Genomic DNA, 57,671 nt, shown 5'->3' with positions numbered 1-57,671 from the left:
CGAAAAGCCCACAAAGATTACTTTGCTCTTATGGCCGAGAATCTCCGCGTGCTGCAAAAAGCCCTTTATTAAAATACAACCGCCTGTCTCTTTCGATTCGTGGGCTTTCTCATTTTGTTTCCCGGCTTCGTCTATTTCTGGCGTTTGTTTATGCACGATAAGCGCTATGTACGGCCAAAATAACAAGGAAAAAGGTGTCCCCAACGAGCGTGGGACACCTTCCTTTATGACGTGCGATCTTCTGCCCTGCAGAAAGAAAAGCACCCTTTTCCTCACCCATCACTCTCACTATTGCAGCGAGCGGACATAGGCCGCAATGGCCGCAATTTCTCCCGGCGTCAATGTTTGCACTTCTTTCGTCCGATGGCGCCGGATTGCTTCCTCGATCGTTTTCGCGCTGCCGTCATGCAAATACGGGGCTGTCGCCCATACGCCGCGCAGCGTCGGCGTATCCCACTGTTTGGGCGTCCGCGGGTTTGTGAACCGGGCGCGGGCGTCGCCTTTGGAGGCGCGGTCCTTCGGATTGGCCGTGCCGATATCGTGCAAGTAGGCGGTATTGGCAGTCGTCAATTTCCCGTCCGGCCCGACCGCCTTGACGCTGTCGGTGAAATACTCGCCCCCATGGCAGCTTAAGCAATTCCCTTTCCCGTTAAACAGGCGCTCCCCTTCCTTCGCTTCCGCCGTCAAGCTGCCGTCCGCCTTTCGATACGGGCTTTTCGGCACGGGGAACGAACGCGGGTCGTTCAAGTAGGCGAGAATGGCGTCAAACATATGCTGGACTTTCGGCGGCAGCGGCTTGGACGGGTCGATCGCCGTCATGCCGCCCATCTCGCCTTGCACCGTATGAATGTAGTCGGTAAAATCGTCGCGCGAACCATCCCACATAAACAGCCCGGTTTTCGTCGCCAAAATATTGCTCGGCACGTTGCGCGGCCCTTTCGCCGTCATGAGCGTCAAGCCGTTGATGTCGCCGTCGCTATGGCACGAAGCGCAGCTCATCCAATTGTTTCCTGTAATGTTGATGGCAAACTCGTCGCTGTTGGCGCTGTAAAAGATCGTTTTTCCTTCACGCACGAGCGGGGAGAGCGAATCTTTCGCAATGAGGCGGATCGTGCCGCTCTCCTGCTTCGCTTTCGCATATGGGCTTTTTCCTCCGGTTTTGATCACGGCCAAATCATGGCTCATGGCGTTGTGGACGTAAAGCGTCTTCCCATCCGGCGAAATCGCGATCCCGCGCGGATTGTTGCCGTGGATGCGTCGCAAAATTTGCGTCGCCTTGCCGCCGCGGCGCAAGTCAAAGACGACGAGGTCCTCGCTTCCAGACATGACCGCGTACGCTTTGCCGCCGTCCGGGGAAAACGTCACATCGTACGGATTGGAGACGATGATCGTCTCGTTATGAACATCAGTGACATTGATCGCGGCAAACAGCTCTTTCCGCTCGTCCGGCAACTCAACGTCGTTCGTCACATCAATGACCGAGATGGCCGGAAACACCGTTTCCTCAAATTGGATCGGCGTATCGATGTTCGTCAATAAGTGCGGAATATACGCTTTTTTGCCGTCCGGGGCGATGACGATTTGCTCAAGCGTGTTCGGAATGCCTTGGCTCTTTTTTCGATCGGCTTTGTCCGGCGACGGGGCGAGGGCGATTTCCTTGACCGCCCGCCGTTTCTTTGTGTCAATCACGGTGACTTTAGCCGCCAAATATTGCGTCACGTACAGCTTCCTTCCGTCCGCTGTCAGCGCCAGCGCCCGCGGCCGATCGCCCGCTTGGATGTCTTTGGTCCGCTTCCCGCTCTCAGCGTCAAACACCGAGACCGTGCCCGAGCGGTAGTTGGCGACATATACTTCCTCCCCATCTGGACTGGTGACGATGCCGAACGGCTCGATCCCCGTTTTCCAACGGTCGACGACTGTCCGCTTGTCAAGCGATACGACGTCCACTTCATCATCGTACATGCAGGAAACATACAGCGTCCGTCCATCCGGGCTGAGCGCCAGCTGGCGCGGTTCGCGGCCGACGGGAATTTCCGCTTCCTTCGTTTTGGTTTTCGCGTTGATGATTGTCACTGTATCCACATCGATGTTGGCGGTGTAGACATAGCGCCCGTCGCTGCTTACGGCGATGTTGTCGCCGTGCGCCGGGGCGTGTCTGACCACTTTCGGCTGCTCATGCCATGCCTTTTCGTCCTGACAGCCGGCCAACAGCGCGGCGATCGCCGCGGCGAACCACCATTTTCGCATTTCAATATTCCCCCGTTTTTTCACGAAAATGATAACCATCCTCAATTTTACAAAGAAAAGCGGCGAATCTCAATCGTATTCGCCACTTTCTTTCTGTTATTTGTTGCCGGATCCAACATTGACCTTGACCGTCCGCAACACCGGCGCCACGCCGTATGGGCCGCCGGCCGCCTGCACTTGCGGCACATGGTCGCGGTCAGTGTTGCCCAATTTTTTCCCTTTGATGTAGACATCTCCCGTATCCCAAAACTCGCTTGCCTGCATCCCTTCCTGAAGCGTCGGGCCATCGACGATCCGGTCGTAAAAGTCGACGTAGCGGGAGATGATCGTTTCGCGGTCAAGGGATTTCGCCGTCTCATCCGCTTGGTCGTTGTTCAAGTTTTGCAGCGCCACGCGGAACACCCCCGACAACGCGCCGGCGAGCCACGGGGTGTACTTGTCCTCTGTTTCTCCCGTATGGTACACGTGCCATTTTTGATCCCAAAAATGGCGGTCCATCGCCTCATAAACAAGGCGCGCCGCATCGCGGTACGCTTCGTCTTTCGTCGCCAAAAACGCCGCCGTCAGCCCGCGGATCGCACCAAGCTGGGCAAGAAGCGTCGGCTCGTCTTGATCCGGCCCTTGGCCGATCGTATAGCCGTTGGCGACAAGCCCGTCTTTTCGCATCAAGTTGTGCATGATAAAATCCGCTTGCCGGCGGATGAGCTCAAGCGCCCGCTTTCCTTCCGGCGTGCCAAGCCCTTTGGCGCTCTCTCCGCTCGCATAGCCGACCGGCATCCCGTCAATCGCCCGTTCGAAGATGCGGAGCGCTTCCATTGTATAGCCGGCTTGGAACGTATCGACCCGATTTCCTTGCGTTCGCCCGTCATGTTCTGTCACAAACGCGCCCGCTTTTTCATTGAAATGCATGGCATCGATGTTGCGGAACACTTGCAGCAGCACGTCGCGGTTGACGGAATACGGGTCGTCGGCCACACGGTCGTTGGCTGGATCGGCATCCACATTTTCTTTTGCCGCTTTCGGGAACGGTTTTCCGTCAAACACGGCCAAAAACGCGGGGTTTTGATTTTTGTTTTCCGGCCGCTGGTCGGTCATGCCGAAAAACTCCGCCGCCGGCCATAGCATGAGCCATTGGTCCTCAAGCAAGCTGCGGGGATCTTTGACGACCAACTTCGCGGCATCCGGCGCCAGCTCGCTTCCCCTTTCAGCCACTTCCACCGCGTGCGGCAAATAGACGAATCCTCCGCTTGGGTCGTAACGGCTGCCGGCTGCCTTCGTCAACGCCTGCTGCTTCGCATCATAAAATAAATGGTCACGGATAAAAGCCAGCTTGTTCCATATTTGTTCCGTCAAAATCATCCCTTGCATCCCGTCGGCGGAGCTGACGCCAAGAGCGACGTTCCCGCTTTGATCGTCGTTTGGCGTTTTCGCCTCCACCTCTTCATCGCTGTCTTTTTGATGAAAATTGCCCAAAAAGTCGCCGGCCCAAAGCGCTTGCTTCAAAAAGACACCGCCGTAAGCCGATGGCGTGAGCACTTTGTCCATTTTTCCGCGATCCCAGCGAAGCGATTGGAAATCGACTTGATAGACGGGAACGTATGTACCGTCGTCATTTTCCGCGTACACGTCCGTGTCAACCTTTTGCGCATAATGCGGATCGCCGCCGGCGTACTCGATGAAGGTCGGGAACATGTTGCGGAAAATTTCCTCGCGCGGATAGCCGACGCTGTCCGCAAGCTCATAAAAACGGTCGGCGAGTGCTTCATCGGCTGGCTTATGCCGCTGTTCGGCCCGTTGCTTGGCGATCGGGCCGTTTATGAGATGGAGCCCGAGCCCTGACTTTTCCGTCACCTCATACATGGCTTCTTCGGAATACTCGTATGACTCGATGCCGGCCGTATAGTCAAATTTCGTCGGCTCATCCGGCTTTCTCGCGTCAAGGGTGTCCAAATCAAGCCCGAGCCCTTCCGCCAACGGCTCTCCGGACAGCTCAAATTCGGAATAGGCAAACATATTGCCGGCCGTATCAAAATGATCGTCCGCCACCGGCACGTGCAGGCGCGGCGCTTCCGCTGAACGGCCGTTCTCTTTCTCCCCGACGGCGGAACAGCCGGACGCCAAAAGCAGCGAGGCCGCCGCCGACGTGGCCATGACTTTCCAAGGCATGCGTTTCATGACTTGCTCCCCCATTTTATTTAAAAATAACGATTTTCATTTTCAACCTATTTCATTATACGCCGGCGATCCCCTTCATTCAAGCCGGAATCCGTTCCATCACATTCCACCCGAGAAAGACGCTTTTCATGCCTCTTTTCTCCTTCCCTTAAGCCGGAATCCACTCAATGCGGCGTCCGCCCGTCCATAAAAAGCAGCATTCCAGTTCGTTCGGACAACGTCCGATTGTTTTGCGGCATAAGGACGACGCCGTTTCTTTGCATCGCCGAATGGCTTCCTCTTCCTCACACCACAGCAACACGCGAACCCGGTCGCGGTAAACGATGTACAACTCCCGATCCGCTTCTTCGCCCAATCCGCCGTCCGCCAGCAGCAGCGGCTTGCATGCCGCCTCTTCCATCGAACCGAAAAACTGCAGCAAATGATCCGTCACCTTGGCCAGCACAAGTCCGTAATGCAACGGCGTCGGAAACATCGACAAAGGAAGGAGCGAACGGTGCTGATCAATCAACCGAAACAAGCAAAGCGGCGACCGCAGCGAAGGAGCGGTGTCGCAATACGCTTGAATGACGCGGCGAAGAAACCGGCGCAGCGCATACGGCCAGACATCCAACGTCTCGTGATGGATAGGCACCATGGCTCGCCTCCTGTTTGTTCATGCATGTTTTTCCAGCTGCTCCAATACAGCGTTTATCGAGCTCCATGACCGTTTCGCAAAATAAATAGGCTTGTCTTTGCTTTTCGCCTTCTCTTTCACTTTCTTCGCCAAATTATGGTTCACGTAATCGATCATGACCAATATGGCGTCGACATGCTCCGGAATGTCACGTCTCACCATATTCACTTTTCGTCCATTGAGATGAATGATTTCCCGGAATCCGGAACGCTCCAATTTATCGGTAATATGGCCTAAATGATCGGCTCCGACAACAAGCAGTGATGCCATCACGAAAGCCTCCTTTGCTCGCTTCTTTCTTTTTTATTTTAATTGAGAATGATTTTCTATGTCAATTATAACAAGAGATATTTTCATCATTTTTTGGGGCGATGAGCCCCCGCTTCAACGATGGTAAAGAAGGAAACGCCATTTCTGCGCGAAGTCCTTCTTTTATATTTGGGGCGGCGTGGGAGAACAACCATGATGGAAGCCGCCGATTACCCCTGCTTCCGTTGATCATGGAAGCGGGAGTCTTCTCGGTTAGAGATGGATAAAATGCCTGCAAATGCGTCAAACTATAGAGGCGGGCGATTTCATCACGACAAGGGGGATGACCATGGCGAAAGATGTTCTTTGCGAAGTGCACAACTGCCGTTATTGGGCAGAAGGGAATCGCTGCAGCGCTGAAGCCATTTACGTGGTCAGCCATGCAGGAAAAATGGCGTCTGATTCAACGGAAACAGACTGCAAAACGTTTGTTCCGGCCCATAAAGCATGATGCGAGACCAACGAGGCGCTGCCCGGCCGACCGGGCGGCGCTTGCATCGTTCGAGGGGGATGACGATGGACAAACGCGCTAGCCTCATTCAAGCGCTGCAAACGGAAATGAAGCGGGCCGCTTTAGGAACATACCCAGCTTGCATCGACTCCTTCGCCCGTTTGTGGGATTATGAGTTCGGTTCGTTTGATCAGCTCCCACCTGAGATTGAACGGCTCATCGCCCATCGGGCCGCTGAACTCGGGTGGATGGATGACGTTTGAGGGCCGTCCATTTCGGAACAAACGCCAGGTGGAGCAAAAAACGACGTTGGATGGCCATCCCTATGTTTCCATCTGCGCGATGGAAATCGGCCGTGCAAGGAATGACGTTTGACTGCCGTCCTCCAACAGGGGACAAAGCGGACGGATGAAGCTGGATCGCAGCGGTCTAAAAGCAAGGGCTTCGATTCGGCGAACGCCATGCCTCCCGGTCGGAACGCCGCGGGAATGGCAGCGGCAAAAAGGCAGGAACCTCGACTTAGGCGAGGCCCTGCCTTTTCTGCTTCCGAACAGGTGTTTCTACTCCTATCAAAAGGTTTGTTCCGTTTTTGGAATGAGCCTTTTCAGTTCGCGTCGCAGCAGTTTTTGCGCGGCGTTGCGCGGCAGTTCGTCGACGAAGTAAATGCGGGCCGGCACTTTATATTTCGCCAGCCGCTCGCGGCAAAACGCGCGAAGGGCCGCTTCGTCTGGCGACGCTCCGCGTTTCAGGCGGACGAACGCATACGGCACTTGCCCCCACGTTTCATTCTCGACGCCCGTCACCCCGGCTTCTTCCACATCGGGATGCGACAGCAGCACCGCCTCCACCTCAGCGGGATAGACGTTTTCGCCGCCGGAAATGATCAAGTCAGAACGGCGGTCAAGGACGTACAAAAATCCGTCTTCATCAAGATAGNGACGGAAGTGAAAAACTCCGCCGAAAAACATCGGGATGCGACAGCAGCACCGCCTCCACCTCAGCGGGATAGACGTTTTCGCCGCCGGAAATGATCAAGTCAGAACGGCGGTCAAGGACGTACAAAAATCCGTCTTCATCAAGATAGCCGATATCGCCGGTAAAAAACCAGCCGCCGCGGATCGCTTGCGCCGTCGCTTCCGGGCGTTGCCAATATCCTTTTGTCACATTCGGCCCTTTGACGACAATTTCCCCCGCTTCATGCGGCGCAGCCGGCTTTCCGTCTTTTAGGATGCAAAGCTCCGCCGGAAAAAGCGGCTTGCCGGCCGAACCGAGCTTCGTCAAACTGTATTCCGGCGCGAGTGTTGCGATTTGCGACGCCGTTTCCGTCATCCCGTATGTCTGGTACACCGGGATGCCCTTTTCTTTGCATGCCTCAAGCAGCGGGCGCGGCGCCGGCCCGCCCCCCAGCAGCATGCAGCGGAACGTATCGGGGTAGCGCGCTTCCCCGAGCTCGGCCACCATCCGCTGAAGCATGGCAGCCACGACCGACATGATCGTCACGTCGCCGCGCATGATCCATTCGTTCGCTTCCTTTGGGTCGAATGACGTTTGCAGCCGCATCGGCATGCCATAAATGACGCTGCGCATGGCGATCGACAGGCCGCTGATATGAAACAGCGGCACGGCGGCCAGCCAGCAGTCGCGCTCATGCAAGCCTAAATTGAGCGCCGAACCGACCGCGCTCCACCAATGGTTGCCGTACGTTTGCAAGACGCCTTTCGGAGTGCCGGTCGTCCCGGACGTATACATGATCGTGGCGACTTCCTCCAAATCGCACGTTTCTTTTAAGGAGACGTCCACTTCCGGAAGCGCGGCAACCGCGCCCACAGTCAGAACGCGTCCATCGCCGTCAAGGCTCCCGGCTAGCTCCTCATCGGCGATGGCAAGCCGCGCGCCGCTGTCATCAAGCTGCCAGCCAAGCTCATAGGACGTAAGGCGCACGTTTTGCAGCAGGACGCGGGCGCCGAGAAAAAACAACGCATGGATGATCTCGATCATCTCGATGCGATTTTTCATCAGCAAGGCGACAATATCTCCTTCCTTGACGCCTGCTTGAGCGAGGCGCCGCGCCCAGACGGCAGCCGCTTCATACAATTCGGCAAACGTTTTTGTCCGCCGCCCGTCGCTCACGGCGATTCGCTCCGGGGTTAAAAACGCCCGCTGCTTCAGCCAGTTTGGCATCGTTGTCATCTAGCGTCCTCCTTTCTTGCCCCCTCCTCCGCCGACGGCCAGCGAAAGGATTCCTCCCTTCGGAAAAGCGACAAAAAGCAGCTTGACGCGCCATCAAGCTGCTTCTTCGTTCTCATCACGGGAAGCGCGGGAATTGGCTGAAGTCCGGCTTCCGTTTTTCTTTGAACGCCCGCATTCCTTCCTTCGCCTCTTCGGTCGTGTAGAAGAGAAGCGTCGCGTCGCCGGCGAGCTGTTGGATGCCGGCCAAGCCGTCGGAGTCGGCGTTGAACGCCGCTTTTAAGAAGCGAATGGCCGTCGGGCTTTTTTCCAAAATTTCTTGCGCCCATTTGACCGTTTCTTCTTCAAGCTGCTCAAGCGGCACGACTTTGTTGACCAGCCCCATTTCGAGCGCTTCTTGCGCCGTGTACTGACGGCATAAATACCAAATTTCCCGCGCCTTTTTATGGCCGACGATGCGGGCCAAATAACCGGCGCCATAGCCGCCGTCAAAGCTTCCCACTTTCGGCCCGGTTTGGCCGAAGATGGCGTTGTCCGCGGCGATCGTCAAATCGCATACGACATGAAGCACATGCCCACCGCCGATGGCATAGCCGGCGACCATCGCAATGACCGGCTTCGGAATGACGCGGATGAGCCGCTGCAAATCAAGCACATTGAGGCGCGGAATTTCATCCTCGCCGACATAGCCGCCATGGCCGCGCACTTTTTGGTCCCCGCCCGAGCAAAACGCCTTGCCGCCGGCGCCGGTCAAAATGATGACGCCGATATTCGAATCATCGCGCGCTTTCGTAAACGCATCGATCATCTCGTTCACCGTTTTCGGCCGAAACGCGTTATGTACTTCCGGACGGTTGATCGTAATTTTGGCGATGCCGTTGTACGTTTCGTAAATAATATCCTCATAGTCGTACTGCTTCACCCATTCAAACGGCATTTACACTTCCCCCTTTGTCATGAATTCACTTACTATTTTAGCAAAAATGCCGGGCTGTTCCACGTGAATTGCATGTCCGGCTCCTTTTACACAGATAAGTTCGCTGTTGGGCAGCCGCTCGTGCATTTGGGCGGCGATGCGGCAAAACTTCTCATCGCGCTCCCCGCAAACAAGGAGCACAGGCATGGCAAGTTCGCCAAGCCGTTCCCAAAACGACGGCTGCACGCCGGTCCCCATCCCGCGCAAACTGTTGGCAAGCCCCGTTGCCGTATGGCGGAGCCGCTCGCGGCGAATCGCCGCTCGCACCGGATCCGGGAGCGTCTGCTGAGTGGCAAACAGCGGGATTTTTTCCCAATCATCGACAAAAGCACGGACGCCTTCCGTTTCGATCTTTCGCGCCAACGCCTCATCCGCTTCCCGCCGCGCGCGCCGCTCCTCCTCTGTCTCCAAGCCGGGCGAACTGCTTTCCAGCACTAAGCGGCGAACGCGGCGCGGATGCCAAACGGCGAACGCCAACGCGAGCCGGCCGCCCATCGAGTAGCCGAGCACGTTCACTTGTTCGACGCCCCATTCGTCAAGGAGCGCCGCCAAGTCAGCCGCCTCGTGTTCGATCCGATACCGTCGGGCGTCCTTTGGCGCCTCGGTCCGCCCATGGCCCAACAAGTCGACGGCCATCACACGGAAGTCCGGCCAAAACGGGGCGAGCGGCCGCCACGTGTCCGCGCTGCCCGTAAACCCGTGAAGCAACAGAAGCGGCTCTCCTTCTCCGTATTGTTCCACATGGTAACAAACCCCATTCACCATCATGGTCATGCCAATCCTCTTCATTCGAGACATTTCGCGATTTCCCGAGCAACCTCGTTCCACAACAATCGATGCATTCGGACATTTTCCGCGCGCGACGTGCGCACTTCAATGACATGAAGCCCGCCTGACGACAGCGATTCCGATACATGGCGGCGGAACTCCGCCCAATTGTGCGGCACCGTATGGCGGCCGCCGTACATCTCGACGGCGTGGGCAAACGACAAATCCGTCGGCGTGCCAAACAGCGTTTCAAACGCCCCTTTATGGCGCGCCTGCGGCAAAAACGAGAAAATGCCGCCGCCGTTGTTGTTCAACAACACAATGGTAGCTGACAACGAATGCATCTTCGCCGCCAACAAGCCATTTACATCGTGGTAAAACGACAAGTCGCCGATCACCAGCACAAGCGGGTTCGCGGCAACGCTTGCGCCCAAGGCGCTCGAGACGACTCCGTCAATGCCGTTGGCGCCGCGGTTGGCCAAAACGCGAAGCGGCTTGTCCGTCGCAAAGAGAAACGTATCCGCATCGCGAATCGGCATGCTGTTGCCGACAAACAGCGCCGCCCCGGCTGGAAGCAAATCGGCAAGCTCCGTAAACACTTTCCCTTCAAACCATTCTTCTTTTGGCAGATGGCGCTCAAGCGCCGCGCGGGCGATCGCGTTCATCTCTAGCCATATCGCCGACCACGCGCTTTTGTTTTCTTTCGGTTTCGCCCATTCAAGAAGCTGGCGGCAAAGAATCAGTTCATCACTCTGAACGAAGCTGTCCGCGGACAACGTTGGATCGCGCCAGCCGCCGTCGTCGACAACAATTTGACGAATCGCGCGATGGCGCTTGAGCCATAAAAAGAGCGGCTTCGACACCGGCATGGCGCCGAACCGAAGCACCACATCCGGCACAAGCTTGGAAGCGGCGGTTTCCTCCCGCAATATGGCATCATAGCTGTCCAGCACGTACGTTTTGTCATGCGTACCGGCGCGCAACTGGGAAAGCGGATCGGCCAAAATCGGAAAATCAAGCGCCCGCGCCAACTCGGTGACCGCCTCGGCAAACCCAGGGCGATCGAGCGGCCCGCAGACGATCAACCCGCGTTCCGCCGCCGACAGCTGCTCATACAGCGCCGATACGCTTTCTTGCGGCAGCGCTGGGCGGCCGTGCCACACTTGCGGCGCTCTCGAAACAGACCGCACCCGCTCCCAAACCGCCTCATCGATATGCGGGACAAGCGGCTCGCGAAACGGCGCGTTCACATGCACAGGCCCGCACGGTGCACCGGCGGCCGTTTGGACGGCTCTTGCCGCCATCGTCCGCGCGTATCGCAGCATATCATCCGCCTCTTCCGGCAGCGCCAAGTCCACAAACCACTTGGCGTAGCGTCCGTATAAGTGCAGCTGATCAATCGCCTGCGGCGCCCCGACATCGCGCAGTTCATGCGGCCGGTCGGCCGTCAGCACCACGAGCGGCACGCGCGAATAGTATGCCTCGACAACCGCGGGCCCATAGTTGGCCGCCGCCGTTCCGGACGTGCATACGAGCGCGACCGGACGCTGCTTCGCTTTCGCCAAGCCGAGGGCGAAAAACGCGGCCGACCGCTCATCGATATTCATATATAGTCGAAGGCCAGGGTGGGCCGCCATCGCCATCGCAAGCGGCGTCGAGCGCGAACCGGGGCTGATCACCGCCTCCGTCACCCCGGCCTGCGCCAATCCGTCCACCAATGCCGCTGCATAAACAGACAAGGCATCAGCCATCGTTCATCACTCCCAACGCCGATAACATCGGGGCCATTTTCACATTTGTCTCTTCATATTCGCTGTTTGGGTCGGAATCGGCGACAATGCCGCAGCCGGCAAACAGCATGGCTTCCTTCCCGGCGAGCAAGGCGGAGCGAATGGCGACCGCCCATTCCCCATTGCCTTCGCCATCCACCCAGCCGATCGGCGCTGCATACCATCCGCGGTCAAGCGGCTCAAGGGCGCGGATCACCTCCAGCGCTCGATCGCGCGGCGTTCCGCCGAGCGCGGGTGTCGGATGCATCATTTCCACTAAGCGGAGCACCGAGCGCTCGCGGCAGCCACGGCCGACAACCGGAGTGCATAAATGCTGGATGTGCGGCAGCTTGAGCAGCTGCGGTGCGGGCGGCATCTCGACCGTCTCGCAGACGGAAGAAAACAAGCGGCCGATCATTTGCACAACAAACTGATGTTCTTCGTTGTTTTTTCGATCTGCCCGCAGCCAAGCGCCAAGCCGCTCGTCTTCCTCCATATCGGCCCCGCGGCGCACCGATCCGGCGAGGCAAACCGACCGGCACATTTAAAATTCTGCCGAAAANAGAAAACAAGCGGCCGATCATTTGCACAACAAACTGATGTTCTTCGTTGTTTTTTCGATCTGCCCGCAGCCAAGCGCCAAGCCGCTCGTCTTCCTCCATATCGGCCCCGCGGCGCACCGATCCGGCGAGGCAAACCGACCGGCACATTTTCCCTTCTTTTTGGACAAGCTGCTCAGGGGAAGCCCCGATAAAACAGCGGCCGTCCTGTTCAAACGCAAAAATGTAAGCAAACGGCTGCTGCTCGCGAAGCCGCTGGAGTACGGCCGCGGCATCCACCGTTTTGGCAAACGCCAGGCGCCGAGCGCGGGCGAGCACCACCTTGTCCAACGCCCCCGCCCGAATCGAGGCGATCGCTTCGCGAACAGCCGCCAACCATCGTTCTTTCTCTTCTTCTTCGTCTGACACAAGGCGCGGAAGCCGCTTTGGAGCGGCCATGGGGTCGCTGATCCGCTCAAGCAAGCGCCCGACCCGCTCCCAGTCCCGTCCTCTTTTGTCCGTTGGGACGGTGACGGTCAACGTCGTTTTGCCGTTTCTTACGGCAAGAAGCGCGGCCGGCGCCACGAGCTTCCCGGCCGGAAAGCCGCGCCACATGTCGGTGCCCGGCCGATAGGGGTCAAACGAAAATCCGCCAAACAATAACGGCGGCGCATCGGCCGCGCCGTATGGCTCCATCTCCTTCTTCCATCGGCGCCGGCCCGCTTCCACGTCATCAAACCGGCTGTCGGCCTTCTCCGTTTCGATCGCATAAACGGAGCCGAGGCCGACCAATATCGTGCCTCCGGTTCGATCCGCCCAAAAAAACCGTTCGCGGAAGCCGCATGACGGCCCTTGCATAAAAAAAGAAACCGGATCAACGCCCTCCCACGGTTCCGCCCAGCTGACAAACGGCCGCCCTGCATTCACCGCCAATCTATGCAATTGTTGCTGCAGGTGATGTCGAAATCCAATCGCCACGTTCCTCACGCTTTCTGTCGTAAAATTCCCCCTCCATCCCCACTTCCCATTATAATATAATAGGAAATCATTTATCTATCGGGAAGGGTTGACATGCTTTCAACGTTTGCCTACACTTATTTTGGACATAAACGAATGACATTTTCACAGAATCTAAGGGGAATGAATATGCAATCATTCACACATATGGACCATCGCCCGCCGGCGCGCCGCGACTGGCGCGTCTTTTGGCGGCTGACGCGCCCGCATACGCTGACGGCGGCATTTGTGCCCGTATGCGTCGGCACGGTGCTGGCGCTTGGCGAAACATCGATCGATTGGCTGCTGTTTGCCGCGATGATGATCGCCTCTTTGTTGATTCAGGCGGCGACGAACATGTTCAACGAATACTACGATTATCAACGCGGCCTCGATTCACCGGAGTCGGTCGGCATCGGCGGCGCCATCGTCCGCGACGGCCTCAAGCCGAAAACGGTGCTGGCGTTGGCGTTTGGCTGTCTTGGGTTGGCTATGCTCATCGGCATCTACATTTGCGCCGAAAGCAGTTGGTGGCTCGCCGTTGTCGGAACGATTTGCATGGCGGCCGGTTATTTTTACACCGGAGGGCCGGTTCCGATCGCCTATACGCCGTTTGGCGAACTGGCGGCTGGGTTTTTTATGGGCTTTGTCATCATTTTGATTTCATTTTTCATCCAAACGGGCTATATCAGCGGCGGCGCCGTGCTCACCGCCATTCCGATCGCGATTTTGGTCGGCGCCATTTTGCTGGCGAACAATATTCGCGACTTGGACGGCGACCGTGAAAAAGGGCGAAAGACGCTCGCCATTTTGATTGGCCGCGATTGGGCCATCCGCCTGCTCGCTGCCATGTTCGCCGTTGCCTTTCTTTGGACGGCCGCGCTTGCGGTGTTTCAGATCGTGCCGTTTTGGGCGCTGCTCGCTTTATTGAGCATTCCAAAAGCAATCGCCGCGACGCGCGGATTTATCGGCAAAATCAAGCCGATCGAGATGATGCCGGCCATGAAGGCGACGGCGCAAACGAATACACAGTTCGGCTTTTTGCTCGCCGCTGGCTTGCTCATTGCCCATTGGCTGTAACACGGTCAACATGACCGTGTTTTTTTTTTGATTTTCGCCCATACTACACCATATAGACGCTACTGCGAAGGAAGGGATTGCGACTGATGCTGACGAACGAACAGCTTGCCGCCCTCCGCTCAAGACTGCTCGACATGAAACGGGAGACGGAAGACCGGCTGAAGCAAAACGACCATTTCGGCATGATCCGCAGCCACGCCCACGATGCGGTCGGTGAGCTGGCGAGCTACGACAACCATCCGGCCGATGAGGCGACAGAGCTGTATGAGCGGGAAAAAGATCTCGCCCTAAAGGAGCATGCCGAGCGCGAAGTTCGCGAGATTGAACGGGCGCTTGGCGCCATCGCCGACGGCACATACGGAACGTGCCGCGTATGCGGCCGGCCGATCCCATACGAACGGCTCGAGGCGCTGCCGACAACACTCTACTGCCGCGAGCACAGCCCGGATCAAACGGTGTCGCAAAAGCGGCCGCTTGAAGAGGGCGTGCTTATGCCGCCGTTTGGCAAATTCGATTTCGATGACCGCGCGGAATCGGTCGCTTACGACGCGGAAGATGCATGGCAGGAAGCAGCCCGCTACGGCACATCCGACACCCCTTCGGACCTTGGCAAAAACGTCGATTCCTACAGCGAAGTGTATGCCGAGTCGGAAGAGAACGTCGGCTATGTCGAAGACTTGGAAAATTTCGCGGCCGTCGATTTGCATGGCAGACACGTACGTGTGTACCCGACGCGGGAGCATGAGCTGCTGGAAAACATATTGGATGACGAAGGCATCATGTCGAACATCGGCGATTTGCCGGCGTATGAAAANAAACGTCGATTCCTACAGCGAAGTGTATGCCGAGTCGGAAGAGAACGTCGGCTATGTCGAAGACTTGGAAAATTTCGCGGCCGTCGATTTGCATGGCAGACACGTACGTGTGTACCCGACGCGGGAGCATGAGCTGCTGGAAAACATATTGGATGACGAAGGCATCATGTCGAACATCGGCGATTTGCCGGCGTATGAAAAAGACCCGTATACATCGACAGACAGCTACCGCCGGTACGATGAAAGACCGTCCCAGCAGCATTTTGGGGAAACAACTCCATGAAAAAGGCCATCGGCAAGATGGTCTTTTTTGTGAAACGGGCCGATGCCGTTTTCCGTAGTACAGAGCAGAACGTCATATGATCCGAATGGAGGCGAAATGATGAACGCACATGAGATCGATTACCGGCTGTACGGCGATGACATGCAGTTTGTCGAAATTGCCGCCCCGAGCGCCGGCGGACGGTCGGTCGGCGAAGGCAGCATCCTCGGCGGCATCGGCGACTGGCTCGACGGCGACGACTAAGCGAGAAAGGGCGCTCCGGCCAAACGGAACGCCCTTTTGCTTTTCTGCCTTCCCCCTCGAAATTCCCTAAAAGGACGATGATTGAATGAAAAAGCAGCCCAAAAATGTCCTTTCCTAAGTTGAGAAACGTTCCCCCGACGGCAAAAGACCCCAAATTTCGGCGGCGTATTCCGCTACGGTCCGATCGCTGGCGAAACGGCCGGAATGGGCGATGTTGACGGCGCTCATCCGCCACCAGCGCGCCGGATCGCGGTAAGCGGCCTCAACCCGCTCGTGCGCCTCGGCGTAGGCGGCAAAGTCGCGCAGCACAAAATATTCGTCGTTTTGCGCCAGCAGCGAGTCGTAAATCGGCTCAAAGTAGTCGCCGACATCAGGGAAAAAGCCGTTGATGAGCTGGTCGACAACTTGCTTGATCCGTTTGTCATGATGGTAATACTCATGCGCCCGATAGCCTCCGTGTTCGTAGTAGCGGAGCACTTCATCGGCCGTCAGTCCGAACAAAAACATGTTGTCCTCCCCGACGGCTTCCGCGATTTCGACGTTCGCTCCATCCAGCGTGCCAAGCGTAACGGCGCCGTTCATCATAAACTTCATGTTGCCCGTCCCGGACGCTTCTTTGCTGGCTGTTGAGATTTGCTCGCTCACATCGGCGGCCGGAATGATTTCTTCCGCGAGCGATACGCGGTAATTTTCCAAAAAAATGACCTTCAGTTGCTCGTTCGTCCGTTTATCGTTGTTCACCTGATCCGCCACCGAATGGATGAGCTTGATGATCCGCTTGGCGTAGTAATAGCCTGGCGACGCTTTCGCTCCGAAAATGAACGTGCGCGGGTGGATCGAAACATACGGGTCTTCTTTCAGCCGATTGTATAAATGCATAATGTGCAAAACGTTTAACAACTGCCGTTTATAAGCGTGCAGCCGCTTCACTTGCACGTCAAAAATGGACGATTCGTCCACGCGAATCCCGGTTTTTTCGTAAATGCGGGCGGCGAGCCTCGCCTTCCGCTGCTGTTTGACCGCAGCCAACGCCTGCTGAAACGCCGGATCGGAAGCATAAGACTTCAGCTCAATCAATGCTTCCGGCTCGCGGATCCAGCGCGGACCAATCGTTTCCGTAATCAACGCCGACAGCTCCGGGTTCGCCTTTAACAGCCAGCGACGATGCGTCACCCCGTTCGTTTTGTTGTTGAACTTGTGCGGCGCCCATTCGTAAAACAAGCGCATTTCCCGCTGTTTCAATATGTCCGTATGCAGTTTCGCCACACCGTTGACGCTATGGCTCGCAACAACGGCCAAGTGCGCCATTTTCACCATCCCGTGGGCGACGATGGCCATTTGTTCAATCCGCCTCCAATCGCCGGGATAACGTTCCCACAGCTCGCGGCAAAACCGTTCGTTGATTTCCTCGACGATCATATAAATGCGCGGCAACAGCGGCTGAAACAGACGAATCGGCCATTTCTCCAGCGCTTCCGCCAGCGTCGTATGATTCGTGTACGCGATCGTATGGGTCGTAATGTGCCAAGCCTCTTCCCAGCTCATCCCTTCCTCATCGAGCAAAATGCGCATCAACTCCGGAATCGCAAGCGCGGGGTGCGTGTCGTTGATATGAATGGCGACATATTCATGGAGGCGGCGCAAGCTCCCGTGCTGGCGGCGATGGGCGCGAGTGATGCTGCCGAGGCTGGCGGCGGCGAGAAAATACTGCTGCTTTAACCGCAGCAGTTTGCCTTCATCGTGCGTATCGTCCGGGTACAAAAACTCCGAAATGGCTTCCGTCTCCCGTTTGTACTTCATCACATCTTTATGAAGCGGGAACGTTTTCGCCGGCTCGGCGCTCCAAAGCCTGAGCGTGTTGACCGTGTTCGTCCCGAAGCCGATGACCGGCATATCGTACGGCACAGCCATCACGTTTTCGCTGTCGACATGGCGGAACACAAGACGGCCGTTTTGTTCCGACACCTCGACCCTTCCCCAGAAGCGAACTTCGACCGCCAGCTCTTCTTTCCGGATTTCCCAAACGTTCCCGTTTCGCAGCCATTGCTCCGGCAGCTCGACTTGATAGCCGTCAACGATTTTTTGATCAAACAGCCCGTGTTTATAGCGAATGCCGTGGCCGTGGCCCGGCAAATTCAATGTGGCGAGCGAGTCAAGAAAACAGGCGGCGAGCCGCCCGAGCCCGCCATTGCCAAGCCCAGCGTCCGCCTCGCTCTCCTCGACGTCTTCGAGGCGGATGCCGAGCTCGCGAAGCCCCTCTTCGACCATCGGGCGGACACCGAGGTTTAACAAGTTGCTTCCGAGCAAACGGCCGAGCAAAAACTCGATCGACAAATAGTACACCTGCTTCCGCCGCTCCGCCCGGCAGCGCTCGTTCGTCGCGATCCAATGGCGGCTGATATGTTCGCGCACCATATGGCCAAGGACATGATAATGATCGCGCGCCGTCGACTCCGCAAACGGTTTGCCGCACAACGCCTCGACCCGCGTCACAAACGCCCGTTGAAACGTTTCTTTATCCGCGAACAAGCGCGTCTTCCCCCTTTTTGTTCAGCTGTTCGTACGCTTTTCGATACTCCCTCGCCGACCGGCGCCAGCTGTAATCGCCGCGCATCGCCCGCTCCATGAGCCGCTCCCAGACAGACGGCTGGCGGTAAAACGACAGCGCCCGGCGGATCGTGTACAACATGTCGTGGGCGTTAAAGTTCGTAAAGCTGAACCCGTTCCCTTCTCCTGTGAATTCATTGTACGATTGCACCGTATCGTTCAGCCCGCCCGTTTCCCGAACGATCGGAATCGTCCCATACCGAAGCGCGATCATTTGGCTCAGCCCGCACGGTTCAAACAACGACGGCATTAAAAACAAGTCCGCGCCCGCATAAATTTGATGGGCGAGCGGTTCGTGAAAGCCGATGTACACCCCGACTTTGTCCGGATAGGCCGCCGCCATTTGCGAGAAAAACTGTTCAAACCGCCAATCCCCCGTTCCAAGCACAACAAGCTGCATCTCTTCCTGCATCAAATCATGAAAGACGCACGTGACTAAATCGAGCCCTTTTTGCGCCGTCATTCGCGTCACCATTGCGACAACGGGTGCATCATCCCGCTCTGGCAGACCAAACCGCCGCTGCAAAGCGCGCTTGTTGAGTTTTTTTCTTTCCCGCGTATGTACGCTATAGGTCGCCGCTAAAAACGGATCGGTTTCCGGGTTGTAAAACTCGTCGTCAATGCCGTTTAAAATGCCAAGCAAATCATCCCGCCGCGCCCGCAACAGCCCGTCAAGCCGCTCGCCGTAATAGGCGGTCTGAATCTCTTCTTTGTACGTCGGGCTGACCGTCGTAATCAAATCGGAGGCGACAAGAGCCCCTTTCATAAAGCTGACGCTTCCGTAAAACTCGAGATGGTCGACGGTGAAATACCGTCCGTCCAAATTCAACAAATCCTCTAAAATCCCGCGCGGAAACAGCCCTTGAAACTGCAAGTTGTGAATCGTAAAGATAGTGCGGATATCCGCATAAAACGGATCATGACGGTATTGCTCGCGCAAGAAAAACGGAATCATGCCGGTGTGCCAGTCATGGCAATGAATGATGTCGGGCTGAAACGAAATCGCCGGAAGCGCGTCCAGCACCGCCCGGCAAAAATAGGCGAACCGCTCGCCGTCGTCACCATGGCCGTACAGCTGCGGCCGTTTGAAATAGTATTCGTTGTCGATCAAGTAATAGACGACCCCGTCATGCTCGAGCTTCTCAACGCCGCAATACTGGCGGCGCCACCCGACCGGCACGACGAGCTCCGCCACTTTGCCCATTCGTTCTTTCCACTTTAGAGCAATCGTTTCATACTTTGGCATCATAACACGGACGTCCACGCCGAGCCGGCGCAGCTCTTTCGGCAGCGCGCCGGCGACGTCAGCCAATCCTCCCGATTTGACAAACGGGGCGCATTCTGATACGGCAAACAGCACGTTCATCGATTCACGACCTCCCCTTGCACCGTTCCTTTGCGAACGACAAACGGCCGCTCCGCTGTCCCTTGCAAAACGACCCCCGGTTCGATTTTCGCGTCTTTGTCGACGATGACGCCATCAAGCACACAACCATCGCCGATTTGGCATTTTTGCATAATGATGCTGTTCTTCACAACGGCTCCTTTGCCGATTTTCACGGAACGAAACAAGATGCTGTTTTCCACCGTTCCTTCAATGACGCAGCCGTTGGCGATCATCGAGCGCTTCACATTCCCTTCCCGCCGGTATTTCGTCGGCGGCTCGTCTTTCACTTTCGTATAAATCGGCCGCGATGGAAGAAAAAGCTGCTCCCAAACACTGCGGTCAAGAAGCTCCATGCTCGCGCGGAAATAGCGGGCGAGCGAATCGATGACGGCCGCATACCCGCTGTATTCATAGTCGCAAATGGACAGCGAATGACAGTTATCGCAGACGACATCGACGATGCTTCGATAGCCGCGGTTTTTATAATTGGCAATGAAATCAAGCAGAAGAGACGTCTCCAACACGTACATCTCCAGCGGCTCGCCGCGATGGCAAATTCGCGTCACATCGCAGCCGCGTTCGATATGGCGCTCGAGGACGGCGTCAAAGTCGATGTTGCACACCGTGTAGCTATTGACGATGACCGCATACTTTTGCCGACTCCGCAAAAAATAGTCGATATGCTGCTCAAAATGGGCAAACGCCCCGACCCGGCGCTCACCGGAAAACAACAAGTCCGGCGATGGGAAGAAAAACAATCCGTCCCGCTTTCGGTTTAAATCCCAATTCTTCCCTGATCCTAAATGGTCCATCAGCGACCGATATTGGTATTTCGGAAAAATCGCGACGCTTTCAATGCCGGAGTTGACCATGCTTGAAAGCACGAAATCAATGAGCCGATACCGCCCGGCAAACGGCACCGCTGCGATTGAGCGTTGCTCGACAAGCGGCGCCATTGCCTCCATATACGTGGTCGCGTCGATGACGCCCAACATCATGTTGTTGTTCATTGTGCTCCATCCTTCCTTGCGGTGTCCTTATTCCGTTGCTTGATCCACTCGGTCGTTACGAGCACGACGTCATCATCAGCATCGCCCGGGCTCACAGTCGAATGCGGCGGGATGACGATCTCCGGAGTGACGATCGCTCGCTCGACATACGCTCCTTCACCAACTGTTGCCCCTGGCATAATGACGGATTCTTTCACAACCGCTCCCTTGCCGATGCAGACGCCTTGAAACAGCACCGAGCGCTCCACCGTTCCTTCCACGACGCATCCCTCATTGATGAGAGAATCGCTCACTTCCGCCTCGGGAGCGATGTATTGCGGCGGCTGGTTCGGGTTGACCGAATAAATGCGCCACGAGCGATCAAACAAGTCAAGTTCATTGTGTTCATCGAGCAAATCCATGTTGGCTTCCCACAAGCTTTTGACGGTGCCGACATCTTTCCAATAGCCTTTGAACGGATAGGCCACGAGCCGCTTGTTCTCCCGAAGCAGCCGCGGAATCACATCTTTGCCGAAGTCGTGCGACGAATGCGGATCGGCGTTGTCGATTTGCAAATACTCCCTCAATAACGGCCAATTGAAAATGTAAATGCCCATCGATGCCAAATTGCTTTTCGGATTGGCCGGCTTTTCGGCAAATTCGACAATTTCCATGTTTTCATTCGTGTTCATAATGCCGAATCGGCTCGCCTCTTCCCACGGCACTTCAATAACGGAAATCGTTGCATCCGCCTGTTTGGCGATATGGTAGTCGAGCATCTGCTGGTAATCCATCTTGTAAATATGATCGCCAGACAGCACGAGAACGTAATCCGGGTCGTATTGTTCAATATAATTCATATTTTGATAAATGGCGTTCGCTGTGCCTTCGTACCATTTGACGCCGGAAGAGGCGGAGTAAGGGGGAAGGACGGTGACGCCCCCGTTTCTTCGATCTAAATCCCATGCGCTTCCGATGCCGATGTACGAGTGCAAAAGAAGCGGCTGATATTGGGTCAACACCCCGACTGTGTCAATGCCCGAGTTCGTGCAATTGCTCAACGTAAAATCAATGATCCGGTACTTCCCCCCAAACGGCACGGCTGGTTTCGCGATGTTTTTCGTCAGCGAGCGAAGCCGGCTTCCTTGCCCGCCGGCCAATAACATGGCGATGCACTTCTTCTTCATTCTGCTTTCTCTCCCCTCGTTTTTGCACTGGCCGCAAAATGGAAATGCCAAACGGCGGAATCGTCATGCGCACATGGTACGGTTTTCCATGAAACGGCTCACTGAAAGCGGGAAGCCGCTTCCCGTTGACATGTCCCGAACCGCCAAACTCCGCTGCATCGCTGTTAAGCACTTCGCGGTACGGCGCCAAAAGCGGCACGCCGACTTTGTAATCGTCATACGCCTGATTTGTGAAATTACAAACAATGACCAGCACATCACCTTCTTTTTTCCCCCGGCGGATGAATGAAAAAATGCTTTGCTCGGCATTATGAACGTCAATCCATTCAAACCCTCTCGGATCATGATCAAGCTCGTAAAACGGCTTATACCGTTTATAGCAGGCGATCAGCTGCTTCACATATTCGTCCATTTTCCGGTGCAATTCAAAATCGAACAGCACCCAGTCCAGCTCCTCGGCAAACTTCCATTCATCAAACTGGGCAAACTCACTGCCCATAAACAGCAGCTTTTTCCCAGGGTGGGCCATCATGTACCCATACAATAGGCGCAGCTGGGCGAACTTCTCTTCGTACGACCCAGGCATTTTATTGAGCAGCGATTTTTTGCCATGCACAACTTCATCATGGGAAAATGGCAAAATGAAATTTTCCGAATACGCATAAAGGAGGGAAAAACTGACTTGGTTATGGGCGTATTTCCGCTCATGCGGCGGCGTTTCCATATACTTCAGCATGTCGTTCATCCAGCCCATGTTCCACTTGTAGTTAAACCCAAGGCCGCCATCGTACGTCGGCGCGGTCACCCGAGGCCAGTCGGTCGAATCTTCAGCGATCATCCAGACGTTCGGGTCATAGGCAAACACCGCCTCATTCAACTGGCGCAAAAACTCGACCGCATACGGATTTTCATAGAGCCGGTCGTTGTTCGGCCAATAAAGCATATTGGCGACCGCATCGACGCGAAACCCGTCCACATGGTAATACTCCAGCCAAAACAACGCATTGGAGATCAGAAAACTGCGCACTTCCGGCTTGCCCAAGTCAAAATTCGCCGTCCCCCAGACGTAATTTTCTCGGTCTTTTTCATTCGCGTATTCATACGTCGGCGCGCCGTCAAACATGTACAGCCCGTGGGCGTCCTTGCAAAAATGCCCCGGCACCCAGTCGATGATGACGCCAAGCCCCGCTTGATGGCAGCGGTCGACGAAATACATGAAATCGTGCGGCGTGCCATAGCGGCTTGTCACCGAATAATAGCCGGTCCCTTGATATCCCCACGAACGATCGAGCGGATGCTCGACAAGCGGAAGCAGCTCAATGTGCGTAAATCCGCGCTCCAGCACGTACGGAATGAGTTCGTCGGCCATCTCACGGTACGTATAAAAGCGGCCGTCCGGTTTCTTTTTCCACGAACCGAAATGAAGTTCATAAATGACCATCGGTTGGTCATAAATCCGCTTTCGCCGTTTCTTCCGCTGCCAAGGTGAATCATTCCACTCGTATCCTTTCAAATCGTAGACAATCGAGGCGGTATGAGGGCGCAATTCGGAGTAAAAGGCGTACGGGTCGGCTTTCAACAGAACACGGCCATCCGGTGTGATGATCTCATATTTATAGAGATGCCCTTCCAAGTTTTCTGGAACAACGATCGTCCATACCCCTTCGTCGTTCACCTTCGTCAGGGGGGAATTCGTCCCATTCCAATCGTTGAAACTGCCGACAAGACGGACTTCCCGCGCATGGGGCGCCCACACGCAAAAGCGAGTGCCGACCGCTCCGCCGCCGCGGATGACATGAGCGCCGAACAGCTCATAACTTTGATACAAACGGCCTTCATGAAACAAATACACTTCTAAATCTGTCGGATTCGCCGCAATCAAGCTGGATCGCATCCTTTCCGAAGCAAAATGATGGCCATACACAGCATTGATTCCTATTCGCCAACAGAAGGCTTTATTCCTTGAATGCTTCGTCTATATTTTTAGACAAATTCCAACAACCGCTGTTTCTGGCTGTCGAAATTTCATTTGCACACAGGCGGATTTTTATATTATAATATATACAAGTTGATAATTATTATAAATAATGGAGGTGCATTATGGCTCCAACACTGTACGATTTTCACCATCTCCCGCACGTCAAAACGCAAAATGAATCGAAAAAAGCGCTCTGGGTGACGCTTTTGTTGACCATGTTTTTCACCGCCGTCGAAATCATTGGCGGACTGATTTCCAACTCACTCGCCCTCTTGTCCGATTCGGCCCATATGGCATCCGATGTACTGGCGCTTGGCTTAAGCATGGTCGCCCTCTACATGGCGACGCGCCCGCCGAACCGTCGGTTTACGTTCGGCTTTTTGCGGTTTGAAATCATCACATCGTTTTTGAATGGGCTGACGTTGGCCGTCATTGCGCTGTGGATTTTATGGGAAGGCATTCAGCGTTTTCTCCATCCTGAACCGATCAACTTTCGCCTCATGCTCGGGATCGCAGCGATCGGCCTCGTCGTCAACTTGACGTTGACCATCGTCTTAAGCCGGAGCACGAAAGAGGAAGACAACTTGAACGTTCAGAGCGCCCTTTGGCATTTCATCGGCGACTTGATTAGCTCGATCGGCGTCATCGTTTCCGCGCTGCTCATTTACTTCACCGGCTGGACGGTGTTCGACCCGATCATCAGCTTAGTGATCGCCGCCATCATTTTCACAGGCGGGGCGAAAATTATGCGCGAATCGTATCTCATCTTAATGGAAGCCGTGCCAGATGGGTTCGACCTCGAACAAATCCGCGCCGATATTCGAAAGATCGAAGGGGTCGAAGACGTGCACGACATGCACTTATGGGCCATCTCGACCGACCATTACTCGCTGTCGGCTCATGTGTTTGTCAACGAACGCATCCAGCCGCTATGCGTCATCTTGGCGGTGAATGAAATGTTGAAGGAAAAATACGGAATCGAGCACGCCACCATCCAGGTGGAGCACGCCATGCTCCATGACCATGGCCGCTATGGCCGGGCGTTTTTGGAGAAAAAAGCTTTCCATGAATAGGAAATGCCGCCTCTACTTCTAATGGCATGGGCGGCTTTTTCGTTTGTCCATTTTCCCTTTCAAACAAAAAGGAATCAATACGATCCGCGGCGAACATATAGAGTCATCATGCCGAAGGAAGGGATGCCTCATGGGAATCGGAACGATCTTCTCGTTTTTCGGCGTCGCCGTTTTGCTTACGTTAGCGCCGGGGCCAGACATTTTGTTCGTCATCGCCCAAAGCCTGTCCCAAGGCAAACAGGCGGGCATCGCCACCGCGCTCGGGCTGTGCACCGGACTGCTTGTCCACATCAGTGCAGCCACGCTTGGCGTCTCGGCTGTCATTTACCAATCCGCCTTGGCGTTTGCCATCGTCAAGTACGCCGGCGCCGCGTATTTGCTGTACTTGGCATGGCAGGCGTTCCGCGAAAAAGACAGCAGTCTCGCCTTTGGGCGGCAGAAGCCAATGGCATACGCCTCGCTGTACAAAAAAGGCATTGTCATGAACGTGCTCAACCCGAAAGTGTCGCTCTTCTTTTTGGCGCTCTTGCCTCAGTTCGTTGATCCGTCAGAGGGCCGCGTGCCGCAACAGATGTTGCTTCTTGGCGCCGTCTTTCTCGCTCAAGCGCTCGCCGTCTTCACCCTTGTGAGCATCGGCGCGGAAAAACTGCGCCATCTGTTGCTGTCGAACAAACGAATCGCCAAGCGGATCAATCGGCTAAAAGGCGCCCTGTTCGCCCTAATCGGCATTCAAATCGCCTTCAGCGAGCGTTCGTAGCGGCGCGCGGCCAGGAGCGGCCGCTCCTTTCTGCGAGCAGCCCCCAACACCTCTTTTACTCAAAAAAGCGCCGCGCCTCCTAGAGAACTGGTGAAAAACGACCGATTTCGCCGAATCCGTTGCTTTTGGGTGAAAGAGAGGCGTTGATTTTACAGGACTTCTCAATTTGAGAAGAGTCCGTTTTTCGCGACTTTTCACTAATTCACCGGCCTTCTAGAAGACCGGTGAAAAACAACGGATTCGCTCGATTTGCGAGAAGTCGAAAGGGATAAAGTTATGGTGTTGCAAGGTTTTTCAATTTGAGAAACGCTGTTGGGGAGCAACATTTCCCCTTAAATCACAAGTCTTCTAGGAGAAGCAACGGCAGAAATAACAGCACATCGGGACCAAATGACAAAAGATTGGGCATTTCAACCAAAACCAACATGGCGGTCTTTCTCTCGCAGGCCGCCATCCGTTTGTATTGTTCCCGCTGCGGCTTCATGAGCCTGACGCCAAGCGGCAACAACCTCATTCCCTTGTCGCTCACGTTCTCCCTCCTTGTCACGCCGGCCGCCGCACCGAAGTGCAAACCGGCGCAATAGAAAGGAAGGAAATGCTCATCGAGCGATCTCCCCGCACTCATCCGCCGAACCTACTTAACAAAGCGGGCCATCAAAATCAAATCCCAATACGTCCCGTCATCGATTTTTGCAGCTTTTTTCTTCACGCCTTCTTCCACAAATCCAAACTTTTGATACAATCGAATCGCGTTCGTGTTGTCAGCGACGACTTCGAGGCAAACTTTTTCAATCAAAGGATTTTCTTTTGCCCAATCAAGGAGCGCTGCAAGCAACGCCGTGCCGATCCCCTGATCTCGAAAGTCTTTTTTCACGCTCATGCCGAAAGACCCTTGGTGCTTCGTCCGCTGCTTATTACCGTTATGAAAATCCAAAAACCCGATGATGTCCCCTTCCTGCTCGGCGACAATCGCCAGCTTTCCGGGATCATCCATGATTTGTTGCAGCCATTGTTTTTGCCGCTCGCTCGTCGTCACCACTTCCGCTTCCGTCGTCAGCAAATACGGCGCTTCCGCCGCCACCGCCTTCACAAACGCAACGACACGCTCGGCATCCTCGGGCCATGCCGTCCGTATAACAATCGGTTGGCCGCTTGCCGTCACCAACCGCCTTGGCTGGATGTTTCCCATAACGATCCCTCCTTGCATTGTTCTGGTTGCTCACTTGTGAATAAAAAATCTGCTTGACGACCAGAAAAACAAAGAGTATACTAGCAGTATACTTTTGATACTAGGGGTATCCACCATGAAAGAACATATCGCTGCTGTGCACAAACAAACGATTGCCCAAGCCGCTGAGCGGCTGTTTCTCGAACGCGGGTTTGACGGCACGTCGATCAGCGATATTTGCGCGGCATCGGGATACAGCCGCCGCACGGTGTACCGCTACTTTGACACAAAGGAGGAGATTTTGTACTACATTGTCGCGAATGGTCTCGAACAGTTGCGTGATCGTCTCACCGACATCGTGCAAGCTGAACAGCCGTTTTTGGCTAAGTACGAACACATTTGTAAAGCGATGCGCGCTTACTACGAACACTGTCCCATTTCGGCGCGCGCCGTCCATCAGTTTCAACCGAAAGCGCTTGAGACAGTAACGCCAACCATGGAAACCATTTTCTCGTTAGGAACGGCCATCAATGACGCCCTCGCCCGCTGGATTGAGCAAGGCATCGCAGAAGGCGTTGTCCGCGAAACGGCGGACGTCATGATGACCGTGTACGTGTTTTCTGCACAACTACATGCGTTGTTTGACCTTGTCGAAACAAAAGGAGCGTTTTTGCTGCCGACACTCGGCAAGACGAAAGAGCAGTTTTTCGCCTACGGCCAGAAGATGATTTTCAATAGTCTCGCAAAGGAGCCATTGCTATGAAACGAAATGAACCGAGCATGACCGCCCTGATGTCCTGTTTCGCCCGCGCCTATCATACGGAACACGACACGCCTGTCATCTTTCGCGACGATTTGGCCAGACAGCTGATCACGGACGAAGAATACAAACAAATCCAAACCTTTCTCGCCAACGGCTTGGGATTTTTTGCCCCCGAGCGGCTTGATGCATTCTCATCGGACGAAGAGAAAGTGAAATGGATCGTCCAAACGCAGCTCGCTCCGACTCCACTCGCTCGCGCTGCCTATACCGAACGGATCGTCCAACACGAAAAACGGCTTGGCGCGACGCAATATGTCATGTTAGGAGCAGGGCTGGATACGTTCGCCTTCCGCCATCCAAACAGCGGCCTGACGATATTCGAAGTCGACCACCCCAACACGCAACAAATGAAGCGCGAACGCATCCGCATGGCGAATTGGGACATGCCGCGCGGCCTGCAATTCGTCGCTGTCGATTTTACCGAGGATGATGCGGCCAGCCGATTGCTCGAAGCCGGCTTTCAACCCAGCCAAAAGACTGTGTTCAGCCTGCTTGGCGTCTCATATTATCTGGAAAAAGAGCACTTCTATCGTCTTTTGTCCCAACTCGCTCCATTGATGACAGAGGGCAGCTCCATCGTGTTTGATTTTGCCGATGAGCAGCTGTTTGCCTCCCCCGTCAAGCGGGTGCAAAACACGCTCGCTCTTGCCCAACAAAGCGGTGAGCCGATGAAAGCGGCGTATTCGATCGAAGAACTGGAACAACAGCTGCAGTACGACCATCTCCTGATTTTCGAACACGTATCGCCGGAACAAATCCAAGCGGAATTTTTCTCGAACCGAAACGACGATCTGACAGCGTTTGAACATATCCATTATGTCCATGCGGTGCGCAAATAACATCCGGGAGGGGCCAGAGGCCTTCCCGGTCTTGTCTGACCCAAAAATTCATAGCTTCGGCTACCATATCATCATCCATCAACGTTCACTTTTAGCATTTTTTCAGCGGAACGGTTGAACCGGATAGCAAATCATTTCTTGAATGCGTCCCTCTCCTTCATTTCAGGGGATCATCTGATCGATTGGCTGATTGACAACCGTTGCCCACTTCATTCCAATCCAAGGCAGCCGGTGGAAAAACAAACCCTCCTTCCGCTCATGCTTCCAAGCCCGCGATCTCCTTTTTCATCGCAACGATCCTCATCTGCATTCTAGCAGCGCTTCCCTACCATCGCCGTCCAACTGGAATTTTACTTGGGCGCCTACTACGCCGGCACGCACGACGGCCTGCCGATCATCGGTGTGTATGACGAATACCCAAATTGCTATTTCGTCTATGCCTATGGAGACAACGAAGCCGTTTACAGCATGGTGCTCGCCAAATGCTTGCGCGATTGGATCGCACTGCCTCTTTACGTTCTCCCTGAACCAAAAAGTTTAGTAAAGCAATCAAACCTTTGATGAACGGGGAGTGCATGTGGAATTTCCTTACTATAGTTGATGGCTTGGACACCTTTAACTATACAGGAAATTCCGCATTTTTTGGGCACTTGATCAAAAAACGAATTGTTTGTCAGGTGTATTTTATGGATAATACCCCTTATTTTGGTAACAACCCTTTTAAAGTAAACGAAACAGCTTCAAGTGTCTGAATGTTGTACTGCGTTGCCTCTAATGCTTCTTCTCGATTTGAAACAAACTCTCCTAAATGATCTAGTGTACAGACAAGCCCTCTTTCGTTCAATTCTTTTACTTTTACAATGGCGCTTTCTATTGTTTCACCAGCGACGACTTGCGAAGCGCCGAATCGAAGTCCCCATCTTTTAGCCGCTTTGTTTAATGTTTTGTTCTGCGAAGCGTATAGGAAAATATTTTTCGATATTTCTGCTAACATCCTCTACCCTCCTTAAATTTAAAACGCTTCGCTTACCGTCTTGGCTTGCATATGAAGGAGCAAATAGTCAGGGCCGCCAGCTTTTGAATCGGTGCCGGACATATTGAACCCTCCGAACGGCTGATAGCCGACGATGGCGCCGGTGCAACCGCGGTTGAAGTAAAGATTGCCAACATGAAACTCCTCCCGCGCTTTTTCAAAGTTGGGCCGATTTCGTGAGATAACTGCACCTGTTAAACCGTATTCCGTGTTATTCGCAATATTCAGCGCATGATCGAAGTCTTTTGCCTTCGTAAACGCCACGACCGGACCGAAAATTTCCTCTTGCATGATGCGTGCATTCGGATCAACATTGGCAAACACCGTCGGCTGAATGAAAAACCCCTTTGAACTATCGCCCTCACCGCCTGTCATCAGTTTCCCTTCTTGTTTGCCGATATCAATGTAATGCATCACTTTGTTATATGCAGTCTCATCAATAACTGGTCCCATGAAAGTACTTGGTTTTTCCGGGTCTCCGACAATGAGTTGTTTTGTTAATTCCACAACGCGGTTTAGTACTTGCTCGTACACATCTTCCAATACGATGACACGAGAACACGCCGAACATTTTTGACCGGAAAATCCAAATGCCGAAACGACAATCGATTGTGCGGCTAATTCTAAGTCTGCATCTTTATCAACAATAATTGCATCTTTTCCTCCCATTTCAGCGATGACTCGTTTTATCCATTTTTGTCCAGGCTGAACAATCGCCGCTCGTTCGTAAATGCGGCAACCAACGGCGCGAGAACCGGTGAACGAAATAAATCTCGTTTTTGGATGCTCGACAAGGTACTCTCCAACCTCCGCCTCGCCGCCCGACAAATAATTCAATACACCTGGAGGAAGTCCGGCCTCCTCCATTACTTCAACAAATTTGGCCGCTACGATCGGGGCTCGATCGGATGGACGGAGAATAACGGTGTTTCCTGTCACGATGGCAACGACCGTGGTGCCTGCCATAATGGCGAGCGGAAAATTAAACGGAGAAATGACTAAACCGACGCCCAATGGAATATAGTGAAATGTATTCCGTTCGCCTGGACGGCTCAATACAGGGACGCCATGTTGCAAAGTAATCATTTGCCGCCCGTAATATTCGAGAAAATCAATTGCTTCGGCTGTATCGGCATCTGCCTCTTTCCACGGTTTCCCCACTTCTTTCACTAAGTAAGCGGAAAATTCATGCCTCCTTCTACGAAGAATCGCAGCTGCTCGGAATAAAATATGGGCACGCGCTTCCGGTTTTTCTTTTCTCCACGTTTCAAACGCCTTGAGAGCGGCCTCCATCGCCTGATCGGCCAGTCGTTTGTCCGCTTTGGAAACAATCCCCACGATTTCTTCTTTATTTGCCGGATTGATGGAAACGACTTTCTCCGTTGTCGTAATCCGCTTCCCTCCAATGACAAGTAAATACTCTTTCCCCAAATGATTGCTGACTTCCTCCAATGCCATTTGGAAAGCCCGTTGGTTCTTCTCTACAGTAAAATCTGTTAACGGCTCGTGTTGATAAGGTGTAAACATGTGAATCTGTCCTTTCTTTAAAGTGATTTACGCTCCAAAACGTTTGGCAAACTACTTCTCCATCAGTCAATCAATGATGTCTAGCATTTTATTTTGATCAAATCCCTTGAAAAGTGGTTGAGCCTTTCCGCGCCATTGGACGTTACAACAACAATGTCTTCAATTCTTACACCAAACTTTCCCGTCAAATAGATACCGGGCTCTACACTTACAACCATTCCTTCTTCCAAAGGTCGTTCATTTCTTGACATCAAATACGATTCCTCATGAACTTCAATACCTAATCCATGACCGGTTCGATGCGTAAACATTTCCCCATACCCTGCCTCTGAGATGATGCTACAAGCCACTTGGTCAATCAGCTTCATTGGAACTCCAGATTTGATCGCTTTAACAGCTTCATCCTGGGCTTTACACACAATCTCATATACTTTTTGCCATTTCCTCTGTTGGTTCCCCAATTACAACGGTTCGTGTTATACCGGAACGATAGCTTGAAGACGTTCATGGGAATCAAGCCAGCTCCCTGTAAAATAGAAAAAATTAGATGGGGAGGAAGCAACCAACGCCTCCCAACCGTTATTTTCCAAAATAGTTTGCGTTTTTTTGATTCGTTGAATATGTACATCCATATATATCACTCCTGCCCCAAAAGAGTTAAAAGGGGCTGTCTACGAAGACGACAACCCCTAAACAGCGTCTACCGTTTGACAAGAACCCAGACAATCTGGCATTCTTCATCCCCGTCGTTATAAGCCCAGTGTTCCTCTCCCGCGGGAATCAACGATGCATCCCCAACATTCATTCGATACTCTTGATGATTGCTTCCCGCAATGATCGATCCTTTGATAACAATGGAGTATTCGTCCTCTTCATGAGAACCCATCCCGTGCAACGGAACTCTCGTTTTCGGCGGGATAGTGATCACACCGAATTTAGCTCTGCCACCATCCAAATCCTTTTCTGAAAATAACGTCTTCAGCAATACAGCTGGCCGGTTGTCAGGTTGGACTAAATCTGCGTTCACTATAATCATCGTTCGAAAGTCTCTCCCTTTATTTTCTACGCGCTGGTGTCAATCCCTCAACTTCAAACGTTTCCGGATTTAAAATGACACCATAGATGTCTTTGGCTTGTTCAATGGAAATATATCCATTCTTTGCATCCCAAGCGACCTTCTCCGCTGGCCGTTGGAGAGGATCTCCGTATCCGCCTCCGGTAGCTGTAATCAATCGGACGACATCCCCCTTATTGAGCGGGAAACGCGCACATTTTCCAAATGGTCCGACTACCTCTCCATTTGCTTTTACAATGACCACCTCATTGCGCGATCCATCGTGTCCACCATTGAATCCCCAAGGTAGAAACTTGTGGCGCCCAAACGTGGCTGTAATCGTTTGGCCGTCGGTCATGGCTCTATATGCACGAATGACGCCGCATCCTCCTCGGAATTCCCCAGCTCCGGCTCCGTCCGTTCTCAAACTATATTCGTCAATCATTACTCCATACCGCGTTTCCGCTACCTCGACTGGCACGTTGTACGTCTCACCGTCGCCAATGCAAAATTGCCCCGACGCTCCGTCCAATCCTTCTCCTGCTCCCCAGCCGCCGGCAGAAGGCTCGACAATTAAGAATGGCTCGTGCGTGTCATGATGCACGCCAGATAGAACGATGCCGCATACAGACAGCAAATGTCCGGCATTCAATCGGTGAGGAATAACGGGCGCCAGAGCCTTCCACACTAGATCGGCTCCATAAAGCATCGTTTCCCAATATGTCGATACAGCAGCCGGCCGCTCCGCCGAAAAAATCGAGCGGTCGTCCGCGATGACTTTCAGTGGTCGAAACACTCCATCATTGATGTCTTGAGACGGATTGGTAACAGCCAAGAAAATCGTACGAACGGCAGAAACAAGCGCTGTATATGAGCAGTTCACCGGACCAAGCACTTGCGGATGGCTTCCGCGGAAATCGCAAATGAACTCATCATCGGTGATCGTCACCTTTACTTGAACTTTAAACGGCCCATTTCCGAGACCATCATCATCGATAAAGTCCACCGCCTCGAATGTCCCTTTGGGCAGTTTCGCAATTTCTTTCAGGGCAAGTTGCTCCCCATGTTTTAGCAGATGATCGATGGAATCCATGACCACCTCTTTGCCATACTTGTCGCACAGCTCACGGAATCGTTTTTCACCCGTGCGCAACGCCGCAACTTGAGCCCACATATCCCCGAGGGATAAGTCTGGAAAGCGCACGTTGGCAGCAATCATATCCACGAGAGGCTGATTCAGTTTCCCTTCATCGAACAATTTGATGCATGGGAATTGAAGCCCCTCTTGGAAAATCTCCGTCGAATCTGTTGTCCACGAACCTGGATCTTTGCCGCCGACCTCGGTCCAGTGCGCTTTATTGGCTGAGAACGCCACCAGCTCTCCATCGTAGAAGATCGGCATGACCAACCCTACGTCAGATAAATGAGAGCCTCCGCCGCCGTACGGATCGTTGATAATGATGATATCCCCGGGCTTTAAGTCTCCCTCTTTGCCAAACTTCTCTAACGTTTGTTTAACCATAAACGTTAACATTCCGATAAACCCGGTGACCCCATTCCCTTGCGTCAATAGTTGTCCTTTGGCATCAGTCAACCCACTGGCGAAGTCGAGAACTTCATAAATAATCGGGCTCATCGATGTCCTCGCCAACGTATGGAACATCTCTTCACCGATGGCAATCAACGAATCTTTGACGATCTCAAGTGTAAATTGATCGTATTTCACTTTTGTTTCCATTATGCCATTACACCCCCGTATGGATAATCAAATTCCCGTACTCATCGACTTCGAGTGTTTGACCTGGATACACGACTGTGGAAGTGGAAGATTCCTCGACGATCGCAGGCCCGTGAATGACGCTGCCAGCGTTTAAGATGCCTCGATCATAAACATTCGTATCAATCCACCCGTGATCTTCAAACAGCACAGGTCGTACTTCTTTCAATGCTTCCTCCGCATTGTCTCCGACCTTTTCGAGACGGGCAATTTCCGGCTTTTGTACGACACCGAATGCAGTTAAGTGTAAGTTCACAATTTCCGTCGGCGCCCCATCAAGTTTAAAAGTGTAATGTTTTTCGTGAATGTGATGGAAACGAGAAACCATTTCCTTGACGGCTTCCTCGTCCATGACACCGTTGGGTACAGGGACTTTCACCGCATGCTCTTGACCGACATAACGCATATCAGCGTAACGGGCAAACAACACTTTATCCTCGCTGATCCCTTCTTGAGAATATTGTTGCAAAGCCGCCGTTTCTAATTGATCCCACTCCCTATTTAGTTCATCCAAATTCAACTCGCTCACCCGGCGAATGTAAGTTTGGATATAGTCGTGCCGGAGATCAGTCATCAGCATTCCCCAAGCCGAGAATACCGAAGCTGCAACCGGAACAATTACCTTTTTGACCCCGAGCTCTTTCGCCAATGCCATAGCGTGCATCGGGCCGCCGCCTCCAAATGCCACGAGGGAAAACTCCCGAGGATCATAGCCTTTACGGACGGAAATCAACTTTAATGCATTCAACATGTTGGAGTTGGCAATGCGAATGATGCCCAGCGCCGCTTCCTCGACAGAGATGCCAAAATATTTCGCCACTTTTTCATAAATGGCTTGCTTCACCGCATTCATATCGACTTCATTTTGGAAGTTTTTCGGCGATAAACGCCCTGTGACAAGATTGGCGTCGGTTGTCGTTGGGTTTTCGCCGCCGCGGCCATAAGCTACCGGCCCCGGCATAGCCCCAGCCGATTGCGGCCCTACCTTCAGTGAACCGGCATCATCAATCCACGCGATCGATCCGCCCCCGTTTCCGATCTCGACAATGTCGACGACAGGCACTTTTATCGGATACCCAGCATGCCGATCGTCTCTCTCGATTCGGTATTCTGTCGTGACCTTGACTTCCCCGTTATCGATCAACGAGCATTTCGCTGTTGTTCCGCCGATGTCGAAGGCGATAATGTTTTCTTCCCCGAGGATTTTCCCGAGGATAGCCGCCCCAAAAATGCCCGCCACCGGACCGGACTCAACCATGTTGATCGGAGTTTCTTTGGACTGTTCAAAGGTGGTTGTCCCCGAGTTGGACTGCATGATGTATTTATTTCCGTTCACTCCGATTTCCCGAAGCCGTTTGTCCAGCTTATCAATGTAAGAAGACGCAATCGGTTTCACATAAGAATTTAACACCGCCGTACTCGTGCGCTCATATTCGCGCCACTCTCTAGTAACCTCATAGGAAGCGGTTACAGCGACCTCCGGCCATAATTCCTTAATGATTTCTACCGCTAATTTTTCATGCACCGGGTTCGCATACGCATGCAGGAACGAAACAGCGATCGCCTCGACTCCCTCTTTTCGCAATTGTTCAACGGCAGCTCTCACTTCGTCTGTAGCCAATTCGGTAATGACTTCCCCTTTGTAGTTCAAGCGTTCGCTCACTTCAAGACGCAAATAGCGCGGAACAAATGGAGCCGGTTTTCGATAGCGGACGTTGAATAAATCCGGCCGGTTCCCACGAGCGATTTCAAGAACATCGCGAAATCCTTTGGTTGTAATCAACCCGGTTTTCGCTCCCTTTCTTTCGGTCAATGCGTTAATGATGACCGTTGTGCCGTGGATGAAAGTTGTAATGGCTTCAGGGGAAATGCCGCTTTTCTTGATAACATCAATAACTCCCTGCTCGAAGTTTGGGGGAGTCGTATCGCTTTTTGCGACCCCAATTCGTCCATTTTCATCCAAATATACAAGATCTGTGAATGTTCCGCCGATATCAGTTGCTACGCGCATAAAAACCACCTTTCGTTTTTGTGAGTTTTATAGGTTAAGTTAGAAAATAACCGGTGTCAGTACACAAAGAATTTTTGCTTCTTGGGACAGCGGGTTGGACCAAAAATGCGGCAAACTGGACGGAAAGTGAATGGAATCCCCAGCTTTCACCAAATATTCCTTTCCATCCACGTTAAAAATAACTGCTCCTTCTAAAACATAGTAGAACTCCTCGCCAGGATGGCTGAAAACGTTATCTTGCACCAACCCAGGCGCCAAAGTGACGATCAACGGCTCAAGCGATCTGCCGTTAAAGTTCCCCGCGAGACGGGTATACTCGGCACTCGAGCCTTCAATTCTGAACGGTTTTCTCTTCTCTACCTTGACGACAAAATTCTGGTTTGCTTCATTCTCAAAAAAGTCAGTGATTGGCACTTCCAAAGCGTCAGCGATTTTTTTTAGAGAAGTGATGGCAAGTGATGTTGTTCCTCGTTCCACTTGGGAGAGAAAACTAACGGAAAGCCCTGTCTTCTCACTTAACTCCTTTAGTGTCAAATCACGTTGTTTTCTTATATCCCTGATTTTTCTGTATATTTCCTCCATGTTCGATCTCCTGCTTCTAAAATTGGTGTCCTGATTTTATTTTATACAAAAAAAATTATAATATCAATTCAAAAAATATGTTTTTATCAAAATTATTAATAAAAATTACTGTATAACAGTAATTGGATAAAAACGGTTTGATGGATAGATAAAAGAACAAGTGGACAATCAGGAGATTATCCACTTGCTCCCCTTATTTTTCAGTTTAGTGCAAGATCTGGCCTTCCATTTCTTTCAAGAACAATGTAGCAATAAACGTAATCACTAAAAAGCAGGAGATGAATGAGACCGTCGCCAAAAAGCTCGTGTTCGATGCCAACATAGCGCCGATCACGCTTGGAGCAATGGCGTTAGCCACGCGTTGGGCGGTAGCTCCAAGTGAATAGCTGACTCCACGAACTTCTGTCGGATAAAGCTCCGCCATCCACGTATCCCATACCCCCCAAGCCCCTAAGCTGAAGAAGGACAATACAAAATTCCATACATACATTTCCGCCATGCTGTTTGATGAGGCAAACCCGAATCCCCCAATAGCGGCGAGAAAAACGAAGGTAAACATGATTTTTTTACGCCCGAATTTACCTGTTAGATATGAGGCCGCCATGTAACCCGGAAACATGAACAATGCCGACAATGCCATAAAACCTAATCCTTGTGGAGCACTCAAGCCTTTTTTGGCGAGAAGCGCCGGCATCCACGAGGACAGCGCCCAATATCCCCAAGAGAAACAAAAGTTAATAATCAATTGCAGGACGGTCGGTCGTAAAAACTTACCCCTAAAAACCTCAATAAACGACCCTTTTTTCACCTTTTCTACAATGAGTTCCACATCGTTAAGTTCATGATCCATTCTGTTTGCAGAAAGGCGTCGAATGACTTCCTTAGCTTCCTTTTGTCGATCTCTGCCAGCGAGCCAATACGGGGACTCCGGAACGAAGGTTGCTACAACGAGAAACCACAAACCAGCGATAGAACTGATTCCAATAACCCAGCGCCATCCCATATCCCCCAGAAGATATGTGATACCAATCGCCAGTAAATACCCTACAGGCCAACCGGATGCCAAATAAACCGTCGCTTTCCCTCTGACTTTAACCGGAAGAAGTTCTTCAAAGTACGGAAACGTAGCCACCATTAATCCAGCCAGACCTATCCCGGAGAGAAACCGCATCCACCAAAGCATCCCATAATCCGTTGAAAATGCACTGATCAGCGAAATGATTCCATAGGAAATCAAGCTATAAATCATAGCTTTTTTTCGTCCAAACTTATCAATCAACTTGCCCCAAATAAGGCACCCTGGAATCATTCCGAGAAAGATAGAACCGATCAAAGATCCAATTTGTGTTCCACTTAATTTGAATTCAGTACCAATCGAAGCACTGCAAAGAATAATAATCATCATTTCCCATGCTTCAATAACAAAGGAGAAAAACAGCGCCAGCCCTGCTTTCCAGTGTTCCCTCGTCACAGGCATATTTTCAAACAACTGTCCAACTTGTACATACTTTTTGCTTGTTGTCTGTTCTTGCGATAAACTGATACTCATCGTTAGATTCCCCCTTGGTTCACTACATCTTTAAAATAGATTCCAAGCCTCTATTTCTTCATTTGGCGGTGACTGATAACCATAGAGCTTGCTGTGTCCCCATCCAAATTTTTGATTTATTTCCACTAAAAATTCAGCATATTTCAAGGGAGCAATGCTTGCGTCGATAACAGGTATTCCTATCTCTGCTTGAACTTCATGATAAAATCCGAATTCGATCGTGCAACCTAAGATAATAACATCTGCTCCATCCTTTTCTTTTGCTTCTTGAGCTGCCTGCTTGATGCGTCTTACAGTTTCATTACGATCTCTCTGAAAATCATGCACTCCCATATCTATCGATTTAAAGGACGCTAGTTTTTCTCCAAAGCCATACTTATGGACATTCTCTCTCATTTCTGGTATCCATTTTCTGCGGCCCACTATAATAGAAATACTTTCTCCAAGTGTAGCAGCGATATGCAAACTAGACTCCGCTGGAGCCGTGACAACCATTTTTTCAGTGATTTCCCGAGCCGCTCTTAAAGCAGGATCGTAAAAGCAACCAATAATAGCAGCATCGTACTCCTCTTCTTCCGCTTTTTTGATCATTCTCAAAATTTCAGGCATGATCATAACTTCATAGCAATTATACTCGAGATGGGTAGGTCCTGATGCAGGCGGCAAGGAGACTACATCAACCATAGTGTCCGGTTGTTTAACTTTTTCAAACTCTTTCTTGAAAGTTTCATCAAATAGGTTTGTAGCCACAGGATTGATCCATAAAATCTTTTTACCCAATTATCATTCCTCCTCTTATAATTTTTATATCATTAAAATTTTTCTGACTTTATAAAATATTATAAAACATATATTTATTTTTTGCAATATTTATGTAATAGTTACTGTCATACTATAAAAAATTTGATAAAAAATAATTAAGTTTTTGTCCCCATGAATATTAAGAAGATCCATATTCCAGCACATAGTCCAATACATGAAGCAAAATAATCCGTTTCAAAGTTGTACAAAGGTGAAGTTTATAGACTTATAAACCGGTGATAACGGGTAGACATCTCCATTTGGCTTGCAAATCGCATTACTCATAAAAACATTCATGAGCAAGCCTTGCTCCCCACCCTGGCATGAAAATGACTTATCAAGACGGCGCATTTTCACAGAAAAATCGGCCGAGTCCTCTTTTAAGCATCCCGCTTCAAAGAAAGGCTCGGCCGACAGGTTCCTTCTTATTGCCCTTTCGTCACCGTCGCTGTGGTCGCTTCACTATGGTTTTGCGCTTTGTCTTCTTGTGTCACAATGATCATCAGCTGGCCATTGTTGAATGCAGACAGATCGATCGTCTTCGAAAAATTCCCATTCGAGTCCGCCGACGTCCGTTCAACGAGAGATTTTTGTCCATCCGTAATGATGATTTGCACCGATGCGTTGCTTTCTGCCGTTCCTGCGATCGTATATGCCGCTTGATTTTGATTCGTAACGGCTGGCAGGGCGTTCAATGATGGAGCGGCAACAGCGGTATCCTTCCAAACCGTCGCGGTTGCCTCTGGGCTTACATTGCCCGTTGCACTCGTTTGAACGGCTGTAATGGTAATCAGTCCATCGCTTAACGGGGAAATATCCGCTTCTACACGGTATCTCCCGTTTTCTTCCACCGTACCGACTGTGCTGATTTCATTCGTTCCATCGGACAAAGTGACCTCCACTTCCGCCCCTGGCTCTCCCTTGCCCGTCACCTCATAAGCAGTTGCATCTGCGCTGGCGTTCACATATCCTTTATTCTCAATAGACGGCTTGGCAGGAGAGGTCAACGATTTGATGAGGACGACGCTTGCCATCCGGCTTTCATTCCCCGCCTGATCGATCGTTTTCACACGGATCGTGATCTTCCCGTCCTTCAGAGAAGAAGTATTGATCTCTACTTCATAATTCCCATCTTCATCCACAAGTCCGCTCGCTGAGACGGATTTTTTTCCATCAGCAGCCTCCACCACCACTTTCTCTCCAGGCGTGCCTGTCCCCGTGACTGGATACGCTTCATAGTTGAAAGCGTTAATATATCCTTCATTCAACAGTTCAGGGGCCTCTATGCTCACATCTTTCCGAAGCACTTTCTTCGATTGGCCGCTTTGGTTTCCTGCCGAATCCACGCTAACCGCGGAGACCGTAATCTCTCCTTCCGCCAGTTTTCTCGCATCGATCACCGCTCGGAATCTCCCTTTGCCGTCTGCATGCACCGTTTTGGTGATGCGCTGCTTTCCATCGCTCAATGAAACCTTCACAGCGCTATGGGGTTCTGCTGTTCCTTGAACAGCATAAGCGTTCTGCTGCTTGGCATTGATCCATCCTTTATTCGTGATCACCGGAACGGAAGGCGCCTTCGTATCCTTGATAATCTTTTTTTGTACGCGGCTATGCTTCTGTCCCTTGATGATTTGCGTGACAGACACCGTCAATGTCCCATCTCGTAATGTCGATACGTTGACCGGCGCTTCAAACGATCCGCTCTTTTGAACAACAGTGTAATGAGTGACAGATGCTTTTCCATCGGTGATCACAATTTTGATCTTCGCTCCCTTGAGCCCTTTTCCTTTTACGATATACTCTTTCACAGTTGAAGCATTCACCGGCTGTGCACTTTCAATGGCAAGCTTGGCCGGTTTCGCCGCATATGCTTCAGACTCCGCCGCACCCGCTATGACTAAACTGGCTGTTACGAAACTAGAAATCATCCATTTTTTCCAACCCATAACGATCCCCTTTTCATCGATAGATTCGATCATGTTATAATTTTGCTCGTCGAAGCAGAAAGAGAAAGTACGGGGCACCAAGGAATGCCGTTAAGATGCCGACTGGGATTTCGATTGGCGCCGCGATGGTTCTTCCTGCCGTATCCGCGCTGATCATCAAAATCGCTCCTAATAAGGCGCTGACCGGAATGAGCCGCTGATAATCGGCCCTTGTCAACAAACGGGCAAGATGGGGGATGACCAGTCCCACAAATCCAATCGGACCCGATACAGCTACGGCGCTTCCACACAAGCCGACCGCAATGAGAAAAATCAGGAAACGGGCTGCTTGGACACGCAGTCCCAAACTCGCCGCTACATCATCATGCAGCTGCAAAACATTCATGCGGCGATAACAAAGATAAGCAAATCCGAGTCCGATCACCGACCAGGGAACAATGAGAAAAACATGTTCCCATGTCCGTCCCCATAAACTCCCCGCCAACCAAATGACCGCGGCATCAATCCCTTTGGTCGCAAAAACCAAAATCCCTGTAATGACGGCCTGAAACAAGGCATCAAAAGCAATTCCCGATAGAGCAAACCGGCCCTTATCCATTCCTTTCTTCCAGGCAAACGCATACACGCAAAGGCCGGCGAAGAGAGCCCCGAAAAAGGTGACGAACGGCAGGCCGCTGACAGGAAAATGCGGAATGATCAGCAGCGCCAACACAGCAAACAAGCTGGCGCCAGCCGTCATTCCAATGACATTCGGAGCAGCAAGCGGGTTTTGCGTCACGGCTTGCAACAGCGCTCCGGATACGGCGAGGTTGGCACCGACAAACAGCCCAACCAATATCCTTGGCAAGCGATATTCCCACACGATTTCCCCATTCAGGGAAGACTTTCGGTTGAAAAATGCCTCCCATACTTGCGAAACAGGGATTTTCACATCCCCGAAACAAGCGCTGAGCGGCACGATGATGACAAGAAGCAATGCCAAACCAGCCACAAGTCCCACATCACGCTTACGCATTCCATTCGCCCTGCTTCCTAATCAAATACAAAAAATATGGGCAACCAATGGCGGCGGTAAACACCCCGACAGGAAGTTCAATCGGCTGCGCCACCAAGCGTGCAAGCAAGTCAGCCGTCAAAAGCAACATTCCTCCGCACAAGGCGCTGACTGGAACGATATACGTATAGTTCACCCCGACCATTTTTCGGACGATGTGCGGAATGATCAAGCCGATAAACCCGATGACCCCGGATACGGACACCGCACTTCCAGCCAAAATAATAATAATGACTGCCATCACAGTTTTGAGAATCCCCACATGAACACCAAGCCCTTTGGCTGTATCATCGCCGAGCTCCAACAGATCCATTTTCGAAGCAATCATGATGGAGAGGAGCAAGCCGGCGAGAGACCATGGAGCGATCAGCGAAACATGGCGCCATGTCAAGCCGTTTAACCCACCGGCCAACCAGGCATATACGGCGGCCGCATCCTGGCCAAGCAAGACCAAAATTCCGACGGTGATCGCATGCAAAAATGCGCTGACCGCTACTCCAGCGAGTGTTAAACGGACGGGGGAAAGGGATCCTCTCTTCAGCGACAAACTATATACGGTCGCCCCTCCAACCGCCGCCCCCAAAAAGACAAGGGGAGAAAAGAAAAGAAGGGGAAGGCCGGCGAAAAAATATTCGATTAGAACAACCATCGCAGCAGCGCCGGCCGACACTCCCATGATTTTTGGCTCGGCCATTGGATTTTTCGTTAAACATTGCATCATCGCTCCAGCTACAGCCAAACTCGCCCCAATCAAAACCGCTAGAAGGGCGCGGGGAAAACGCAGTTCCCAAACCACCGTTCGTGCTTTGGATCCATCGTCATGCAAAAGGACATCCAGCACTTTTGGAATAGGCACAAAAAACGGACCAGAGACTAAAGAAACGATGATCAACAAAATGATGCCCAACACTAACATCGAACTGATCCATATCGCTCTTTTTCCGTATGTCAAAGATGACATCCTCTCGCTAGCCCCATCCCATCACTGATAACGTTTTAAAATGGATGCCGCTTCTTTTACAATCAATTTTGCCGCCAACGGTCCCCGACTGCGAGACCAAAGATCGCGATTGACTTCCACCACCCGCTTTTCTTTCACCGCTTTTAATTGGGACCAAATCGGGTTGGCTTTCACTTTTTTCAGGTCATTCTTCCCAGGATCCGTATAGGCAAACAGCACGTCTGGATCGATTTCTAAAATTCTTTCTAAACTTACTGTTTTAAAGTCGGAGTATTCATCCCCTTTTTCCTTAAATGCATAATCAGCCTTAAGCGCCGTAAAAATCGATCCGGAGAATGAGTTGTCCTGCCATACATTAATGCCATCTTTATTGACGAAAAAGCCCAATACACGAAGATTTTTATCTTTTAATTTTGCCTGCTGCGATTTCAATTCTTTATAAAACTGATTCACAAACGATTTTGCCTTCGCCTTCCGCCCTAAGATGTCTCCTAATACAAGAAGCTGATTCATGGCTTCTTTGTAGCTGTTCGCACGAAATCCCGCTACTGGCGCAATCTTTTTCAGCTGAGGGATAATCGCTTTATGGAACTCAAATTCATGGTCGATAATGATCAAATCCGGTTTGAGCGCTGCGATTCTCTCTAAACTCGGGGCGCTAAGTGCCCCAACGCTTGGCACCCCTTTTAGTTTATTGCGCAAGTATGTAGGCACCGTTCCAGAATTGGAAATCGTATACCCCACTGGCTTTAAGCCTAACGTGACAACCGCATCTGTCCCCGCCATGCTTAACGTGACAATCCGCTTCGGGGTACCTTTGATCACCAGCTTGCCAAGCTCCGTCTTAAACACCCTTGTCTTGGATGCGGCCTCGACAGGCGCAGCCGGTTGAGCCAACGGCACAAGCAGCACGAACAGCGCCATCAGCATGGCAAGAAGAGAGGTCCATTTTTTCTGCAACACGTTACATATTCCCCCTTCAATCTCTATTTAATAATGATAATCCTTATCAATTAAGATGGTAATTGATATTGAATATCTTTGTCAATACAATAATAAAAAACATTCATAAGCAAGCGTTGCTCCCTACCCTGGCATGAAAATCGCTGATCAAAGCGGCGCATTTTCGCAGAAAAAGAAAGTCAGTTTTGCAAGGGTTTCTCTAATTGAGAAAGAATGCGAATCGATAGTCTTTTTTACCCAATCACCCACCCTCTAGAAGGATGGTGAAAAACGAGAACGGCCTGCAAATCGATGGCATTTCATCAGAAAAAAAAGCCGATTCAGCCGCGTTTCTCGAATTGAAAGATAGCAGGAATCAGCCATATTTTGCGCTAAATCACCAGCCCTCTAGAACTTGTCGCCCCTGTTCATCATCATTCTTCAAAAAATCCCTTGTCTCCCCCCCATACGATTTATGCTAAAATGGAAGCTGGATGTCCCCAAATCTGCTGCACACATGCCCACGGATGATCGACTCCTTTGGCAACCCCTTCACCAACAAGGTCCAGACAGCGTTAGGAAAGCAATAAAAGCCATGAATAGCTGTTTTGAATCACCGTCAATCCACACTTGGAAAGGATGATCCATATGGAAGCATTGCTTAACCAAATTTTGGATCGACTCGATCAACTCCATTCGAGCGTCGGCGTCTTGACATCCGAGGTCAACGATATGAAAAATAAAATGAACAAGATCGAAACAAAAGTAAACGAGATCGAAACGAGAGTGAACAGGATCGAAGCGAACATGGCCACCAAAGGCGAACTCGCCGAGCTCCGATCCAAAATGGACGACATCGAAGCGAAAATGGCCACGAAAGACGAACTCGCTGAACTTCGCTCCACTGTGAACGGACTCCAGTCCAATGTAAACGAAATTCAAGCGAAGATGGCGACCAAAGACGATCTCGTTCCTATTCGACAAGCGGTCATGGAAATCGATCAAATTGTCAAAAGGATCGAGGTCAACCAAGAACGCCACGAGCACATTTTGGCCATCCTCTCCAAACGCTCGATTGAACATGAGGCATCCATCGCCAGCCTGCGGCAAGCGCAATAACTCGACAAGGGAACAAATGGACAAGGGGCGAGCTGTGCAGCGCAACATGGAAAAAACATTCCTTCCAGACACGAACCGCGGGGGCTGTCCGAAAGAAATTCCCCCAAAGCGACTGGATCGCGGCCGGCCAAAGCGACAACGCCCAGCTCTACTTGCCGGACCGTCCGCTTGTCTCGGCGTTGTCTTCGTAATGACTTGTTTTCGGAATCCAACGAATTGTTTGGGTGCGTCATCGACAAGCTGTCCCCTCTCCCCCGTGCTGGGAAGAGGGGGACAGCTTTTGCTTCGCATGCGGCAAAACGCTTTTATTCATCTTTGATCCGAACGTCGAATTCCGTTCGTTCATGGGCGTCTTTTATTTGAATCATCCAAGTGTCCGCTTGTTTGTCATAATGAACAGCCCGAATCACAGGAATCATATGCTCGAGCCGACTCTCTTCTTGTTTCAACGCTTGGCGAATCGCCTCCTCCTCCGATAAGCTGGCGCCATCACGCGGAGAGCTTGGCACAACCAATACTTTGCCCGCCTTCCCTTGGCCTGGATACGATTCAGCAATCCCCCCATCTATCCAAACTTGAACTTTTTGACCAATGTTCACTCGCGCTGGTGCACTAGAAACCAAGATGGCATTATAAAACTCTTTAAGCCCGCCTGTGGAACGAAAATCTTGCGGATCAGAACTGACAACCAAAATGCTCCCCCCTTCTTTTCTCACGACATACCCTTCAATGGCATAGCGGTCAGTTTGCCCGCTACAACCTGCCAACCAAACACTCCACACGGCGGCAATGAAAGCAAGCCATCTTTTCAGCCCAATCTCCTCCTCCTTTGTTACATTAGTCGCATTTACGAAAAAATCGTTTCACTCTTTTATGAAAAGCTCCAGTTTGTCAAATCCATCATGGGTACTAAAAAAACATGATGATTGACGAAATCATGGATGATCTAGATGGTAGAAATGCAAAGTTCATGCAAAATTTTTTCGGAACTCCCAGAAAATGAAAAACGACCGCAAACGCGGTCGTATCAAGGGTTTCACGATTTTAGATCGTGGGCTATCGAATTCCAAGGATGCCGATGGTGGGAGTCGAACCCACACGGGGGGGCTACCCCACACGATTTTGAGTCGATTATGAAACCGTGCATTCCCCTCAATTATTGAAAAAACTTGTGTATCAAGGGTTCTTTTCATTTTCTCACTCTTTGATCAATTACTACCGAAAACGACCCGAGCTATCGTGCTGACTATGGATATTATATAAATGATCTCATTTTAGGTCAATAATTTTTCTTGCTTTTTTCTGCATTATTGGGAATTCATAAATTATTCTGTACTAAATAAAATTGAGCATGTGGTAAGCAAGCAAAAACTCTCGGAAAATTTTTAGACTCAAGTGTTTTTTTGTTCTTCAACAATCGCTTCTATAGTTCTCTCTCTTTTACGCACTTTTAGTAAAGCACTCGTTAACCACCCATGAAGCGATCTTCACCACATTTATGGAAGTTAATTCGTTCTTCCATGGGAGATAACCATGCCGTATCTATACGGCACCATCAAAAGAATGAAAATATTAATTTTCAGGATAGTTAAATAAGCTTCTTTGCAAATCCAATGCTTTTTTGTTCATAACCCATATTAATATAAAATTGATGAGCAGTTAAACGTTCTGTACGATTTCCACTATTTACTCCAATACTGATAGCTCCTTGTCTTTTTGCCCAACTTTCTGCTTCTTCTATTAACTTTCTTCCTATACCTTTGCTACGATAGTTAGAATCTACAACTAAAGCTACGATTCTAACATAAGAACCATCCAATTCATAAAAAACCCCAGTACATAATCCAATCATTCCAACAACTTTTCCATCATATTCAGCAACTAAAGTATGATAGCTTGGGTTTGATTCAATATTACTAAATCTAATTCTCATCTGTTCAACAGAGGTTGGATAACCAAGTTGCTCCATTAAAGATGCTAATTCAGGAATATCATTAGAAGTAGCTTTTCTAATTTCCATACGATTCCTCCTTCATTTAATGTTATTATTGAATTATTTCCTCATTTCTAAATAGTTTTCCTTCTTAAAATAAACTACCCTGTTAGTTCAATAAAAAAAGCGATACCCTCTTGTTGAAGTATCGCACCCGTTAGCCAACCATAAAGCAAGCTTCACCACAGATGATGGAAATTAATTTGTTCTTCCATGGGAATTGAATAAGGGATTATTCTTTTTAAACTCATCCCATTCCTCTCGAAGAATACCCATCCGAATGGAATCATAGTATTCGCCATTATAGTAGCGGCATTTTCTCATTCTCCCTTCTAATCGCATTCCCAATTTTTCCGCACATCTGATCATTCGTGGGTTTCCAGACCAAGTCGTCAGACCCACTCTCTCAATGGGTAGATTTTCAAAGAGATAGTCAATCCATAGAGATAATGCTTCTGTTCCAAATCTACCATTCCAATGTTCAGGAGAATATATGACGATTCCCATTTCAAGCCATCGTGTACGTTTATCCTCCCAATAATAGCTAACCATACCTATAATTTGACTTTGATATTCTATAATCATTTGACTTGGTACATCCGTAACATTCATTCTTTCTTCCATTTTCTTAGAAAACTTTTCAAAGGTACAAAATTCAAGCGGATAATAAGGAGCATCGTACTTTTTCCATTCTGGATTCTCCACACCATATATCAGGTTATACAGAATTGGCAAATCATCGTGCGTTGGTGTCCGCAGAAATATTCTTTTTCCTGTCAGCGACAACTTTTGCAACATAGATCCACCCCCTATCTTACAGAATTCAACAATCCATGTTATTATCCCTTTTCTAAAAGGCTCTATTATCGTTAATGGTTGATTTTCGACCGATGAAAAAGCCACCTTGTGATGATAAGGCAGCTTTTTGTACATATTTTATTTAACTATCGCACCATTCGTTCAATAACCCTTCGTTACTTTCTTTAAATCCCGAGTATATATAATGGTTCTTACCGAAAATAAATACTTCTTTTTCCTTAATGAAACCAATCTTCTCTGCCACACGAATGGATGGAACATTTCTTGGATCAATAATACTGATCAGCTTATTTAAACCCAATTTATCAAACGCATATTCCTTGCACGCTTTAGCTGCTTCTGTTGCGAACCCCTTTGACCAATACTTTTTATTAATGTGATATCCAATCTCCACTTCTATACCGTCATTTATTTTTTGTTTAACAAGACCACAATCCCCGATCAATTCATTCGTTTCCTTCAAACAAACCGCCCATAATCCATAACCATCATTCCGATATCTATCTTGATTTCGTTTAATCCAGTCTTGAGTTTGCTCAATACTAAAGGGAGCTGGATAAAACTTCATGGTTTCTGGGTCAGAAAAAATACTATGTAGAGGAGTGATATCTTCATCTTCATATTGTCTTAATATCAACCTTTGTGTCTCAAGAACAATCATTTCCCCATCCCCTTTTGTTTAATCTCACGTTTTGACTAATATTATTTGACTTAAGATTAAATTCCTTGCTCCTTCAACCATCCTACCCCTTAGCCACCCATGAAGCGAGCTTCGCCACAGATGACGAAGTTAATTCGCTCTTCCATAAGAGTTGAAGAACACTTGAAACTAATTCACAAAATAAGCCATTAAGATCAAGTCATAATAAGTCTGTTCATCTATCTTAATCGCTTTTGTTTTAAGACCTTCTTCCACAAACCCAAAATTTCTGTATAAACGAAGGGCACTCGTATTGTTAGCAAATACTTCAAGACAAACCTTTTCAATTAAAGGGTTTTCCTTTGCCCAATCTAATAACACAGTTAGCAATGCTTTGCCTACTCCTTGGTTTCTGAAATCTTTTTTAACGCTCATACCAAAAGAGCCTTGATGTTTTATTCGCTGCCTATGTCCATTATGAAAATCTAAAAATCCAATAATTTCTCCATCATACTCAGCTAAAATAGCCAATTTTCCATTGTCATCAAGCATTTGCTGCAACAATTGTTTTTGCTGTTCACTTGTTACCTTAAATTCTGCTTCGGTAGTAAGTAAATAAGGTGCTTCACAGATAACGGTTTTGATAAATGTTACCACTTTATCTGCATCTCTGGGCAAAGCAGTTCTTACTACAAATTTTTTACCGCTCTTAGTCATAAATTGCTTTGTTTGTATCTCTCCCATAGATACCACCCTATTATTTATTTAATTCGGTTCCTCGGATTAAGTGGTGGAAACGTTAATTTCGGAATTATATAAAAAAATAAGGTATTCGGATTATATGGTGGAACATCTATTGAGTTTTATATTTTGAAATAACGTTATTGAACATTTTCGTCGTACTGTTCACCAAATATTTTGTTTTCTTTGAAGATACATAAAATATGTTAAATAACAGACCTAAGTATGTTATGTATAGAACAATTTTTAAGGAGTTGATAGACTTGGATAATAAAGTACGTTTATTTTTAGTACTCTTGAGTAGTTTGTTAATCTTTGCCCTGGATACATATAGAATCTTAACTAAGGATTTATCAGCTATTCCTTTATTCGTTGCATATATTTTCTCAATTACTGGACTTATAGGAATCGTAGCAAATGCTGTTAAGTTAATTAGAAATGTTAGCAATTAGCGTCGCTTTATTGAGCAACGCTATTTTTACTAAAACAACATTTTTACTGCACAGTATGTGTCTACTGCGAAACAATTGTTATTTTAAAAGCTTTTTTACTGTCAACATCCCACTACTTAATCCGAAGAGCGAAATCTTTTCACTTCCCATGTTCTCAATTGTTCTCCTCCAATCCATGACTTGTCGATACACGAGCTCCTTTACCGCATCTGAAATCAGCACTAACAAATATAGATTATACTCAAGACCAAGTAGCTTTCCGTAGTTACCTCATAAACCCAAGAATCAAAAGACAGTTTCAAAATCTATGGTTTCCTGAATGATTGCTCAGTGAGAACCAATAAGTTAAAAGAGGTATTTCTCCTGAAAAAGAAAGTCAGTTTCCTTTTTCAGTTTGACTCTTACAGGTTTGATAAAGTTCAAAATGTCAGAGCAGATATCTGATATGGTCAAGGGTAATTCAACACAAGAAACGTTTCTACTTCAAGCAAAAGTGTGTTTCGCTGTTCAAAAGCCTGACTGATTTGACTCTTTGTTAGCATTAATACATTTGGGTTCATTTTCCATCATCCCCACTTCTCATTGTAATGCATATTTATAGATATTCAATAACGTAAACTGCACAATGTTAGAATTTTTAAAAATCTATAGATCTACTACTGTGTGAAATGTAAAAGCCAATTATTGTACTATGACTATCCAACTTTTCCGAAAAGGTATCTTTTCACCAATCATTAAGATCTTGCAATCTAACGAAGGCAGGAAATCTGTACCTTGATTTATGGATCGACAATAAAAAGAGGTGGCGAATTCTTATCTCGCTTGCCCCATATCGCACCGTACAAACTGATTCAGTTCTGAAACGAAGAAATATCCACCTTTTTGAAGCTCCTCCTTTATATCTTCAGCATCTACAAATATATCTGCGCCAGTTCCTCAAGCGAATTGAAATGACCATTTCTCAATTGATCATTCAAATACTTTACCCGTTTCTCTATCGGATATCGATAGAATTGATTCCCGTACATATATTATCCCTCCTCCCGCTAAGAAAAGTTTTGAAAGTAAGAACTGAGATGTGTTAAATAAATGTTTGTCTTTAATTAACGGGTCCGTTTTGAGGTGTAAAAATGAAAAAACGATTAAAACCAACATCAATTTTGACCAATGAATTGACATCAAAATTACATCAAAAAAGCAGGGCGATCGTCCTGCTTTGATTTGTCAATTATAAGTATCAATTACTTTGAATAATATCATTATACATTCTCTCAAACAGTTCCAATGGCAATGTAAGTTTTGTTGTTTTGTCACCACGCCAATAAGTAACTATTTCAACTTGGTTCCCTTTTTTCTCAACTTCTAATAAAGCATTTTCACCTTTATCTCTAATGGACACCGAACGGTTTCCATTGTTCTTTTTTTTCTTTTTGTAGTCGTAAATTAAACTAAAATTACTCATAGAAATTCCCCTTCCTGGTAAAACTTTGTTTTAATATTTTTTATTTTAACACTAATACCAAAGCTCCTTTAAAAAATCACCCTAGTTTCCGTAGAATGAATTACATTTAAAATGACAACGAATCGACATATCTATTAGCAAAGTTCACACTCTTTTCATAAACTGTTCCCATATTCTTGATTGGATAAAAATTCTCCTGCCAAAAACAAAGTCATTTTTAACAAACATTTGGATAAATCCTGTCATAACAACAAAGAATTGCGTGCCAAAATGGATGTCAGTTTGCACGTCATTTAAATGTCATTTTTTATTTTGTACCCGAAAACGGAACCCGTTAGTCTTTAATGCTCTTTTCCTTTTTTCGCTCCAATAAAAAGAAATCGAGAAATGTACCAATCGATACTTTCCTCGATTCCCTTCAATCCTATTCCCTTGTTTTATTTCCCAATCATCGTCACACTTTTTTTGATACACTCTTTTTCGCAAAAAGAGGTTGTTTCAAATCCTTTACTTTTTTATACAGAAACTATGAACCTACCATCAGTTGAATAATCAAGAATCTATCCAACAACTACTTTTATATACATGCAACATAAAGAGTTAACTTCTCATCCTGCACACCCTAAGCGTTGCAGCACTTCCTCCGGACGTTCGTGGATGTAGTGGACAAACCGAGCAATGGCCTGGACGATATCGTTTCGATTTTTGTGAAACACATTGGCGATCACGGTGTCTTTCAGCCATTTCCACAAGCGTTCGATCGGGTTCAGTTGCGGAGAATACGGAGGAAGGTAAATAAAGTGAAAACACTGTCCTTCTTCCCGCAAAAACTCCTTGACCATTTTGGCATGGTGAATGCGGGCGTTATCCAACACCAAAACCATGAGACGGTCTAAATAGCGCTCTTTGAGCATTCTCAAGAAATCCAAGAACGTCGCGGCATTGGCAGCGGTCGTTTGATGAAGCACCGTTTCACCATCATGGACGTTGACCGCGCCAAACAGCGATACGTGGGCATGATGGCCAAACGTCGGCACTTGTTTTTGGCGGCCGACTTCCGACCATGTGGACCGCAAGACATGGTAAGAGCGGATATGGGTTTCATCGATGTACAGAAGAACAGCATCTTCTGTCTCCTTGGTGATCAAGTTTTTTTTATCAGATCCATTTGTTTTTCAAATTGTTTTTGCTCATCCAGATTTCCTTTCGCCAGTGTGTACGTCGGTCGTGTCCACGACAGCCCTTTGCGGTGCAGGAGTTTTCGCAGCGCTTCGCGGGAAATGGAAACACCGAATTGCTTTGCGACATAGGATTGCAGGAGTTTGGTGTTCCACGCCGAAGCGACGTCCCAGCCCAGTTCCGCGGGAGTAGTGGTCAACACAAGCTGTTTGATCTTTTCCTGCTGTTCTTCGGTGAGAAACGGCTCCCGCCCGGGGGCGAAATCCCGATGAAGCAGGAGTTCAAGGCCGCCTTCGTTGAACAGCGACACATAATGGGAAACAGTTTGTCGGCACACGTTGACCATGGAGGCCACGTCTTTGCCCAAATAGCCTTCCATGACCAGGCGGACGGCCATCACACGTTGGCGGAGATGGGCGTTTTTGATCTTCCGTTCCTGCTTGCGGAGTTTCCGGGGCGTCCATCCATGGTTGTCGGTGATTTTGAGACGTTTCATGCAGAATTCCGCTCCTTTTCCATGTTTTTCATTAGGAGCAGTATAACCGGAGTGGGCACCGCTTATGCGAAGGTTAACTTTTCAATGAGCATGTATATAAATCTTTTCTATTATGACTGCTAAAACGGTGTGCTTCTTTAAAGTGTTTTTCCATCACAATATCCCATCCCTTTCCCTATGCCTGTATTGTGTTTTTCTCTTGAATTATCCTTTCCTTTATTAGACTAAACTGCCTATTAGTTGAATAACCTCTACAAATATATTAACATAAAATTCCACATAACCTTCAAAAAACACGTAAAAATGGTTTTCCTCACTCACATTGGTAAAACTAAACATTTTTACCCTTTTTTCATTTAAAATAAAATAGGAGGGGTAATCAATGAATGTAAATTTTGAACAGAGGTGTAAGGAACTATATCAAAAAGAAGTGGCTTTCTTTAAAGAAGCTGACATCGATATAAAACACGATTACATCATTCATGAAAATATCTGTTCGTTAGATATATTTATTCTAATAGTCGATTTGGGGTCAATGGTATTTATTAAATATAGTTTCAATAAGAACAATTTAGAAGATGTAAAAAGAAAAGAGCATATTGTAAGCCCTGGTTCCGCAGATGTGTTAAGACGATTATTAACAAATGAATGATATTATGATAAGGAGATGGAAAAATGAAAATAATTCCTTCCAGAAAACCCCAACCAGTCACATATTCGCAGTACGAACGATACACCCCTGAAAAATTGGAGTTAGTACAAGGTGATTTGTTATGGAGCGACCAGGAACGAATAGATTTGCTCATGCTCCTACTCTATAATGTCGGATTAGAGGCATTCATTCAACAACTACCTCCAAAATCGATAAGTGAATTAAAATCTTTGTTAGAATGTAGTGAGAAGAAAGATAGTGCGAAAACGACAAAAGGATTAAAACGAACGAGGAAAAGAAATCCTTTGCAACCTCATACCAAGGTTAATGATTGGGGCATACAAGAAATCCTGGATAAGATGGATAAAGCAATAGAAAAACTCTACAGGAAATGGTAAAAGTCCTAATGAAAATGAATTGTGAACTTTGTTACAAAGTAGTGATAAAAAACAAGTGTTAAAAGTGAAAAAAACCGTTAAAAGAGTGGATGTACCTATACCAACACCATCTCCATATGAAACAAAATTAAAGAAAGATACTCAACATGTGTTAATGTTTCTAAAACAACTCAACAAAAGAATCTAAAAGTCCTCTTGTAGAGGACTTCTCCTTATTCTTCTTCACAAATTGAATAGAGTTAGTCTAATACAGAATAAAAGTCATCAACTAAGAATATATGTTCGTATCAATCACAAAAAAATTTCCGTTTTATCGGTTTTTGTTTCAAAACAGCATCCCTTTCCCCTTTTGACATAACCAGCTCTCCCTCTCTTTATTTCCTCTCCCATGTCCCCTTGCAAAAAGGGCATTGCCAATGCGTAATCCTATCGAGTTCCCTGTTATAAATCCCTATTTTTAGACGAGAATAAGGCGATGAATAACGTTCTCTCAAGCTGTAAGGAATTTTTTCGCCAATTAGGTCCGCTCCACAATGTGGGCAATGTTCAATTGGTCTCTCTTCCATATCTCCCTCTCCTTCTGAAGACATTATACTATATAAAGGAAAGGAGGGAAGCAGAAAAACTATTTCGTTCATATTGTGAACTTAAAATTAGTAGAGTGGTTAGTTTTACTCTCCATTGCTTAAAATCTTTCCTAATCAGTAAAATATTGCACCCTGACATGTTCGATTTCTACGGACCTTAGAAAAGGGTATATAATGTAAGATACAGATGAACAATAATAGAAAGGAGGCACTCACGATGTGCGAAACAACGAAAAAAGAACATGCGGCATCCTTCTCCACGTTTCTTCAGGAGTTACAGAAAGAATGGAGATTTCATCAACATGGTGGAACGAGTTATCGTCAAAAAACGGCAGAGCTTTCGTTAGAAGTGGCACATAAAGTCGGGAGCATTGTTCCATTTTTGGAATCAAAAGTTGCCAAACAAACCGTTCCCCGTTTATTACCTGATCTTGATCATCATCGTGTAGAAGATATGGCGAAGATGCTACATGTTATCGCAAAAGAACTCCATATGAATACAACTCTTTCAGATGAAGTAAAATCCTATATACAACAAAAACGTCAACATCGAAAGTCCTTGTCTTTCGTGAAAAAATAAAAGAGCTGGCACTTTTTTGTTGCAAGTTCTCTCTATTATCATCGCTTACCAGTGACATGTTCTTTTTCTACACCTAAATCCTTTATAAACTGCCCGAGGGAGAAAGCCCAAACAGAATATGTATCATTTTATTAGCTCCCCCTCAACTGTGGCTATAAAATTTTTTTAGTTTCCCTTATTTCTTTCCACTTTATTTTGTACTCATTCTTTAAGTCATACGTAATAACCATCTGCCAGTAGTCTTTTGAATTGTTCCTTTTAACAGCTTTTCCTTCTAAAAAGACGATATATGTCTTCTCTCCCTCGCCGATATAGAATACAACAACTAAACAATATGAATGCGAAAAGCTAAAATGTAGGGCAATTACATTGCTTGTAGCTGCATAGGTTCAGCTATTTCTCTCCTGTTTATCGTGTCCATTTTCTTGACATAACACCACCTTATCCCTTTCCCCTCTTTTTGCTCACTCCAAATAAAAAGGAATCGAGAAATGTACTAAAGGCACTTTCCCCGATTCCCTTGAATTCTCTTCTTCCCTCTTTTCCTCAACAATCATTAGACTTTTTTGTGTATCGTCAAAGTTTTTTAAGGGAAACAATATGAGAAATTACTTAAACAAGTTATTTATTGGACTGAATTTCGCATGTCCTTGCTGCACTTCACTGCTGAAAAGGTTGACATACACTTTTGTTACTTCCAATGACGTATGTCCTAGTATTGCTTGCAATTGAAATGCATTTGCTCCATTTAACACACATAATTTGGCGAATGTATGACGGAATGTGTGTGGGGAACAGCGAACATTCTTTATTCCTGCCTTCTTTCCATACTCTCTAATTCTATCCTGTACTTGTTTTTTACTCAATGGAGTGTTGTCCCGAGTAATAAATAAGTAATCTGTATCGACATTCCCTCTGACAACCAAATATTTTTTTAATTGATTAATCATTTTATCTTGAATGGGAACAAAGCGCTCAAAGCCACCTTTTGTGTTTCGAATACGGATGACCTTTTGTTGCCAAATGATATCCGTTGTTTTTATACCCACCAGTTCATTTACTCGAACTCCCGTTTCCAACAACAACATCATAATCGTATAATCCCTTAAACCTATAAACGTACGAAGGTCACACGCTTTAAATAACGCCTTTATTTGCTGGTTGTCAAACGTTTCTACAATCTTTTTTCTTTCCTTTAACAATTTGATGTCTTTCATTGGATTGTTTTTTATGAGATTTCGATCTTCCAAAAAGTTGAAAAATGCCCTCATGGCTCGTAAACGGGAGTTAATGCTTACCGTCTTCAGCCCTTTCTCTTTCATATACATAATGACATTTCGTTTAATGGTTTCGCCCGTCCATTTACTTACACGCAATTCAATTTCCTGCTCTTTCAGCAGTTTTATAAATGCATTCAACTCACTGCGATAATATTTAATCGTATGTTCCCGCAAATTTCTTAGTTCGCAATCCTCAATAAATATCTCTAACAATTCCTCAAATGTGTATTCAATTTCTGCGTTATCATCAGATATTAGCAATAGTTCCTCTCGACTCAGTTCACCTCTCCTTTTCATCTTGCTATTTCTCTGCAATGTCCCCTCATTTCTCATTTCCAACTCACCTCACCGAACACGATTAGCCGCACACGATTTTTCTTGCTCGAATCGTATTCGGTAAAAATAAATCAAGGGTTCCCACAATCGTGAGAACCCTTGATCCTAAAGCCTTTTCCCTATTTTCGATGCCGATGGTGGGAGTCGAACCCACACGGGGGGCTACCCCACACGATTTTGAGTCGTGCGCGTCTGCCAATTCCGCCACATCGGCGCGACAATCAACATTTTACCAAATTATCTTTCAACTGTCAACACTTTTTTATTCATTAGATATGGAGGCGGCACCCGGATTCGAACCGGGGATAAAGGTTTTGCAGACCTCTGCCTTACCACTTGGCTATGCCGCCTTGATCAAGAGCGGAAGACGGGACTCGAACCCGCGACCCCCACCTTGGCAAGGTGGTGTTCTACCGCTGAACTACTTCCGCATCCGTGGCTGGGGTAGCTGGATTCGAACCAACGCATCACGGAGTCAAAGTCCGTTGCCTTACCGCTTGGCTATACCCCAACGTTGTAAGTGAAGGGCGACTAGTGGGAATCGAACCCACGCATGCCAGAGCCACAATCTGGTGCGTTAACCACTTCGCCATAGTCGCCATGATCATGATAGGAATGGCAGGGGCAGTAGGAATCGAACCCACACCGGAGGTTTTGGAGACCTCTGTTCTACCATTAAACTATGCCCCTTTGTTAAAATGGTGGAGGGGGACGGATTCGAACCGCCGAACCCAAAGGGAGCGGATTTACAGTCCGCCGCGTTTAGCCACTTCGCTACCCCTCCAAGGAATGGTGCCGACTGCAGGACTTGAACCCGCAACCTACTGATTACGATTCAGTTGCTCTACCAATTGAGCTAAGTCGGCATAAGATGAATGAAGAAGGTGGCTCATTGTTGAGCTCTGTGCCTCTTCCTCTACCAACTGATTCGAAGAAGCGGAATGCGTCGAGGCAACTCGAAGCGAATTCGATGAAGCAGATGCTCGTCTCTACCAATTCAGCTAAGTCGGCATGCAAACCTATTCTAGTTGTTTCATGGTGGCTCGGGACGGAATCGAACCGCCGACACAAGGATTTTCAGTCCTTTGCTCTACCGACTGAGCTACCGAGCCATATATTATTTTTTAACTCGCTCGTTGAATTGCTCTGTGCCTCTTCCTCTACAAGCTGATTCAAAGACGCTCGATGCGTCGAGGCAACTCGAAGCGAATTCGATGAAGCGGATGCTCGTCTCTACCGAATGAGCTGCTGAGCCGTATTTTTCATCTTTCACAATTTTGAAAGAATGGCGGTCCCGACGGGACTCGAACCCGCGATCTCCTGCGTGACAGGCAGGCATGTTAACCACTACACTACGGGACCAATTTTGGTTGCGGGG

General features: G+C 49.2%; 52 protein-coding genes, 10 tRNA genes and 6 pseudogenes (1 of these 68 running past the window's edge). 17 read left to right on the top strand and 51 right to left on the bottom strand.

The genetic code is table 11. The annotated features are described in order from the left end of the window. On the top strand, window positions 1-72 hold the 3' end of the coding sequence (locus T260_RS135420) for a metal ABC transporter substrate-binding protein (protein ID WP_023633421.1). The gene continues 912 nt to the left of window position 1, outside the view; the window shows 72 of its 984 coding nt (coding positions 913-984); its start codon lies beyond the left edge, outside the window; the stop codon is at window positions 70-72. 216 nt (window positions 73-288) lie between these two features. On the opposite strand, the gene T260_RS135425 is transcribed toward T260_RS135420, so the two are convergent. The 4 genes from T260_RS135425 to T260_RS135440 all read right to left on the bottom strand — a co-directional run bounded on the left by T260_RS135425 (window position 289) and on the right by T260_RS135440 (window position 5,368). Continuing rightward, complete coding sequence (locus T260_RS135425) at window positions 289-2,247, bottom strand: beta-propeller fold lactonase family protein (RefSeq protein WP_031212221.1); 1,959 nt, start codon at window positions 2,245-2,247, stop codon at window positions 289-291. Window positions 2,248-2,343: 96 nt separating this feature from the next. Further along, entirely contained in the window at window positions 2,344-4,422 is a 2,079-nt protein-coding gene (locus tag T260_RS135430) for a hypothetical protein (protein ID WP_011232339.1), read from the bottom strand. A 148-nt stretch (window positions 4,423-4,570) separates the two neighbouring features. After that, window positions 4,571-5,059 carry a hypothetical protein gene (locus T260_RS135435; protein WP_023633419.1) on the bottom strand — a complete coding sequence of 163 codons (489 nt, stop codon included), beginning with the start codon at window positions 5,057-5,059 and terminating at the stop codon, window positions 4,571-4,573. 18 nt (window positions 5,060-5,077) lie between these two features. Beyond that, window positions 5,078-5,368, bottom strand: coding sequence for a DUF2325 domain-containing protein (locus tag T260_RS135440; RefSeq protein WP_011232341.1), 291 nt, complete (start codon window positions 5,366-5,368; stop codon window positions 5,078-5,080). A 328-nt stretch (window positions 5,369-5,696) separates the two neighbouring features. On the opposite strand from T260_RS135440, the gene T260_RS1000000138500 reads away from it, so the two are divergent. Next, window positions 5,697-5,858 (top strand): DUF1540 domain-containing protein, encoded by a 162-nt coding sequence (locus tag T260_RS1000000138500; protein WP_011232342.1) that lies wholly within the window; start codon window positions 5,697-5,699, stop codon window positions 5,856-5,858. A 65-nt stretch (window positions 5,859-5,923) separates the two neighbouring features. After that, the gene (locus tag T260_RS135445) at window positions 5,924-6,121 is read left to right on the top strand and encodes a hypothetical protein (RefSeq protein ID WP_011232343.1); all 198 of its coding nucleotides are present in this window, start codon (window positions 5,924-5,926) and stop codon (window positions 6,119-6,121) included. 306 nt (window positions 6,122-6,427) lie between these two features. Here T260_RS135445 and T260_RS0119605 read toward each other — a convergent pair. From T260_RS0119605 to T260_RS1000000140925, 7 genes and pseudogenes are all read right to left on the bottom strand, one after another. After that, window positions 6,428-6,793 (bottom strand): annotated as a pseudogene (locus T260_RS0119605) (AMP-binding enzyme); the annotation flags it as partial. A gap of 40 nt (window positions 6,794-6,833) precedes the next feature. Continuing rightward, window positions 6,834-8,048: pseudogene (locus T260_RS0119600) on the bottom strand (o-succinylbenzoate--CoA ligase); the annotation flags it as partial. 115 nt (window positions 8,049-8,163) lie between these two features. Beyond that, window positions 8,164-8,982 (bottom strand): 1,4-dihydroxy-2-naphthoyl-CoA synthase, encoded by an 819-nt coding sequence (gene menB, locus T260_RS135450; protein ID WP_011232345.1) that lies wholly within the window; start codon window positions 8,980-8,982, stop codon window positions 8,164-8,166. Then, window positions 8,983-9,795, bottom strand: a complete 813-nt coding sequence (gene menH / locus T260_RS135455; protein ID WP_023633418.1) for a 2-succinyl-6-hydroxy-2,4-cyclohexadiene-1-carboxylate synthase — start codon at window positions 9,793-9,795, stop codon at window positions 8,983-8,985. 11 nt (window positions 9,796-9,806) lie between these two features. Further along, the gene (menD, locus tag T260_RS135460) at window positions 9,807-11,540 is read right to left on the bottom strand and encodes a 2-succinyl-5-enolpyruvyl-6-hydroxy-3-cyclohexene-1-carboxylic-acid synthase (protein WP_014196609.1); all 1,734 of its coding nucleotides are present in this window, start codon (window positions 11,538-11,540) and stop codon (window positions 9,807-9,809) included. After that, window positions 11,533-12,102 (bottom strand): annotated as a pseudogene (locus tag T260_RS1000000140930) (isochorismate synthase); the annotation flags it as partial. The pseudogene T260_RS1000000140930 and the gene menD, both read right to left, overlap by 8 nt. A gap of 31 nt (window positions 12,103-12,133) precedes the next feature. Next, window positions 12,134-13,075 (bottom strand): annotated as a pseudogene (locus T260_RS1000000140925) (chorismate-binding protein); the annotation flags it as partial. Between the two features lie 168 nt (window positions 13,076-13,243). Between T260_RS1000000140925 and T260_RS135465 the strand changes: the two are divergent. From T260_RS135465 to T260_RS1000000139905, 4 genes are all read left to right on the top strand, one after another. After that, entirely contained in the window at window positions 13,244-14,173 is a 930-nt protein-coding gene (locus T260_RS135465) for a 1,4-dihydroxy-2-naphthoate polyprenyltransferase (protein WP_011232349.1), read from the top strand. A gap of 86 nt (window positions 14,174-14,259) precedes the next feature. Further along, on the top strand, window positions 14,260-15,120 hold the full coding sequence (locus tag T260_RS0119585) for a yteA family sporulation protein (protein ID WP_236620404.1): 861 nt from the start codon (window positions 14,260-14,262) through the stop codon (window positions 15,118-15,120). Next, complete coding sequence (locus T260_RS1000000139780) at window positions 15,098-15,271, top strand: hypothetical protein (protein WP_160164936.1); 174 nt, start codon at window positions 15,098-15,100, stop codon at window positions 15,269-15,271. The genes T260_RS0119585 and T260_RS1000000139780 overlap by 23 nt, the downstream gene beginning before the upstream one ends. A gap of 99 nt (window positions 15,272-15,370) precedes the next feature. Continuing rightward, entirely contained in the window at window positions 15,371-15,514 is a 144-nt protein-coding gene (locus T260_RS1000000139905; RefSeq protein WP_021322715.1) for a hypothetical protein, read from the top strand. 114 nt (window positions 15,515-15,628) lie between these two features. On the opposite strand, the gene T260_RS135470 is transcribed toward T260_RS1000000139905, so the two are convergent. From T260_RS135470 to glgB, 5 genes are read right to left on the bottom strand one after another with little or no spacing between them, the layout of a single operon-like run. Further along, window positions 15,629-18,043: a glycogen/starch/alpha-glucan phosphorylase gene (locus T260_RS135470; RefSeq protein WP_023633417.1), complete on the bottom strand. Its 2,415-nt coding sequence runs from the start codon at window positions 18,041-18,043 to the stop codon at window positions 15,629-15,631. Then, complete coding sequence (gene glgA, locus T260_RS135475) at window positions 18,030-19,487, bottom strand: glycogen synthase GlgA (RefSeq protein ID WP_023633416.1); 1,458 nt, start codon at window positions 19,485-19,487, stop codon at window positions 18,030-18,032. The genes T260_RS135470 and glgA overlap by 14 nt, the downstream gene beginning before the upstream one ends. After that, window positions 19,484-20,518, bottom strand: coding sequence for a GlgC family sugar phosphate nucleotidyltransferase (locus T260_RS135480; protein WP_023633415.1), 1,035 nt, complete (start codon window positions 20,516-20,518; stop codon window positions 19,484-19,486). The genes glgA and T260_RS135480 overlap by 4 nt, the downstream gene beginning before the upstream one ends. Next, window positions 20,515-21,684 carry a glucose-1-phosphate adenylyltransferase gene (locus T260_RS135485; RefSeq protein ID WP_025038910.1) on the bottom strand — a complete coding sequence of 390 codons (1,170 nt, stop codon included), beginning with the start codon at window positions 21,682-21,684 and terminating at the stop codon, window positions 20,515-20,517. Before T260_RS135485 ends, T260_RS135480 begins: the two co-directional genes overlap by 4 nt. Further along, complete coding sequence (gene glgB, locus T260_RS135490; protein WP_047819394.1) at window positions 21,566-23,578, bottom strand: 1,4-alpha-glucan branching enzyme; 2,013 nt, start codon at window positions 23,576-23,578, stop codon at window positions 21,566-21,568. The genes T260_RS135485 and glgB overlap by 119 nt, the downstream gene beginning before the upstream one ends. A gap of 206 nt (window positions 23,579-23,784) precedes the next feature. Between glgB and T260_RS135495 the strand changes: the two genes are divergently transcribed. Together T260_RS135495 and T260_RS135500 are read left to right on the top strand one after the other, a co-directional pair. Further along, entirely contained in the window at window positions 23,785-24,735 is a 951-nt protein-coding gene (locus T260_RS135495) for a cation diffusion facilitator family transporter (RefSeq protein WP_011232353.1), read from the top strand. A 130-nt stretch (window positions 24,736-24,865) separates the two neighbouring features. Then, a complete protein-coding gene (locus T260_RS135500; protein ID WP_011232354.1) occupies window positions 24,866-25,492 on the top strand; it encodes a LysE family translocator in 627 nt (208 codons plus the stop codon). 337 nt (window positions 25,493-25,829) lie between these two features. On the opposite strand, the gene T260_RS135505 is transcribed toward T260_RS135500, so the two are convergent. Together T260_RS135505 and T260_RS135510 are read right to left on the bottom strand one after the other, a co-directional pair. Further along, the gene (locus T260_RS135505; RefSeq protein WP_011232355.1) at window positions 25,830-26,021 is read right to left on the bottom strand and encodes a hypothetical protein; all 192 of its coding nucleotides are present in this window, start codon (window positions 26,019-26,021) and stop codon (window positions 25,830-25,832) included. Window positions 26,022-26,126: 105 nt separating this feature from the next. Further along, window positions 26,127-26,681 (bottom strand): GNAT family N-acetyltransferase, encoded by a 555-nt coding sequence (locus T260_RS135510; RefSeq protein ID WP_011232356.1) that lies wholly within the window; start codon window positions 26,679-26,681, stop codon window positions 26,127-26,129. A gap of 115 nt (window positions 26,682-26,796) precedes the next feature. Here T260_RS135510 and T260_RS135515 point away from each other — a divergent pair, with 115 nt between their 5' ends. From T260_RS135515 to T260_RS135525, 3 genes and pseudogenes are all read left to right on the top strand, one after another. Beyond that, window positions 26,797-27,423, top strand: coding sequence for a TetR/AcrR family transcriptional regulator (locus T260_RS135515; RefSeq protein ID WP_011232357.1), 627 nt, complete (start codon window positions 26,797-26,799; stop codon window positions 27,421-27,423). Continuing rightward, window positions 27,420-28,322, top strand: a complete 903-nt coding sequence (locus tag T260_RS135520; RefSeq protein ID WP_011232358.1) for a class I SAM-dependent methyltransferase — start codon at window positions 27,420-27,422, stop codon at window positions 28,320-28,322. Before T260_RS135515 ends, T260_RS135520 begins: the two co-directional genes overlap by 4 nt. Window positions 28,323-28,643: 321 nt before the next feature. Then, window positions 28,644-28,883, top strand: a pseudogene (locus T260_RS135525) (hypothetical protein); the annotation flags it as partial. 172 nt (window positions 28,884-29,055) lie between these two features. Here the strand turns inward: T260_RS135525 and T260_RS135530 are convergent. The 14 genes and pseudogenes from T260_RS135530 to T260_RS135590 all read right to left on the bottom strand — a co-directional run. Further along, window positions 29,056-29,316: pseudogene (locus T260_RS135530) on the bottom strand (proline dehydrogenase); the annotation flags it as partial. An 18-nt stretch (window positions 29,317-29,334) separates the two neighbouring features. After that, window positions 29,335-30,882 (bottom strand): L-glutamate gamma-semialdehyde dehydrogenase, encoded by a 1,548-nt coding sequence (gene pruA, locus T260_RS135535; RefSeq protein ID WP_023633410.1) that lies wholly within the window; start codon window positions 30,880-30,882, stop codon window positions 29,335-29,337. 80 nt (window positions 30,883-30,962) lie between these two features. Further along, a complete protein-coding gene (locus T260_RS135540) occupies window positions 30,963-31,343 on the bottom strand; it encodes a M24 family metallopeptidase (protein ID WP_031212208.1) in 381 nt (126 codons plus the stop codon). 15 nt (window positions 31,344-31,358) lie between these two features. Further along, a complete protein-coding gene (locus tag T260_RS1000000139390) occupies window positions 31,359-31,514 on the bottom strand; it encodes an aminopeptidase P family N-terminal domain-containing protein (RefSeq protein ID WP_011232363.1) in 156 nt (51 codons plus the stop codon). Window positions 31,515-31,582: 68 nt separating this feature from the next. Then, window positions 31,583-31,918 carry a cupin domain-containing protein gene (locus T260_RS135545; RefSeq protein WP_011232364.1) on the bottom strand — a complete coding sequence of 112 codons (336 nt, stop codon included), beginning with the start codon at window positions 31,916-31,918 and terminating at the stop codon, window positions 31,583-31,585. Between the two features lie 19 nt (window positions 31,919-31,937). Then, window positions 31,938-33,674 (bottom strand): hydantoinase B/oxoprolinase family protein, encoded by a 1,737-nt coding sequence (locus tag T260_RS135550; RefSeq protein ID WP_023633409.1) that lies wholly within the window; start codon window positions 33,672-33,674, stop codon window positions 31,938-31,940. A 7-nt stretch (window positions 33,675-33,681) separates the two neighbouring features. Continuing rightward, the gene (locus tag T260_RS135555; RefSeq protein WP_011232366.1) at window positions 33,682-35,724 is read right to left on the bottom strand and encodes a hydantoinase/oxoprolinase family protein; all 2,043 of its coding nucleotides are present in this window, start codon (window positions 35,722-35,724) and stop codon (window positions 33,682-33,684) included. 39 nt (window positions 35,725-35,763) lie between these two features. Further along, on the bottom strand, window positions 35,764-36,306 hold the full coding sequence (locus tag T260_RS135560) for a helix-turn-helix domain-containing protein (RefSeq protein WP_011232367.1): 543 nt from the start codon (window positions 36,304-36,306) through the stop codon (window positions 35,764-35,766). Between the two features lie 205 nt (window positions 36,307-36,511). After that, window positions 36,512-37,855 (bottom strand): MFS transporter, encoded by a 1,344-nt coding sequence (locus tag T260_RS135565; protein WP_011232368.1) that lies wholly within the window; start codon window positions 37,853-37,855, stop codon window positions 36,512-36,514. 30 nt (window positions 37,856-37,885) lie between these two features. Continuing rightward, window positions 37,886-38,635 carry an aspartate/glutamate racemase family protein gene (locus T260_RS135570; protein ID WP_011232369.1) on the bottom strand — a complete coding sequence of 250 codons (750 nt, stop codon included), beginning with the start codon at window positions 38,633-38,635 and terminating at the stop codon, window positions 37,886-37,888. Between the two features lie 446 nt (window positions 38,636-39,081). Further along, window positions 39,082-40,602, bottom strand: a complete 1,521-nt coding sequence (locus T260_RS135575; protein ID WP_023633408.1) for an Ig-like domain-containing protein — start codon at window positions 40,600-40,602, stop codon at window positions 39,082-39,084. A gap of 34 nt (window positions 40,603-40,636) precedes the next feature. Further along, window positions 40,637-41,617, bottom strand: a complete 981-nt coding sequence (locus T260_RS135580; RefSeq protein ID WP_023633407.1) for a FecCD family ABC transporter permease — start codon at window positions 41,615-41,617, stop codon at window positions 40,637-40,639. After that, the gene (locus T260_RS135585; RefSeq protein WP_023633406.1) at window positions 41,610-42,617 is read right to left on the bottom strand and encodes a FecCD family ABC transporter permease; all 1,008 of its coding nucleotides are present in this window, start codon (window positions 42,615-42,617) and stop codon (window positions 41,610-41,612) included. The genes T260_RS135580 and T260_RS135585 overlap by 8 nt, the downstream gene beginning before the upstream one ends. A gap of 21 nt (window positions 42,618-42,638) precedes the next feature. After that, a complete protein-coding gene (locus tag T260_RS135590; RefSeq protein WP_021322727.1) occupies window positions 42,639-43,580 on the bottom strand; it encodes an ABC transporter substrate-binding protein in 942 nt (313 codons plus the stop codon). A 627-nt stretch (window positions 43,581-44,207) separates the two neighbouring features. Between T260_RS135590 and T260_RS135595 the strand changes: the two genes are divergently transcribed. Continuing rightward, complete coding sequence (locus T260_RS135595) at window positions 44,208-44,678, top strand: hypothetical protein (protein WP_023633405.1); 471 nt, start codon at window positions 44,208-44,210, stop codon at window positions 44,676-44,678. 305 nt (window positions 44,679-44,983) lie between these two features. Here the strand turns inward: T260_RS135595 and T260_RS135600 are convergent, their stop codons facing one another. From T260_RS135600 to T260_RS135620, 5 genes are all read right to left on the bottom strand, one after another. Beyond that, window positions 44,984-45,445 carry a YobA family protein gene (locus T260_RS135600; protein ID WP_014196625.1) on the bottom strand — a complete coding sequence of 154 codons (462 nt, stop codon included), beginning with the start codon at window positions 45,443-45,445 and terminating at the stop codon, window positions 44,984-44,986. An 821-nt stretch (window positions 45,446-46,266) separates the two neighbouring features. After that, window positions 46,267-46,698 (bottom strand): GNAT family N-acetyltransferase, encoded by a 432-nt coding sequence (locus T260_RS135605; protein ID WP_023633403.1) that lies wholly within the window; start codon window positions 46,696-46,698, stop codon window positions 46,267-46,269. A 171-nt stretch (window positions 46,699-46,869) separates the two neighbouring features. Then, window positions 46,870-47,469 (bottom strand): GNAT family N-acetyltransferase, encoded by a 600-nt coding sequence (locus tag T260_RS135610; protein WP_023633402.1) that lies wholly within the window; start codon window positions 47,467-47,469, stop codon window positions 46,870-46,872. Window positions 47,470-47,611: 142 nt separating this feature from the next. Continuing rightward, the gene (locus tag T260_RS135615; RefSeq protein ID WP_023633401.1) at window positions 47,612-48,151 is read right to left on the bottom strand and encodes a GNAT family N-acetyltransferase; all 540 of its coding nucleotides are present in this window, start codon (window positions 48,149-48,151) and stop codon (window positions 47,612-47,614) included. 168 nt (window positions 48,152-48,319) lie between these two features. Next, window positions 48,320-48,874, bottom strand: a complete 555-nt coding sequence (locus tag T260_RS135620) for a GNAT family N-acetyltransferase (protein WP_023633400.1) — start codon at window positions 48,872-48,874, stop codon at window positions 48,320-48,322. Window positions 48,875-49,134: 260 nt separating this feature from the next. Here T260_RS135620 and T260_RS135625 point away from each other — a divergent pair, with 260 nt between their 5' ends. Next, complete coding sequence (locus T260_RS135625) at window positions 49,135-49,323, top strand: hypothetical protein (protein ID WP_023633399.1); 189 nt, start codon at window positions 49,135-49,137, stop codon at window positions 49,321-49,323. A 1,237-nt stretch (window positions 49,324-50,560) separates the two neighbouring features. On the opposite strand, the gene T260_RS135630 is transcribed toward T260_RS135625, so the two are convergent. The 3 genes from T260_RS135630 to T260_RS1000000139895 form a co-directional block, all read right to left on the bottom strand. Continuing rightward, complete coding sequence (locus tag T260_RS135630; RefSeq protein ID WP_023633397.1) at window positions 50,561-50,785, bottom strand: hypothetical protein; 225 nt, start codon at window positions 50,783-50,785, stop codon at window positions 50,561-50,563. Between the two features lie 608 nt (window positions 50,786-51,393). Beyond that, a complete protein-coding gene (locus T260_RS1000000139900; protein WP_020279733.1) occupies window positions 51,394-51,933 on the bottom strand; it encodes an IS630 family transposase in 540 nt (179 codons plus the stop codon). After that, window positions 51,930-52,331 carry a winged helix-turn-helix domain-containing protein gene (locus T260_RS1000000139895; protein WP_442345772.1) on the bottom strand — a complete coding sequence of 134 codons (402 nt, stop codon included), beginning with the start codon at window positions 52,329-52,331 and terminating at the stop codon, window positions 51,930-51,932. Before T260_RS1000000139895 ends, T260_RS1000000139900 begins: the two co-directional genes overlap by 4 nt. A 511-nt stretch (window positions 52,332-52,842) precedes the next feature. On the opposite strand from T260_RS1000000139895, the gene T260_RS135635 reads away from it, so the two are divergent. The 3 genes from T260_RS135635 (at window position 52,843) to T260_RS135645 (ending at window position 54,677) form a co-directional block, all read left to right on the top strand. Beyond that, entirely contained in the window at window positions 52,843-53,112 is a 270-nt protein-coding gene (locus tag T260_RS135635; RefSeq protein WP_023633396.1) for a hypothetical protein, read from the top strand. A gap of 23 nt (window positions 53,113-53,135) precedes the next feature. Continuing rightward, window positions 53,136-53,510 carry a hypothetical protein gene (locus T260_RS135640; RefSeq protein ID WP_023633395.1) on the top strand — a complete coding sequence of 125 codons (375 nt, stop codon included), beginning with the start codon at window positions 53,136-53,138 and terminating at the stop codon, window positions 53,508-53,510. An 804-nt stretch (window positions 53,511-54,314) separates the two neighbouring features. Beyond that, a complete protein-coding gene (locus tag T260_RS135645) occupies window positions 54,315-54,677 on the top strand; it encodes a hypothetical protein (RefSeq protein ID WP_023633394.1) in 363 nt (120 codons plus the stop codon). A 608-nt stretch (window positions 54,678-55,285) separates the two neighbouring features. On the opposite strand, the gene T260_RS135650 is transcribed toward T260_RS135645, so the two are convergent. From T260_RS135650 to T260_RS135700, 11 genes are all read right to left on the bottom strand, one after another. Next, window positions 55,286-56,254: a tyrosine-type recombinase/integrase gene (locus T260_RS135650; protein ID WP_031212194.1), complete on the bottom strand. Its 969-nt coding sequence runs from the start codon at window positions 56,252-56,254 to the stop codon at window positions 55,286-55,288. Window positions 56,255-56,422: 168 nt separating this feature from the next. Then, window positions 56,423-56,507 (bottom strand) — tRNA-Leu (locus T260_RS135655). Window positions 56,508-56,569: 62 nt separating this feature from the next. Further along, window positions 56,570-56,643 (bottom strand) — tRNA-Cys (locus T260_RS135660). A gap of 9 nt (window positions 56,644-56,652) precedes the next feature. Beyond that, window positions 56,653-56,724, bottom strand: a tRNA-Gly gene (locus T260_RS135665). A gap of 5 nt (window positions 56,725-56,729) precedes the next feature. After that, window positions 56,730-56,804, bottom strand: a tRNA-Gln gene (locus tag T260_RS135670). 15 nt (window positions 56,805-56,819) lie between these two features. Next, a tRNA-His gene (locus tag T260_RS135675) sits at window positions 56,820-56,892 on the bottom strand. A 17-nt stretch (window positions 56,893-56,909) separates the two neighbouring features. Then, window positions 56,910-56,983, bottom strand: a tRNA-Trp gene (locus T260_RS135680). Between the two features lie 9 nt (window positions 56,984-56,992). After that, a tRNA-Tyr gene (locus tag T260_RS135685) sits at window positions 56,993-57,077 on the bottom strand. A gap of 6 nt (window positions 57,078-57,083) precedes the next feature. After that, a tRNA-Thr gene (locus T260_RS135690) sits at window positions 57,084-57,159 on the bottom strand. Window positions 57,160-57,329: 170 nt separating this feature from the next. Further along, window positions 57,330-57,405: transfer RNA gene (locus T260_RS135695), tRNA-Phe, on the bottom strand. 174 nt (window positions 57,406-57,579) lie between these two features. After that, a tRNA-Asp gene (locus T260_RS135700) sits at window positions 57,580-57,655 on the bottom strand. Between the last annotated feature and the right edge of the window lie 16 nt (window positions 57,656-57,671).

Source organism: Geobacillus thermopakistaniensis (assembly GCF_000498995.1).
In the GTDB taxonomy this organism is placed as follows: domain Bacteria; phylum Bacillota; class Bacilli; order Bacillales; family Anoxybacillaceae; genus Geobacillus; species Geobacillus thermoleovorans.
This window is presented reverse-complemented; position numbering and strand designations above follow the sequence as displayed.

Coding starts and splice junctions, on each gene's coding strand:
- T260_RS135510 (WP_011232356.1), bottom strand. CDS start 26,681: ATGGGAAACATCCAGCCAAGGCGGTTGGTGACGGCAAGCGGCCAACCG.
- T260_RS135620 (WP_023633400.1), bottom strand. CDS start 48,874: ATGGGAGAGATACAAACAAAGCAATTTATGACTAAGAGCGGTAAAAAA.
- T260_RS135500 (WP_011232354.1), top strand. CDS start 24,866: ATGGGAATCGGAACGATCTTCTCGTTTTTCGGCGTCGCCGTTTTGCTT.
- T260_RS135560 (WP_011232367.1), bottom strand. CDS start 36,306: ATGGAGGAAATATACAGAAAAATCAGGGATATAAGAAAACAACGTGAT.
- T260_RS135645 (WP_023633394.1), top strand. CDS start 54,315: ATGTGCGAAACAACGAAAAAAGAACATGCGGCATCCTTCTCCACGTTT.
- T260_RS135640 (WP_023633395.1), top strand. CDS start 53,136: ATGAAAATAATTCCTTCCAGAAAACCCCAACCAGTCACATATTCGCAG.
- T260_RS135605 (WP_023633403.1), bottom strand. CDS start 46,698: ATGGAAATTAGAAAAGCTACTTCTAATGATATTCCTGAATTAGCATCT.
- T260_RS135465 (WP_011232349.1), top strand. CDS start 13,244: ATGCAATCATTCACACATATGGACCATCGCCCGCCGGCGCGCCGCGAC.
- T260_RS135615 (WP_023633401.1), bottom strand. CDS start 48,151: ATGATTGTTCTTGAGACACAAAGGTTGATATTAAGACAATATGAAGAT.
- T260_RS135520 (WP_011232358.1), top strand. CDS start 27,420: ATGAAACGAAATGAACCGAGCATGACCGCCCTGATGTCCTGTTTCGCC.
- T260_RS135550 (WP_023633409.1), bottom strand. CDS start 33,674: ATGGAAACAAAAGTGAAATACGATCAATTTACACTTGAGATCGTCAAA.
- glgB (WP_047819394.1), bottom strand. CDS start 23,578: ATGCGATCCAGCTTGATTGCGGCGAATCCGACAGATTTAGAAGTGTAT.
- T260_RS135445 (WP_011232343.1), top strand. CDS start 5,924: ATGGACAAACGCGCTAGCCTCATTCAAGCGCTGCAAACGGAAATGAAG.
- T260_RS1000000139905 (WP_021322715.1), top strand. CDS start 15,371: ATGAACGCACATGAGATCGATTACCGGCTGTACGGCGATGACATGCAG.
- pruA (WP_023633410.1), bottom strand. CDS start 30,882: ATGTTTACACCTTATCAACACGAGCCGTTAACAGATTTTACTGTAGAG.
- T260_RS135425 (WP_031212221.1), bottom strand. CDS start 2,247: ATGCGAAAATGGTGGTTCGCCGCGGCGATCGCCGCGCTGTTGGCCGGC.
- T260_RS135495 (WP_011232353.1), top strand. CDS start 23,785: ATGGCTCCAACACTGTACGATTTTCACCATCTCCCGCACGTCAAAACG.
- T260_RS1000000139390 (WP_011232363.1), bottom strand. CDS start 31,514: ATGGATGTACATATTCAACGAATCAAAAAAACGCAAACTATTTTGGAA.
- T260_RS1000000138500 (WP_011232342.1), top strand. CDS start 5,697: ATGGCGAAAGATGTTCTTTGCGAAGTGCACAACTGCCGTTATTGGGCA.
- T260_RS135610 (WP_023633402.1), bottom strand. CDS start 47,469: ATGTTGCAAAAGTTGTCGCTGACAGGAAAAAGAATATTTCTGCGGACA.
- T260_RS135545 (WP_011232364.1), bottom strand. CDS start 31,918: ATGATTATAGTGAACGCAGATTTAGTCCAACCTGACAACCGGCCAGCT.
- T260_RS135575 (WP_023633408.1), bottom strand. CDS start 40,602: ATGGGTTGGAAAAAATGGATGATTTCTAGTTTCGTAACAGCCAGTTTA.
- menB (WP_011232345.1), bottom strand. CDS start 8,982: ATGCCGTTTGAATGGGTGAAGCAGTACGACTATGAGGATATTATTTAC.
- T260_RS135515 (WP_011232357.1), top strand. CDS start 26,797: ATGAAAGAACATATCGCTGCTGTGCACAAACAAACGATTGCCCAAGCC.
- T260_RS135635 (WP_023633396.1), top strand. CDS start 52,843: ATGAATGTAAATTTTGAACAGAGGTGTAAGGAACTATATCAAAAAGAA.
- T260_RS135585 (WP_023633406.1), bottom strand. CDS start 42,617: ATGTCATCTTTGACATACGGAAAAAGAGCGATATGGATCAGTTCGATG.
- menH (WP_023633418.1), bottom strand. CDS start 9,795: ATGACCATGATGGTGAATGGGGTTTGTTACCATGTGGAACAATACGGA.
- T260_RS135555 (WP_011232366.1), bottom strand. CDS start 35,724: ATGCGCGTAGCAACTGATATCGGCGGAACATTCACAGATCTTGTATAT.
- T260_RS135440 (WP_011232341.1), bottom strand. CDS start 5,368: ATGGCATCACTGCTTGTTGTCGGAGCCGATCATTTAGGCCATATTACC.
- T260_RS135580 (WP_023633407.1), bottom strand. CDS start 41,617: ATGCGTAAGCGTGATGTGGGACTTGTGGCTGGTTTGGCATTGCTTCTT.
- T260_RS135565 (WP_011232368.1), bottom strand. CDS start 37,855: ATGAGTATCAGTTTATCGCAAGAACAGACAACAAGCAAAAAGTATGTA.
- T260_RS135650 (WP_031212194.1), bottom strand. CDS start 56,254: ATGAAAAGGAGAGGTGAACTGAGTCGAGAGGAACTATTGCTAATATCT.
- T260_RS135480 (WP_023633415.1), bottom strand. CDS start 20,518: ATGAACAACAACATGATGTTGGGCGTCATCGACGCGACCACGTATATG.
- T260_RS135595 (WP_023633405.1), top strand. CDS start 44,208: ATGGAAGCATTGCTTAACCAAATTTTGGATCGACTCGATCAACTCCAT.
- T260_RS135485 (WP_025038910.1), bottom strand. CDS start 21,684: ATGAAGAAGAAGTGCATCGCCATGTTATTGGCCGGCGGGCAAGGAAGC.
- glgA (WP_023633416.1), bottom strand. CDS start 19,487: ATGAACGTGCTGTTTGCCGTATCAGAATGCGCCCCGTTTGTCAAATCG.
- T260_RS135430 (WP_011232339.1), bottom strand. CDS start 4,422: ATGAAACGCATGCCTTGGAAAGTCATGGCCACGTCGGCGGCGGCCTCG.
- T260_RS135630 (WP_023633397.1), bottom strand. CDS start 50,785: ATGAGTAATTTTAGTTTAATTTACGACTACAAAAAGAAAAAAAAGAAC.
- T260_RS135435 (WP_023633419.1), bottom strand. CDS start 5,059: ATGGTGCCTATCCATCACGAGACGTTGGATGTCTGGCCGTATGCGCTG.
- menD (WP_014196609.1), bottom strand. CDS start 11,540: ATGGCTGATGCCTTGTCTGTTTATGCAGCGGCATTGGTGGACGGATTG.